Source organism: Lactobacillus sp. UMNPBX16 (assembly GCF_002553775.1).
Classification (GTDB): Bacteria; Bacillota; Bacilli; order Lactobacillales; family Lactobacillaceae; genus Lactobacillus; species Lactobacillus crispatus.
Map to the genome: position 1 here is coordinate 1 of NZ_PCYU01000043.1, position 40,410 is coordinate 40,410.

Consider the following 40,410-nt stretch of genomic DNA (forward strand, 5'->3'; position numbering starts at 1 on the left):
TTTGATTTTACAATCCGCCTTATATTTTTTATCGCGTTTCCAAGAAAAAGCATGGCTTGAAAGACTTAGATTAATAATTAAAAAGTAAAAATGGCTTGCGTGTTGCAAGCCATTTTTTTACGCTAAAGTTGTAATGTCATTGAACTTTGGCAGATTAGCAATAAATTTTTCATAAGCACTTTGTTCAGCAGTCTTTTGGATCTGGACATTGGAAAAATCACCTTTCCTTAAGTCAGCTTCAGAAAGCTTAATTCGATGAGTAAAAGTAGCGTTACCAATAAGCTCGATCCAATAACTATTTTTTTCATAATGCACGATAGTTTTAACCATACCGCCAGGATTATAAACTGATATTGGTGTATTTAAGTTGCCTATTTCGGGGTGGGTTAAAGTAAGAGCAAGAGAAGTCGCGGACATTCCAGTACCACAGGCATTGGTAAAACCAACGCCCCGTTCGTAAGTGCGGACAAAAAGTTTATTTTTATCTAAAATTTGCGCGAAATTAACATTGACGCCATCTGTAAAGTAGGGATTATTGCTATTTAATTTTTTACCAACAATGCCTAAGATCGGGCCGGTAATTTCTGCTTGATTAACAAAAGAAATTAAATGTGGGTTAGGTACGGCAATTGAAGTAAAACGTAATCCAGGATAAATTTCTGGCAACCAAGCATCAATAATCCGTTCTTGTCCTAAATTATCAAAAGGGAGTGCCTCTTTATTAAAGCGTACAGGAGAGATCTCAACTGCAAATGCTGGCACGTTAGAAGCAAAATCTTTTTCTCTTCTAACACGTAAGCTGGCATTCATTGTGTCAACTAGGAAATTATCTTTTCCCGTTTTTTCACTTAGGTAACGAGCAACGGTGCGTAGACCGTTGCCACACATTGATGCTTCACTTCCATCAGCATTGATTACACGCATCTGGCCAAGTGAGTTAGAATGCACGGGATGATTAACTACTAAAACGCCATCTGCTCCGTGAAGCAGTCCAGTTTGTGGATTGGTAATCTTTTGCGTAAAATTTTTTAGCTCGGCGTCACTTAATTCGTGTTCGAATTGTGTTTGATCAAGAATAAAGAAATGATTTTGAGAACCGTGAACTTTGAATAAATTAATCATAATGCCCCCTAATTAAAAAACTTTTGATAAATAATTTTTACTGCTTCATCAGCCTTTTCTTTTTTAGTACCGATCATGATTGAAATTTGAGAAGCTCCCTGATTGATCATTTGTGGTGAAATATCATGATCGCCTAAAGAATCGATAATTTGACGGCTGATGGTATGTTTTTGTCGCATTCCTTCGCCGACAACCATAATAATTGCATAATCTTCAATCCATTCGAGTTGATCTGGATTAATTGTAGCTTGAATTTCATTACAAATTTGATCAATTAACTGATCGTTTAGAAAATCATTGTTAAAAATAATGGTAATATCGTCAATCCCAGATGGCATATGCTCATATGGAATATTATGTTGGTATAAAATTTGTAATATACGTAAGGTGAAACCAGCTTCTTTATTGAGCAAATATTTATGCAAATATAATGCGGAAAAATGTTTTTGGCTGGTTACGCCGGTTATTGCATTATCTGGGACAAAATCCTTTTCTGGGACAATCATAGTGCCAGGATTGCTAGGATCATGAGTATTTTTCACATTGATAGGAATCTGTCCTTGAATAGCAGGAATCAATGCTTCATCGTGAAAAACAGAAAAGCCAGCATATGACAACTCTCGCATTTCGCGATAAGTCATTTTCTTGATGGATTGGGGATGCTCAATAATATGAGGATTAGCGGCAAAAATCCCATTGACATCTGTAAAATTTTCATAGAGATCAGCATGAAAGCCGCTAGCTAGAATAGCCCCGGTAATGTCTGACCCGCCACGGGAAAAAGTGGCGATATTACCAGACGGAGTCATGCCAAAAAAGCCAGGAAATACGATACGTTCATCAGCCTTAATTTTAATTTGGTCAAGATTTAAGTAGCTCTCTGGATTGACAATGGCATCATTGGGCTCGCCAGTCACGATTAAACCGGCTTCAGCCGGATCAAGAAAACGACTATTAATTCCTTGATGGCGTAAAACTAAAGTAATTAAACGAGCATTAAGTCGTTCACCATGTGCCTTAAATGCAGCTAAAAGATATTTTTCGTTAGGATAACCCTGATTGGGCAACTCTAATAAAATTTGTTTAATAATACTTAATTCCGTATCTGCTAAGCCAAAATAATGACCAATTTCTTGATAGCGACTAAAAATTTTATTCACGATTTCAACACAATTCTTGTGCTTTAAGGCTAAATCTGCGTACTTGATTAACAGATCAGTAACTTTGATATCTGTTGTATTCCTTTTGCCTGGGGCAGAGACAACCATTACTTGTCGTTGAGGATCGCTGAGAATAATTTGAATTGCTTGTGCAACACTTTCACCGGTAGCTAAAGAAGAGCCACCAAACTTTACGATTTTCATTTCAAAACTCCTTTTGTTTTCAGAAATCATTAATTTAAATAAAAAAGTCAGACTAAATTTAATTGAATTCTAACATTCTTTTTTAATCTTGCAAGTGATGACTGTAATTTATCACTCTAAATGCCGCATTGTTACAAATAAAATTAAATTTTTATAATAAATTTGTTGACTATATTTTTATAAAATTGTAAACTACAGTCAATCGAAGAGGCGCAGCCGACATAAGTAACAATTCTGAGTTGGGCAAAACGAAGATGAATTGTAAAAGGGGAGGTTGCCGAAGCTGAGTCATGCTAAAGGCTTGAGCTGGGGCGTAGTTGAATAAACTGCGGACTGTCGCGAACAAAATTCGCGGAGCGCTATCGACCATAGATTAAGTAGAAATTAATCCATTGTTTGTTTGGCGCAGACAATGGATTTTTTTATTAGCGTTTCGCCTGAAAAAGACAGGAGAACAAAATGAATTCACAAATTGCAGTAGATCAGATTAATGAGCAAGGCCATTTAACGATTGGTGGAGTTGATACAGTAGAATTAGCTCAAAAGTATGGTACGCCATTAGTAGTTTATGATGTCGATCAAATTCGTCGACAAATTCGGGCTTTTAAGAAAGTTTTTGAAGAAGAAAACATGGCCTATGCTGTTAGTTATGCAAGTAAAGCTTTCGCAGCAATCGCAATGTATCAGGTTATTGCAGAAGAGGGAGCATACACTGATGTAGTTTCAGCAGGTGAGTTATTTACTGCAATAAAAGCCAATTTTCCAATGGAGAGAGTTAGCTTTCATGGTAATAATAAATCATTAACTGAATTGGAAATGGCTGTAAAAAATCATGTTGGCAAAATTATTATTGATAATTTTCATGAGATTCAGTTATTGGCGCAAGTTTTAAAAAAGTACGATGCTACGATTAGTGTCATGTTGCGTATTGCACCAGGGATTTCAGCACATACCCATGAATATGATCAAACAGGTCAGATTGATAGTAAATTTGGCTTTGATCTTGAATCAGGTCAAGCAGAAAAGGCATTAAAACAAGTTCTAGCTAATCCTAGGATGAAAATGTTGGGGATTCATGCTCACATTGGCTCACAGATTTTTGCCTTAAACGGCTTTGAAATGGCAGCACAAAAATTAATGGTAGTAGCGCAAGATTGGCGAGAAAAGTATGGCTATCTTGCACAAGTTATTAATGTTGGTGGCGGTTTTGGGATTAAATATACCCAAGAAGATCATCCATTACGACCAGAAGAATTTGTTAAGACGATTGTTAAGGTGATCAAAACTGAAGCTGAAAAAATGAATTATCCTTTACCTGAAATCGATATTGAACCGGGAAGATCAATTGTTGGTCCAGCCGGTTACAACCTTTATACGGTGGGTAGCCGTAAGGATATTCCAGGTTATCGTTCTTATATTACTGTCGATGGCGGGATGGGAGATAATATTCGCCCTGCACTTTATCAGGCTAAGTATGAAACAGTTTTAGCCACCGATCCACAAGCGCCTTTGACTGAACATGTTCGTATTGCTGGTAAGTATTGCGAGAGTGGCGATATATTAGCAGAAGATCAAGCTTTGCCACAAGTCAAAGCTGGAGACTTGTTAGCGATGTTGGATACAGGTGCATATGGGTATTCAATGGCTTCAAATTATAATCGTAATTCTCGACCAGCAGTGGTATTTGCAGAAAATGGTAAAGCAAAATTAGTCATTAAGCGTGAAAGTTTAGAAGACTTGGTTCATTTAGATCAATCATATTTAAATTAGAAAAGAGAAAAAAGATGGCAAAGTTAAATGCAAAAAGTATTATTGATTACATCGGTAATGCACCAAAAAAGACACCGGTAAAAGTCTTTATTAAAGGAGATTTAGCACAAATTGATTTTCCAAAGAAAATTGAGAATTTTACTGAAGCTCATTCTGGCGTGATCTTTGGTGACTGGAAAGATATTGAACCATTTTTAAAAGAAAATCATCAAATTACGGCCTACCATATTGAAAATGATGCACGAAATTCAGCAGTTCCTTTATTGGACTTCAAAAAAGTTAATGCTCGAATTGAACCAGGAGCTATTATTCGTGATCAAGTGGTAATCGGTAATAATGCAGTAATTATGATGGGTGCCATTATTAATATTGGAGCAGAAATCGGGGCTAATACCATGATTGATATGGGCGTAGTTCTCGGTGGCCGTGCCATTGTTGGACAACATTGTCATATTGGAGCTGGTAGCGTATTGGCTGGTGTAATTGAGCCTGCTTCAGCTAAACCGGTTCAAATTGATGATAATGTCATGATTGGAGCTAATGCAGTTGTAATTGAGGGTGTTCATGTAGGTGAAGGAGCCGTTGTGGCAGCCGGAGCAGTAGTTACTCATGATGTGCCAGCACATACGATGGTAGCGGGCGTTCCTGCTAAAATTATTAAAAAAGTTGATGAAAAAACTAGTAGTAAGACGGAACTAGAAGATAATCTGAGAAAGTTATAAAATGTCAGTTTTAAGTGAAAGTGAGTTAATTCAAATTAGAAGGCATTTACATCAAATACCTGAATTAGCACTAGCAGAAAAAGAAACACATGATTATTTAATCGAGGTAATTCAAAAATTTAAGCAAGATTATTTGGAAGTTGAGATACCGTCGACACTGCCTACCGCAATTCTAGTATTAGTTAAAGGAAGAAAACCGCACAGAACGATAGGATATCGTGCTGATATCGATGCTTTACCAGTTACTGAAAAAACTGGACTGGCATTTTCATCAAAACATGAGGGAGTAATGCATGCATGTGGACATGATATTCATATGACCGTGGCATTAGGTTTGTTAAGCTATTTTAGTGAAAATCAGCCACAAGATAATTTGCTTTTTTTCTTTCAGCCAGCCGAGGAAAGCCAAAGTGGTGGGATGCAAGCTTATGAAAAAAGAATTTTTCATGATCAATTTAAACCTGACGAGTTCTATGGCTTGCATGATAACCCCGCTTTGCCTGCTGGTAGTATTGGGTGTCGGATGGGTACACTTTTTGCTGGTACAACTGAAGTCAATATTGATATTTTAGGTAAAAGTGGACACGCAGCTTTTCCGCAAGATGCAAATGATACGGTAGTTGCAGCAGCAAGTTTGATCATGCAGGTTCAAACTATTATTTCACGAAGCATAGATCCAATTCAAAGTGGTGTTATTACTCTAGGCAAAATCGAAGCTGGTACGATTAGAAATGTAATTGCTGGTCAAGCTAGAATTGAGGGCACGATTCGTGGCTTAACTCAAAATATGATTTTGACAATCGATCAACGTCTCAAAGAAATCTGTCTTGGTATTGAGAAAAGCTTTGGTGTAGAAGTGAAGTTAGATTTGAATCAAGGTGGATATTGGCCAGTAGAAAATAACCCACAATTAACCAAGAACTTTATTTCATATATGAAAAGTCAGCCGACGGTTAACTTTATTACTACTGAACCAAAAATGACAGGTGAAGATTTTGGCTTTTTGCTGGCTAAATTCCCTGGGACAATGTTTTGGCTAGGTGTTGGTGATCCTGATTCACAATTGCATACGGCTACACTTAATCCTGATGAGAAAAGCATTCAGCGCGGCGTTGATGCAATCAAAGGATTTTTGATTAATAGAATGAGGCAATAAAATGGCAACATTAATTGATGCAGATTTGTTAACGGCGATTGTTACGCCATTTGATGAGAATCAAAAAATAGATTTTGCCAGTTTAGAAAAGCTGGTTAATTATTTAATTGACCAAGGTTGCAATGGCTTTGTAGTTGGTGGTACGACCGGAGAAACGCCAACTCTGACTCATGATGAAAAGATAGACTTGTACCAGCATTTTGGTCAAATTGTTAATGGACGTGTTCCGGTTATTGCAGGAACGGGCAGTAACGACACTGCAACCACTATCGCCTTCACCAATGAGGTAGCACAAATTAAAGGAATTGATTATGCCTTAGTAGTAGTGCCACCGTACAATAAGCCTGATCAGCGTAGCATGATTGCACATTTTAGTGCTATCAATGAACAAACTAAGATCCCAATTTTGATCTATAACATCCCTGGTCGAACTGGCGTGAAGATGGAAAAAGAAACGGTAGTCCAATTATCACGCCTTAAAAATATTAAGGGAATCAAACAATGTGCATCTTTAGAAGAAATGGAATACATTATTGATCATAAAGATCCTAATTTTTTGGTATTTAGTGGTGAAGATACGCAAGCGTTACCTGCAAGATTACTAGGAGCCAATGGCGTTATTTCCGTAGCTAGCCATTTATATTGCAAACAAATGCGGCGAATGTTTGATGATCTTTATGAAGGAAATTATCCTGAGGCGGGCACGATTCAACGCTGGTTAACGCCGAAAATGCAGGCTTTGTTTATGTATCCTTCACCAGCTCCTGTTAAGGCAGCCTTGAATGCTCAAGGATTTATAGTAGGGGGATGTCGTTTGCCATTAGTCGCTTTAGGTGATGAGGAAAAAGAAAAGTTGGCCCAGCATTTGGGTTTAAATGCTAATGCATTGATGCAAAAGTTGCCACTTAATTTAGGAAAGGATTGGTAAGACGAGATGCCTAAAAAAGTACTAATAGCTGGGTTTACTGGCGCAATGGGGCAAAAGGCTGTTAGTTTAGTTAATCAGCTGTCCAATTTTGAATTGGTGGCTGGATTTGCTCCAAAGGCAGTAAATGAGCCTGAAAGATATCATTTACCTAAAACAGCCCAAATTTTTAACCAATTAAGTCAAATTCCTGACCATGCTGCAGATATTTGGATTGATTTTACTACTCCCGCAGCTGTCTATGACAATGTTTATTTTGCTTTAACGCATCAAATTAAACCTATTGTTGGAACTACTGGCTTGAGTGATGATCAAGAAGCAACTTTGATTGAACTAGCCAAAAAGGAAAAATTAGGTGGTTTAATCGCACCTAATTTTGGAATGTCAGCAGTTTTATTAATGAAGTTTGCTGAAGAAGCTGCTAAGTATTTCCCTGATGTTGAAATTATTGAAATGCATCATGCAGATAAAAAAGATGCACCTTCAGGCACTGCCTTAGCTACTGCAAAAATGATCGCGCAAAATCGTCCTGAACATCAAACTGCGCCTGATGAAACTGAGACTTTAGCCAATGTTCGCGGTGGAGATTATCAAGGAATTAAAATCCATTCAGTACGCTTACCTGGCTATATTGCACATGAGCAAGTTTTATTTGGTGGACCTGGCGAAGCTTTAACCATTAGACAGGATTCATTTGATCGTGATTCCTTTATGAGTGGGGTTAAAGTTGCTTTAGAAAAAGTTGATCAATTAACTGAACTAGTTATTGGCTTAGAGAATATTTTATAAGAGGAAAAATTATGCCAGAATTAGCAAATGACTTGGCTTTAAGTAAGAAGATTCAATCTGTTAAGGCTTCGGGGATTAGGATTTTTGATAATAAAGTTTCAACCATTCCTGGAATTATCAAGCTGACTTTGGGTGAGCCTGATATGAATACACCTGAGCATGTTAAAACAGCTGCAATTGAAAGTATTCGAAATAATGATTCACACTATGCGCCACAAAAGGGAAAATTGGAACTTAGGCAAGCAATTAGCAATTATTTGAAAAAAGCAACTGGAGTAGTTTACGATCCAGAAACTGAAATTGTGGTTACAGTTGGCGCAACTGAAGCAATTAATGCGACACTATTTTCAATTACCAATCCGGGTGATAAGGTTGCTATTCCTACACCGGTATTTTCACTATATTGGCCAGTTGCAACTTTAGCAGATGCAGATTATGTATTAATGAACACGTCAGAAGATAACTTTAAATTAACGCCAGAAAGATTAGAAAGTACACTTAAGGAAGAATCTAATATCAAGGCGGTTATCTTAAACTACCCAGTTAATCCGACAGGAGTTGAATATACCGAAAGCGAAATTAGGGCATTAGCTGAAGTGATAAAAGCACACAATCTGTACGTAATTACTGATGAAATTTACAGTACTTTAACTTATGGCGTTAAGCATTTTTCAATTGCAAGTGTGATTCCTGAACGGGCAATTTATATTTCTGGATTATCTAAGTCACATGCAATGACAGGATACCGACTGGGTTATGTAGCTGGTCCGGCAAAAATTATGGAACAAATTGGTAAAGTCCATGGTTTAATGGTTACGACTACAACTGACTCTTCTCAAGCTGCAGCGACTGAAGCTTTGGAGCATGGATTGGATGATCCAGAAAAATACCGCAAAATATATCAAAGACGGCGCGATTTTGTGTTGGATGAATTAGCTAAGATGGGGATGCAAGCAGTTAAACCACAGGGAGCATTTTATATTTTCGCTAAGATTCCAGCTAAATATGGTAAAAATGATATGCAATTTGCACTGGATTTAGCATTTGAAGCAAAAGTCGGTATTACTCCAGGTAGTGCTTTTGGTCCTGGTGGAGAAGGGTACGTTAGAATGTCATATGCTTCCAGTGATGAAAATCTACATGAAGCGATGGAAAGAATGAAGAATTTTTTGCGAGGAGAAAAATAATGGTGAGAGAATATAATGTTGCAATTCTAGGTGCTACTGGTGCCGTGGGAAGAAGAATGATCGAACAATTGGAACAATCAACGATTCCAGTTAAAAGCTTAAAGCTACTCGCATCCTCACGTTCAGCAGGTACAGTTTTAAAATTTAAGGATCAAGATTTGACAGTTGAAGAAACTACACCAGAATCATTTGATGGTGTAGATTTAGTACTTTCCTCAGCTGGTGGTGCAGTGTCAAAGAAGTTTCTGCCGGAAGCCGTTAAGCGTGGTGCTGTCTGTGTTGATAATACATCAGCATTTAGAATGGAACCAGATGTACCACTGGTTGTACCTGAAGTTAATCCAGAAGCATTGAAAAAGCATCACGGCATCATTGCCAATCCAAATTGTTCAACAATTCAAATGGTAATGGCTTTGGAACCAGTTCGAAGAAAATTTGGTTTGAAACAAATTATCGTTTCCACTTATCAAGCTGCTTCAGGAGCAGGGCAAGCAGCAATTGATGAATTAAAAAAGGAAAGTCAAGATTACCTTGATGGTAAAGACATGCAAGCAGATGCTCATATTTTACCTACTAAAGGAGACAAAAAGCATTACCCATTAGCCTTTAATTTGTTACCTCAAATTGATGTTTTAGAAGATAGTGGCTATTCTCATGAAGAATGGAAGATGATTCATGAAACAAAGAAGATCATGCTAAATGACATGAATGCCAAAGATATCAAGGTAACTGCAACTTGTGTTAGGGTTCCTGTGCCAATTTCTCATGGGGAAAGTGTCTACTTTACTGTTGAAGATGAGACTGCAACGGCACAAGATATTAAAGATGCAGTTGCTGCCTTTCCAGGTAATGTTTTGGAAGATGATATTAAACATCAAATTTATCCGCAACCAATTAATGCAACAGGTAAGCGAGAAACTTTTGTTGGCCGCATTCGCCCTGATTATGAAAATAAGGGTGCCTTCAACATGTGGATTGTAGCCGATAATTTGCTTAAGGGTGCTGCATGGAATACGGTTGAAAATGCGGAATACCTAGTTAAGATGAACTTACTATAAAAATTTTGAAAAATAAAAATGAAAGCGCAAACCATGATTAAAAGTGATTTTGCGCTTTTTGATTGTGGTAGAATAGTTCAGGATTAAAAGGAGATTGAAATTTTGAAGACACTAAAAAAGTTCGGGATAGCTTTCATTTTATTTTGTTCATCGTGTTTGATAATGTCAAATCATGCTGTGCAGGCGAAGAGTTATTCAAATAAGCAACTATGGCAATATACGCTTAAGATGATGAAAAAGCATCATTTACGAGGAAGCATTGAAATTGTAAAAAATGGGCATGCTCAACGTGTTAGCTTAGGCTACGGTTATTACAGCAAACGACTGAAAAATGGCAATACAAAATTGCTTTATCCAGTTGGTTCTTTGCAAAAGATGGTTACTGCTGCAATAATTACACAGTTAATCTACCAGAAGAAATTCAATCAGAATACTAAGATTTCACGCTGGTATCCAAATTTGAAGCATGCAAACCAAATTACGGTGGGGCAGTTAATGACACATACCTCAGGAATTAACGTAATTGGAACAGAATCTAATCATGGAGTTAATTTTTCTGAAAATGGCGCGATCAATTGGATAATTGCCCAAGCCAATGCACGAGAAAATACGGGACGCAGTAAATTTAATTACAATAATGCTAACTATGTTTTGCTGGCAGGCATTATCAGTAAAGTAACGGGAAAGTCTTATGCTGCTAATGTGAAACAGCGGGTTATTCGACCATTGAAGTTGAAGCAAACCTATATTTACCAACAAATTCCGCGGTCAAAGACTGATGCGATTTCATATCTTTATTCTGGTGGTAAAAATTACAGTGCTAGTGCCTATGCTAATCGTAATGTTGTTTCTCAATTGCCTGGTGCTGGGAATCTATTTTCAACGGCTAATGATTATTATAAAATCCAATCTGGTATGCAAAATGGCAAGATTCTGACTAAAAAACAGTTCCATTATCTTGGTCATTTAAGTTCTAAGGTTAATACTTACTCAGGTGGTTTTTATCTGAAAAAGAATCAAACTTTAAAAGTCGCTTATGGCAATTTTGGTGATACCCACTTTGTTAACTGGATGCAACTGACTACTGATAATCAGAATGGAATTGTAATGTTTTTGAATCAAACTTATGGTAGTAAAAATCATATTCGTGCAATCGGGTATAACATTTTAAAGCATATAAAGGCTAATACCTTTATTAAGGGCTAAGAAAAAAGCTTGTTAACTGATATTGAAGTTAACAAGCTTTTTTTAACGATGATTTTTGGGCATTTTGCTGCGCTGGCCAAATAATTCGCCAACTAACTTGAAGAAGCCGTAAGCAATTAGCAAAATACCGATAATAATAATTGCTCTCCGATTAAAGGCACTAGGGTTAACCACTACGATAATTCCTAAAGCAAAAGCAATTAATGCCTCGATCGCTACAATAGTAATCTGAAAAATTCCGGGTAATTTACGAAAGACTAGTTGCCTAATTCGAATGTAGGAATAGATAATTAAGAATAGTCCTAAGAAGTAGTGAGCTAAGAAAATTAGTAGACGGTTATTAGAAATTAACGCGGTTGATAAAGCAAAAACTACTAAATACGAAATAATAAAGAAGTTTTTTTGTCGGTCTTTTAGACTAGATTTTGCCGTTGTTAAAATTTGGTGAACACTGAAACCAATCCCCGTGAAGGCAACTAGGGCGCCAAAAGCGCGCACTGCATATTGGGGTAGAGTTAGACTAATGATTCCTAATACTACCAGCACCCAACCAACAATTGTGTCTGTTGAGAAAAGCGCTTTGGTCAGTTGCTGGCTCTTGATCGTCTGCCAAATGCTGGAAAATAATGAACCAAAGACGAAACGGGTTCGCCGAGATGAATCAGCCAGTGAAAACAAAATTGCACCAAAACCGCCAAAACCATTTTTATCAAGTTCGTTGATCTTAGTTGCGCCGCTAGAGCTTAAAGCAGAAAAGAGGTCATTAGTTAAAGACTCACGTTCTTCTAGGGTGGCGTTACCAATCCATTGATTGATTAGTTGATTATATACTTGAGATTGAGCATTGCGGTGGCGTCTGGTGTCGAAGTTAGAACCGATTATTTGCCAGGAAAAAGCATCGTGTTGGCTTAATCCCTTGCGAGTACTACCAACAATAGTGGCTGGAATATTTTTCGACTCAAACAAGCGACCGATGACGCTAAAGTCTGGCACAAAGCGGCGTAGAGTATTTTGCAAATACTTATTAGGGAGCTGAGCACCAACTTCTTCTGCAATTCCAGGTGAATCAAAGGTATAAATACGTTTGATTCTTTTTCTTAATTTGGGCTCAATATTAATGGCAGCATATTCAGCTAAATTGCCACCTTTTGAGTGACCGCCTAAGTAATAATCTTGATCATCAGCTTTGAGAATAGTTTCGAGCAATTTTACTGCTTGTTGTTGGGCTACAGTGATTTTAAAACTAATTTCAAAATCTTCTTTCCAGCCAATTAGTGAATCGTCAGTCCCACGAAAAGCAATAAAGTTGGTCCCATCAGTTAGTTCAATTTTGATTGCACTAAATTGAGTATGTTCAGTTAACGTACTAATAAAATACGACAGTTTTGCATTTTTAAAGCGGTCTGCATGAGCCATTAATTTAAATAGTTCTTGGTATTGCAAATTATCATAACGAGGATGATCATCTGCAAAATAGAGCTTGGCAGCCTTCTCTAAACTAATTGTCGTTCCGTTACTTTTAACAATACCTGGTAATTCAAGATAAGAAAAAATAGATAAAACAAGTGCATCAATATCATTAAAAGGCGATGTTGAGAAGTCAACGTCACCACGCCATTTTAAATATGTAAGAATATTATTATCTGGATACATGCTTTACCTTCTTTAAATATAACTTTATAATTCCATTTCAATTTTAACGTAACTTATAAAGGATAGTGCAAGAAAAAAGCCCTTTTGAGAAAATTTTCAAAAGAACTTAGGATTTGATATAACATCAGTTATTTATTGTGGTATAATAAAACAGGTAGAAGGGGATTCTACTACCTGCACATGGGTCATAATAAGGACTTATAAAAACAATCAAGACCCAAGAAATAGTATATCAATATGATATACTAAACACAATATCTTTGTGGCTTTTTTTAGGAATACTGTTATATTTATTATATAGCAGTATTTTTGTTTTATAAAAAAGAGGAAAAAGGATGTTAAAAGAAGGAACATATAGTGCCCGTGCACGCGGCATGGCAGGCTTTGTAGGTGTGACATTAACTGTAGCTGATAATAAAATTTCAACTGTAGATTTAGATTTATCTACGGAAACGCCGCAGTATGGTCAAAAAGCAGAAAAAACATTAAAGCAGGAAATTTTGGATAAACAATCTGCTGATATCGACGCTGTTACTGGTGCAACATTTACTTCCAATGGGGTTAAAGAGGCTACAAGCGAAGCCTTAAAACAGGCAAAGTAGGAGATAACTGTGCACGTTACTACATATTTCATCATTGCTGTAATTATTATAGTAGTATTTTTGTTATTCAGATCAGAGCACAAGTTTGAATTCTTAAAGGCTGCAATTTTATTTGTCATTCAGCTGTGTTGTTCAACAATTAATTTCTTAATTTTCATGGTAATTGCGTATTTGATCATGAGTCAATGGGACCATGTTAATTTGGGAAACTTGTTTTTGCTGTTAGCAGCATTTGTTGTACTTTCAGGTGTTTTTGTTTATTGGGGGATGCGACTGGCTAGCAAAATTTTTAAGTTTTCGACAACTACACTCACTTTGGTAGAATATTATATTCAGTGGTCGTTAATATATGTTACAGTTTATCAAGCGATATTTAGTAACATAAAACATATTACTTCAATTACAAACTTCATCAGAGTAGGTAATTTTTTAGATCCAAATTTGTTTGTAGTTGTGATACTGCCATCATTCATTTCAGTTTGGATTGCGGTAATTCTTTACAAAAAGTCAATTAAGGCAATATAAAAAAGAGGCGTGAGCCTCTTTTTTGTTATTTTCTTTCTAAAATTTCATCCATCTTTTGGAAGAAGAGATCCTTATTGGCTTTAGTAACAAGAGTTACTTCTCTTCCTTTAGGATCCCGTACAAAGCTTCCTGCACTTAACCCATCAGTGATGACTCTTGCTTTAGCCGTTTCGGTTTCAACAACTTCTGGATATAGTGCGCTGATTGTAGTTAGCACATCCCAAAGGTAGAGTTCGGCTGATGGTATAGATACGATTAGACTATAGCCTTGTCCTATCAAGTCCATTGCAGGATATTTGCGTAAACTTGCCCAGTGCTGGCGCAACTCATCGTTAAGTGGTAATTCTTCCGTACTTTCTAATCCGACCATCTGAATTGGAATATTTGATTCAAATACGCGTTTAACTGCGTATGGATCCCAAAACGAGTTCCATTCTTGACTACCGTCAGCGTTAACCATAGCAACGTTGCCGTGCCCATCAAGAGAACCACCCATCCAATAAAGTTTTTCAATGTTTTTCTCAATGTCGGGATCGACATCTAAAGCGCGAGCTAGGTCAGTTAACGGACCTGTCATAACTAAAGCGATAGGCTCGTCTGCTTCTTTAATTTTTTCGACCATGTCTAAATGAGTAGGAAGCTTTGCCTGTTGCGTATCAATCTTGCCACTTTCATTGAGCATGGGAAGATAATTAAATGAATAAGTTGCCATCCGCCACTCGTGAGGAAATTGGTTGACTGCACGTGAGTTGGAACGAGCAATAGTCAAATCATCACCACGTAAGTTAAAAAGATCGGTCATTTTGCGACATGCTTCAACACTAGGATCAATGTAGCCGTCTGCATCAATTGCACCAACGCCTAAAAGTTTGATATTTGGTGCTTGTAGTAAGAGCAGATAAGATACTAAATCATCGATATTACCATCATGGTTAAAATAAATTTGTTTCATTGTTTATGCCTTTCTTAATATAGATACTTTTATTCTACCAAGATTTTAGTTGAAATGATCGGGTAGATGATTATTTTTACGATAAGCGTCTCTAGAATTTGGAGACCTCTTTTTGTGCTAAAATAAAAAACATGAATATTGAAACATTAAAAAAAGAATTTAGCGCTCGGGCAAATGAAGAAAAGGCCAATCATCTTGTTGGTTACATGCGAAATCAATTTCTATTCTATGGCCTACAAACACCAGAACGTAGGGCGATTTCTCATAATTTTTTGAAAGATGAAAAGAAGAAAAAAGAAGTTGACTGGAAGTTGCTAGACCAGGCATGGGATGAAGAACAACGCGAATTGCAATATTTTGCCTGTGATTATTTATTGGCAATGAAAAAGTATATTGTTTTTGATGATTTAGCTAAAATTGAGCGTTTTGTTAGAACAAAGCAATGGTGGGATACGATTGACTCATTAATCAAAATTTATGGCTATGTTGGCTTAACGGATAATCGAGTAGACGATCTAATGCTCAAGTGGTCGCAAGATCCAGATTTCTGGGTAAGAAGGGTCGCGATTGAGCATCAATTATTGCGTAAAAAGAAGATGAACACCGCGTTATTACAAAAAATTATTGAAAATAATCTTGATAGTCAGGAGTTTTTTATCAATAAGGCAATTGGCTGGGCTTTGCGTGATTACTCTAAGACCAATCCAGATTGGGTGCGTAACTTCATTGAACTGCATCGAGAGCATTTAGCTAAATTGAGTATTAAAGAAGGCAGTAAATATTTATAAAATAAAAAACTGATATTCAATGATTAAAGTCTGAATATCAGTTTTTTGATATTAATAGTTTAATTAATCTAAGTCTTGACCGTTAGATTCGATAACTTTCTTGTACCAGAAGAATGAGTCCTTACGTGAACGAGCCAATGTACCTTCACCAGCATCGTTTTTATCAACGTAGATAAAGCCGTAGCGCTTATCCATTTGACCAGTACCTGCAGAAACAAGGTCAATACAGCCCCATGGTAAGTAACCCATTAAGTCAACACCGTCGAGTTCAACAGCCTTTTCCATTTCTGAAATATGGTTTCTCAAGTAGTCGATTCTGTAGTCATCGTGAACCTTGCCGTCTTCAACCTTGTCGTAAGCACCAAGACCATTTTCAACGATGAACAATGGCTTGTGGTAACGATCTTGCAATTGGTTTAAGGCAATTCTCAAACCTTCTGGATCGATTTCCCAGCCCCAGTCACTACGCTTCAAAGTAGGGTTCTTAGCTACAGCTTTAGCTAAATCAGTTAAATCATCAGGCTTAACTTTTTCGCTTGAAACAGTAGTAGTTTGGTAGTAACTAAAGCCAACATAATCAACTGTACCTTCCTTTAAGACAATTCTATCTTCATCAGTGATGTCAGGACGGTAGCCATTTCTTTCGATATAAGCTTCAACAGCATTTGGATATTCGCCAAAAACATGAACGTCTGAGAACCAATCACGGCGTTGCTCCCACTTGTCAGCTAATAATACATCATCACTTGATGGAGTAAGTGGACGAACAGGTGAGTAGTTGATCATACAACCAATTTGGAAGTTAGGGTTGATCTTGTGACCAATCTTAACTGCTAATGCAGAAGCAACTAATTCATAGTGACCAGCTTGATACATTGCAGCTTCTTTATCCCTGTCAGTCATGTCATCTTTGAAAAGAATACCAGAATTAGTAGCCATTAAGAAGTCATTGTTAAATGCTGATTGGTTATCAATTTCATTGAAAGTCATCCAGTACTTAACCTTGTTCTTGTAACGCTTGAAGCAAACTTCTGCGAAATGTACGAAGAAGTCAATTACTTTACGGTTGGTAAAACCACCATAGTTCTTAGCCAAATTGAATGGCATTTCAAAGTGGGAGAGGGTAATTACAGGTTCAATGCCGTATTCATGACAGGTATCAAATAAATCGTCATAAAATTTTAAACCTTCTTCATTAGGTTCTTTTTCATCACCGTTAGGGAAAATTCTAGTCCAGGCAATAGAAGTTCTGAAAGCCTTAAAGCCCATTTCTGCCATTAACTTGATGTCTTCCTTGTAGTGGTGGTAGAAATCAATTGCTGAGTGGTTAGGATAGTTCTTACCTGGAAGAACACCATCAGTAATTTCACGTGGCTTAGTAGCGGAACCGACTGTCATAACATCGGCAACGGAAACTCCTTTGCCGCCTTCTTTCCAAGCACCTTCAAGTTGGTGAGCAGCTACAGCACCACCCCATAAAAAGTTTTTTGGCATTTTTGCTGAATACATTAATTATTCCTCTCTTTCTGTATGTAACTGGAAACGTTTACAATAGTCATTCTGACACAGTGTATTTTTAAAATCAAGTTGAATTTAGTCACCGTTGACTGTTAAGGCGCCTCGATCATAGCGATTGCGCGATTCTGATAATTCAAAGGGACGGCCGTCTTCTAAAAACGCTTTTTGTTGAATACATAAAACGGGATCGTCGATGGCACAGTCAAGATATTTCATATCGTAGGCATCAGATTTTTCTGCGGTAATGATCCGATCGTCCTTGCCAATTTTAAGCCCCAGCTCATTTTGAATATAGGAGTAAACTGATTTGTGCAGAATATCCATTGTGATTCCGGGGATGCGCTTAATCGGCATGACGGTATATTCCAACCTAGCTGGTTTTCCATTTAAGATACGTTGTCTAATAATGTCATAAACCTCATCATTTTTGTCTAGACATAAAGCTTTGCATTCTTCAGCGCTCGGCCGTCGAATATTAAACGAAATTACATTGCTAGTTAATAGAAAGGCGCTATTGACATGTCTGGTGAAGCCGGTATGTTCGTTGACACCAGAGTTAAGAAAAATATCAGGAATCGACTTGCTAGTAATGAAGGTACCGTGTCCCTTGACAGCTTTGATTAATTTTTTGCTTTGCAAAATTTTAAGAGCATGAACAATAGTTACTCGGCTAGTATGATATTTCTTAGCCAAATCAAATTGCTCAGGCAACTGTCTAACATACTTCTTTTCAATAATATCTTTTTCTATATCATTGGCTATTTCTTGATAACGACTCAAGGGTAAGCCTCCTCTCTATTGTAAAGGAAAATGTTTCATTGCTATTTTACCAGTTTTCTTTATAATTGTGTAAGCGGTTGCTAATTTTTATACAAAAATTGTAAGCAATTTCATAAGTAAAGTGGTATGCTTTACATGTAGCTTGTATGTATTTGAAAAGGCATACAAGTGATGCATAATATTTAGTGATGGGAAAACAAAAGTATATATTTTTGTTTACAAAACAATGAAAGCGTTTTATAATAATTGGCGTAGATCAATAAAAGAAATTTAAATATAAAACGTAATGATCAGGAGGATTTTATATTATGGCTGAACAAACTATTATGTTAAATTGTAGTGCAGGTATGAGTACTTCACTTTTGGTAACTAAGATGCAAGAAGCTGCTAAGGAACAAGGCATTGATGCAGAAATCTTTGCTTGCCCAGCTTCAGAAGCTGATGACAAGATTGCACAAAAGGAAATTGACTGTGTTCTTCTTGGGCCTCAAGTAAGTTACATGAAGGGTGACTTCGAAAACAAAGTTAAAGGCAAGGGTAAAGACGGTAAGGACATTCCTTTGGATGTTATCAACATGCAAGACTACGGCATGATGAACGGTAAGAACGTTTTGGCTCAAGCCGAAAAAATGATTAAGGGTTAATTAACTAATTAAAGGAGAGACAGATTTATGGCAGAAGAAAAGCAAACTCCAGAGCAAAAGGAACAAGAAACATTAATGGCTGCTATGGGCCTTATTGCTAATGGTGGTAACGCAAAAAGTTTAGCCTTTGAAGCAATTCGTCTTGCTAAAAAAGGCGATATTGAAGGCGCACGTGAAAAGCTTAAGGAAAGTGATAAGTCACTTCTTGAAGCTCACAATTCACAAACCAATATGCTTACCAAAGAGGCACAAGGTGACCATATGCATGTCACTTTATTAGTGGTACACTCACAAGACCACTTGATGAACGCTATTACCTTTAGGGACTTAGCTGGAGAAATGGTAGATCTTTATGAAAAGCTATATGAGTCTGGCTCTCTTAAGAAATAATATAAGTAATCGCTATAAAAATAGATCTCACGAAAAAGTGGGATCTATTTTTTTACGCAAAAATGCTAAAATGAAAATAATTAAGTTTAGATTGAGAGAAGAAATATGAATCAAAAAGAAGTCGAAAGAGAAAAAGCAGAAGTAGCACGGACTAAGCACCGTGAAAGTATCAAATACATGTATTTTAGTCGGTATTTGATGATTAGATATATAGTAACTATCTTTTTATTTTGCAATCTGATGTGGTTTATTATTAGTGCATATTATGGCTCACGATTTGGCATTTTTACTGCGCTAATTATGGGAGTTTATTCTGCTGTAGCTAGTTTTGAGCAGTTATCTAAGATGCACAATCGTAAGCGTGACATTCCAATTACTAGAATATATTTGTATGTTCAGATGATAGTTAATGCATTGCTAACAATCGGTTTGTTTACTCCACTTAAAAAGATGATTTTTCCATTTGTAATTAACAATGATATTTTGTATTTCATGGCTGCTTTTCTGTTAATCGGAATTGTTTTGGCAGCTTTATGCGAATTCAGAATTCATCAAATTTTGAACGATAAGGATCGTTATTACCGTGTAATTGAAGTTTTCAAGAAGCATCAACAATAGATTATATGAAGAAACTTATAAATAACTATAAGTTTTTTTATTTTGCCCAAAAGCCCGTGATAATGGGAAAAGTAAAGACTTTTGATTTCAAAGGTATACCGTATGTCAAGAAAAAGCGTTTACATAAGAAATCGCTTTTGTTATAATGAAGATGTTCAGATTTGATGAATGCTTCAGAAATATTGAGGAGGAAAAGAATATGGCTGATTCTAATTCAGCTTCTTTCAAAGATAAGATTGCGGCAAAAGCCGGGAAATTTGCCTCATCACGCTTTGTTAGAGCTATCATGGACGCTGGCTATAGCGTTATTTCATTTTCTATTATCGGAGCAATATTCTTAATTTTAACTGTATTGCCACAAGCATTTCCAATTCCTGGATTTGCTGAATTTTATGCAAATACTTTGGGTCGTTTTACCAACTTATTCCAAGTTGTTTACAATGCTACTATGGGTATTTTGGCATTGATCTTTGCCGGTACTTTTGCATATTCATATACAAATATTTACCGTCAAGAAGAAAAACTTGATTTGGTACCAATGAATGGTTTATTAATGTTCTTAATGGCCTTTTTCATTACTGTACCAGAACTTGTTTGGAAGAATGGTTCAATTCAATTTGTTACTATTCTTACTAAGGCTAAGATGGTTGCTGGTGGTTATGAAGCTTCAACTGGTGGTATTACTAGAATTGCCTCAGTTGGTATCTTTACCGGTTTGGTAGTTGCTTGGTTAACAGTTCAAATCTACCGTTACACGGTTAAGCATAACTGGAGAATTAAGATGCCTGCATCTGTTCCAGCTGGTGTATCTAACTCATTCAGTGCTTTGATTCCAGGTTTCTGTATTGCTTTAACTGTTGCAGTTATTGAATTGATTTTGGTAACTTTAGGAACTGATATCTTCAAGGTTCTTTACATTCCATTCTCATTCATTAGTAATATCGCTGATACTTGGTGGGGATTCCTCATCATTATCTTCTTGATCCACTTCTTATGGTGGTTTGGTATTCACGGTGCCACAATTATGGGTGCTTTCTATACGCCAATTGTTTTGGCTAACATGGCTGCTAACGTAAATGGTGCTTCACACTTCTTCGCTGGTGACCCAATGAACTCATTCGTAATTATTGGTGGTTCTGGTGCCACTTTAGGTATGGCTATCTGGCTTGCCTTTGGTTCACGTTCAGTCCAATTAAAAGAAATTGGTAAGGTTGAATTAGTCCCAGCTATCTTTAACATTAACGAACCAATTCTTTTCGGTTTACCAATCGTTTATAACATTAACTTATTGATTCCATTTATTTGTGCTCCGCTTGCTTCAGGTATTATTGGTTATGTTGCTGTAACAACTCATTTAGTACCTAAGATCATCGTACAACAACCATGGCCAACTCCAGTTGGTTTGAGTGGTTTCATCGCAACTGCTAGTTGGCAAGGTGCCGTTCTTTCAGTAGTTTGTGCGATCGTTGCATTCTTGATCTGGTTCCCATTCATTAAGCACTACGACAATGTATTGCTTAAGCAAGAACAAGCAGATACTGCTAAGAATTAATAAATTAAAAAATTAAAATAAAACTTTGTTAACTTTGAACGATAAAAAACGTTGTCTAATCTGGCAACGTTTTTTTGATTAATTAAAAATTCAGTTCATATTAATTTAGTTAACTTTAAGTAGTAATTCATAATTGGCAACAAATTTGAAAAGAGCAGTAGACGAAAAGATGTTGACGAGTATTATTGGGTATTTAAATTGAATAAGAAAGGAAGAGTAATATGCATGAAGCAGAAACGTATTATTTAATTAATTAGCATTGATACTCAATTTAACCAATACCAGCATTGATCCATAAAAAAGACCGTAATTCAAACGAACTACGGTCTTTTTCATGCTGAGAGGGTGATTCTAAGCAGCCATATTGGCATAAACGTTGTCACCCATACGTTTTAATTCTTTTCTAGCGCCCATCTTAAGCTGCCAGTTATAGAACAAGGTCTGTAACTTACCATGCTTTTCACGGTCAAAGCTGAGCATATCTTCACTGAAGGTAATCTTTACGCCTTCGGCATTATCTTCAGTTACATACTTAATCTGGAGCTCAAGACGGCTAGTCTTGAAATGAGCACCATAGACTTTGTTACGCTCATAATCGGTAATTTCAACCTTAGCACCGTCCATTTCGTACTTAGTACCCTTGCTTAAAACAACGGGCATATCATTGCCTCTAGCTTTTTTAATAGCAGGGATTAGTTGTTCTTCTAAATAATCAAAGAAATCTTTAGCTTTAAAGTTGAATTGTCTTGTAATAGTTATCAATTTTTTCTCTTCTCTCTATTTCTATATTACTTATATCTTAATTATATTTATTTAAAAAAATAGAGTCTAGCTTTTTCATAAGTTAGGCTCTATTTTAGGATTAAATTAGTCTAAATCTTCACCGTTTGATGAGATGACTTTCTTGTACCAGTAGAATGAATCCTTAGGGTAACGCTTAAGTGATCCATTGCCACGATCATCACGATCGACATAGACGAAGCCATAACGTTTCTTCATTTCACCGGTACCGTTAGATACTAAATCAATTGCCGACCAAGTAGTGTAGCCCATTAAGTCAACGCCATCAATTGTAACGGCATCCCTCATAGATTTGATTTGACTACGCAAGTAATTAATACGGTAATCATCATGGACCCTGCCGTCTTTTTCTAAAGTGTCGGCGGAGCCTAAACCATTTTCAACTACCCAGAGAGGCTTGTGGTAACGATCCCAGAGATCATTAAGAGCAATTCTTAAAACATCTGGGTCAGTTGCCCAACCCCAGGCATTACTTTCAAGGTAAGGGTTCTTAACGCCACCTGCGCTAACATTACCAGATGCTTTAGCTTCTGCTTCATGAGTAGTTAAAACATTTGAAGTGTAGCAGGAGAAACTTAAGAAGTCAGCAGGGTACTTAGCGATCAATTCATAATCTTCTGGTGTATCGTCAAGCTTAATACCGTCACGTTCATATTTCTTCAAACGGTATTCTGGATAGTGACCACCAGTTTGAACATCACTATAGAAAAGCATATCTTGCTTTACTTCCATAACTTTAATTTGATCCTTAGGATCACAAGTGTATGGGTAGTAAGCAGAGTAGGCTAACATTTGTCCCACACGATTATTTGGATCGATTTCGTGAGCCAACTTAACTACTTTAGCACTTGCTACAAATTGATTGTGGGCACCTTGGGCACGATTTTGTTCACTACCATCGATTAGGCCACCGCCCATGTATGGAGCCATATCCATCGCGTTAATTTCGTTAAAAGTAAGCCAGTATCTAACTTTGCCTTTGTAATGATTCATTACAATATTTGAATAATGAACAAAAGCATCGATTAAACGACGATCTTTCCAGCCACCGAAGCGAGTGATTAAAGAGAGGGGAGTTTCGTAGTGAGATAAAGTAACTAATGGTTCAATACCATACTTAGCACATTCATCGAATACCTTGTCGTAAAATGCTAATCCTTCTTCATTAGGCTTTTCATCATCGCCATTTGGTAAAATTCTGGACCAGTTCATTGATAAACGGAAAACATCAAAGCCCATGTCTGCCATATATTTAATATCTTCCTTGTAATGGTGGTAAAAGTCTGTACCTTGGTGACTTGGGTAGTAGTAACCATCAAGCAAAGCAGGAACAGCTCCTTCAGGTAAGCTGAAGTCCTTACCCCAAACTAGAGGTGTAGCACCTGTTTCGCCATTAGGCTTTTTCCAAGTTACTTTACGTGGTTCAGTTGCTGAACCATTAGTTAAAACGTCAACGGCATTTAAGCCTTTGCCGCCTTCATCATAACCACCTTCATATTGGTTAGCTGCAGTAGCGCCACCCCAAGTGAAATTTTTTGAGAATGCCATAAAATACCTCCTAAAATCGGTTATTATCTAATAAAACGTAATCGCGAGTATCGTATCGATTTCTACTGGTTGAATATTCGATTGGTTGCCCATTTGTAAGCCAAATGATCTGTTCTAGCTCAAGCATTGGGTCATCATCTTTAGCATCTAAGAATTTTTTATCGTATTCGTTGGGTTTAGCAGCACGAATTTTTCGATAAGCATGACCAAACTTTAAATGCAATTTTTGATGGATGTAATTATAGATTGATGCATGTAGAATCTTCTCATCTAATTCGGGAACCAGCTTAATTGGCATATAAGTATGCTCAATAATGTAGGGTTGATCATCATAGATTCTAAGTCGAACAATGTTATAGACTGGTTCATTTCGCTTTAGATCGAGGTTCTTTTGTATTTGCTCATCGGGAAACTCAACAGAGAAGTGTAGCACCTTACTTGTAACTTCGTTTTTTCCTAGTAAGTTTCTTAAACCAGTAAAAGCATTGACGGGAGAGTCAATATCAGATTTAATTGGAATTTCGCCTGCGACAAATGTGCCTAAGCCAGATTGCTTATAAACTAGTCCTTGTCGCTCCAAACCATCGAAAGCCTTTTTTACAGTCAGACGACTAACGTCAAATTCTTTAGCGAATGCCTCTTGATCAGGTAAGGGCTCTTGCTTACTGTAAACACCATTTTCAATACGTTTTTTTAATTCACTTGCGACCTCTAAATATTTTGCCTTTGCCATGTTTTTTCATCTTCTTTACTTTTATACTTATACTTCTATTTTAAAACAAAAGTCTATACTTTATCAAAAAAGAGACGTCATTTTTACTATTTTACAAGCATTAATGGCATCTCTCTTTCTAAAACTATATTTAATTTTATATGATTAGCATATTTTTACTTATTTGCTTCTTGTTTAGCTTCTTTCATTTCTTTAGCGAGCAATACCTTATCGTATTTTCTAGCAAATGGCCAGTAAATAGCTATTGAAATAAGTAACGTACATGCCTGCCAGATGGCCATCTTCCAGCCACCAATTAAGAAACCAGAGATAACAGCTGGTGTAGTCCATGGAGCGGCAACACCATTAAGTGGTGGAACAATACCAGTTTTGATAACCAAGTAAGTTGAAGCAGCAACTACTAATGGAGTTAAGAAGAAAGGTACAGCAAGCATTGGGTTCATAACGATTGGCAAACCGAAGAGGAATGGTTCGTTAATGTTGAAGATACCAGGTACTAATTCTAACTTACCAATTGACTTCAATTGAACTGATTTAGCAGCAACTAAAGTGAAGATAATTAAACCAATAGTAATACCAGAACCAGTTAAGTTAATGAAGTTGTTGTAGAATTCATTAGTAACAACGTGAGCACCTTGAGCAATAGTAAGTTTGCCTTCAGCGAATAATCTAGCGTTGTCAGCAGTGTTGGCTTGAAGCATTGGAGCAACAAGTGATCCCATGATCAAACCACCGTGGACACCGAAGAACCAGAAGAATGGTACAAGGAATCCAATAGCGATAGCACCACCGAATGAATCTGAAATACCTTGAAGAGGAATTTGTAAAGTATTGTAGATCCAGTTTAAGAAGTCAGTGTGTGCAAATGCATTAAATGCAGCATAAATCAACATTGAACCTGTAAGGATAACACCTGAAGGAATCATAGCAGTAAATTGGTTAGATACTGCAGGTGGAACTTGAGCTGGCATCTTAATAGTCCAACCTGCCTTCATAATCATTGTGTAGATCCAACCAACAAGTAAACCAACGATAATTGCAGCGATCATACCGTCACCACCAAGCCACTTAGTGTTAATTACACCAGTAACAGGTGATTCTAAGAATGATTGTAAAGCATGAGGCAATTTATCAATGTTTTCTGTTACTACTTTACCTGTCATTGAACCATCAGTAAGACCTGAAGTTAAAGCAGCCTTTAATGGATTATCAATGCTTAAGTTTTGTAGCATTAAGAAAGCAGCTGCTGAAGTAAGACCTGGTGCTAAAGGTTCGTAATTTTCGTTTTTAACATAAACATAAGCAATACCAATAGCAGCCCACAAACCCATCATTTGGAAAGTGGTGTTGTTGGCTTGTGCAAAAATAGCACCCCAACCAGAAGCATTAATTGCATCTGCAACGGACTTAATAGGAATATTTCCTAAAATCAGGAAAATAGAACCGATAATAATGAATGGCAGTGAGTAAACCATACCATTTTGCAGAGCGGTAATTGCTTTAGTATTAACGAATTTCATGATTGGTGGCATTATGTGTTGGTTAACCCATAAGCCAAATCCAGATTGTTTTTGATCAGCCATTATAATTCATCTCCATTATCACTAAGTACCTTTTGGAACCAGTAAAATGATTTCTTAGGTACACGTTTTAAGTCTTTTAAGTCATGATTTGATCTGTTGACGTAAATAGCACCGTAGCGCTTTTCCATATCAGCATGAGAACTTGGAATATCGATTAAGCCCCAGCCGAGATAGCCAAGAACCTTAGCACCATCATCAAAAATGGCATCCTTCATGGCTTTAATGTGATCGCGATGATATGCAATTCTCTCATCATCTTCGATCATATTCTTGCCATCCCATGTTTCTTTAAGACCAATCCCATTTTCAATAGGGAAAATAGGAATATGGTAGTAGTTATACATGGTAGTGATTGCATTTCTGAAGCCAAGTGGATCGATTGCCCAGCCCCAATCGTTAGTTTTTACGTATTTGGTTTCTACGCCACCTTGGTTAAGGTAGCGGTTAGGAGCCTCACTGGCAGGAATTTTGTCACTTGATAATACCCATGATGAGTAATATGAAAAGGCAAGGAAGTCAGCTTTAGCTTTTTTCATAATTTCTTTGTCTTCATCAGTGATATCCATGTTGATGTGATGGTTCTTGGCATATTGCATTACTTCTGGTGAGTAACCACGACCAGTATCGGCATCATAAATATTGAAGTTTAAAAATTCTTGAACTTGTTTGGCAGCCCAAATATCTTCAGGTTTGCTGGTAGCTGGATAAATTTGTTGGTAGGCAAGCATACCGCCAATTTTTACATCAGAATAATTTTCGTGGATGTAATTAGCTAATTGAATGTGACACATCATCGTATGGTGGAAGATGGTGTACATATCATCTAAGCTCTTGTCACCATGTTCATAACCTGAAATATTGAAAACTTCATCTTGGAAGTAAAGGTTATGTTCATTGAAAACGATCCAATACTTTACCCGGTCACCGAAGTGATCAATCATCTTTTTACCAAAGCGAACGAACGCGTCAACTACATGCCGTGACATAAAGCCATTGTATTTCTTAGCTAAATTCAGTGGCATGTCGAAATGGTAAAGACAAATCATTGGTTCAATGCCACGTTTAAGCATCGCATTGATTAAACGATCATAAAAGTCGATACCTTTTTCGTTGAAGTCGCCGTCGCCATCAGGACATACACGTGACCATGAAATTTGAATTCGATACATGTTCAGGTGCATATCTTTCATTAAGTCGAGGTCTTCATCGTATCTATGATATTCATCAATTGCTACATGCCAATCAGTTGTTTTGTTAGTAGCAGGGCGAACATCATAAACGGAGAGACCTTTGCCATCTTCATTCCAAGCACCTTCAGTTTGCATACTTGAAACTGAGTTGCCCCAGAAAAAGGTGGATGGCAATTTGCGCTTTTCAGTCATCTATTTCCTCTCTCCCTTTGTAAGCACTTTCATTTATCTACATAAATAAGTATATCAGATTAATAATAAAAATAAAGATCTAATTAGTTAAAAATCTATACTTTTACTTTACATAAAGAAAAAAGCCTATTTATATAGGCTTGTAGAAAGATTATTTTAGATAAAATAACAATTATAGTTTGATTAATTTTGATACTTTTGCTCGAAATTAGCAACTGCTCCACGCAAGTTGGCATCGCTTTTTAGTGAACAGAGGGCAATGACAGGCTTTAAGGTATGTAAGTCTGAATTTGCTTCAATTTGATCAATTTCTTTGTTTAGGAGAGGAATTAACTCAGGGTTGTTAGAAATGCCACCACCTAGAACTATTTTTTCAGGATCAAAGCTGTGTTGAATATTGTAGATGGCAACTGCCAGGGAATGAATTAGAGTAGAGCGGACATCGCTTGCAACGGGATCATCTTGATCAGCTAAGGCAAAAACGGTTTTACCATCAAGATTTTTACCGGTTCTTTCATTATAATGGTTAGCCATTGTAACCGGAGAAGCAAGTTCGCTTAAAGTATGTGTTCCCATTAGCATGTAGCCAAATTCACCGCCAAAAAGATGAGCCCCATGCCAAACTTTTTGATTAATAATTAAGGCTCCACCAATTCCGGTACCGATAACAAAAAAGGCCATTGAATTGCAACCTTTTCCAGCACCAGCAGCTAATTCACCTAAGGCAGCAGAGTTAGCATCATTTTCGATAGATACAGGTAATTCAAATCTTTTTTCTAATTCGTCAACAATCTTAAAATTATGGATGTAAGGCAAGGCAGATGAGCCACCAATGATTCCAGTCTTTTGATCAACGGCACCGGGTGAGGAGATGGCTACTCCTTCGATTTTAGTATCTTGTTTGATTTTATTAATTTCTGCTGTTAAAACATCATAAAAGCCATTTAAATCCTTAGGAGTATCAACTGCATGGTTATTTTGTAATTTGCCATCTTTCCAAGTTGCGAGTTTAATCGTTGTACCACCAATATCAATTGCTGCTAAATTCATTATGTATTCACCTCATAAAAATCTATACTTTTTACCACCATCATAATTATTCATGAAAACGTTGTCAATAAAATCTTGAATGCTAAAATAGGCATGTAAAGTAAAAACGGAGGCATATATGGTTAATTCAATTTTTACAAATCGGAGAGCTGTTAGAAACTTTAGCAGTGAATCTATTTCAGACGATGAGATTAAGAGTCTAATTGCTGCTTTTCAAACGACTCCTTGTGGAATGCATCAGACAGATGTAATGAGCTTGGTGGCTGTTAAAGATGAAGCATTGCGCGACAAGATTGAGACGAAGACCGATAATGCGTGTTATCATGCCCTAGTATTATTTATAATTAATACTAAAAAAGACAGCATGTTTGGCGAGCGGGATGCATCCTGTGGTGCAGAGAACATTATGCTTGAGGCGACAGACTTAGATCTTGGCTCAGTTTATGTAATGGGCGGCGCAGCTAGATTAAATGATGACAGCGAATTGCAGAAGGAGCTGGGGATTGATCCTGCCTTTCAGACGAGTGTCATCGTGCCGGTTGGCAAGATTGGAGAAAAACCGGAAGCAACGGATCGTTCAAATCGTTATCAAGTTACAATTTATTAATTAAAAGAGCTAATGTGAAAATTAGCTCTTTTTTTGTTTAAACAGCGGTTAAAGAGGGAGGTTTTGTGTGATAATAGACATAAGAAATGACAAATGGAGCTATTTATGAATAGAAAAATTTTTGTAGGTATTGCTGCAGTCACTTTAGCTGTGACTTTGACGGGTTGTAGTCAAGTACATTTTGGTAAAGATGCAGTGACGATTGGTGAAGTAAAACAAAATAAGAAAACAGTAAACGTAAAAAAGGCTAAATCTGCCAAGGTACAGTCTTCAAGTTCCAAGAAGATTAAGCCTAAAAAAGACTCGAAAAAGAAAATCAAAGAGAATAAGAAAAATAAGACTAAAAAGTCGGCTGTTGTAATTTGGAATACAGCTAAGACAGCCAAGTTAAAGACTGCAGTCAATAACTGGGGTAAAAAGTCCGGTCAGACCTATCAGTTTTATGATGGGAAAAAGAATTTAAAGACCAAAAAGGGTGCAACTTATCCTGGAGTGCTAGCAACTAATCGGTTTGTTTTGAATGAAAAGTCAATTAAGATAGGCTACAGTCCAACGGGCAAGGCAAAATATGATTATAATGTGCTGGCAATAGCTAATGATGACTTTAAATCTTGGCACAATACTTACTTATTCTGCCTTAAAACTAACAAACCAATTATCTTGCTTGATCAATCTAAGAATGGTAATCCAATTATAGTTAAAGTAGTCAAAGATACATCTTTGAATAAAATCTTTAGTCAATTAGTAAAATAAAGATTAAATGAGTAAGCAAAAAAGCATGAGAAAATTAATTCTCATGCTTTTTTTGAAATTGTACTCGGTTAACTCGAAATTAATCGTGATCAACATCGTCTGGGAAGAAGGCAAGACGTTCACCATCGCCAAGTTCTTCTTCGATTTCAAGTAAGCGGTTGTACTTTTCAACACGTTCTGAACGAGCTGGAGCACCGGTCTTAAGTTGACCACCGTTAACAGCAACAGCTAAGTCAGCGATAAAGGTGTCACCAGTTTCACCTGAACGGTGAGAAATCATAGTGTTGTAACCGTTCTTACGTGAAAGACGGATAGTTTCAAGGGTTTCAGTAACAGTACCGATTTGGTTCAACTTGATAAGTGAAGCGTTACCAGCACCTTCCTTGATAGCCTTAGTCAAAAGTGCAGGGTTAGTACAAATGAAGTCGTCAAGAACGATTTGGATACGGTCCTTGTGGCTCTTAGTGAACTTAACCATACCGTCAACATCGTTTTCGTCGTATGGGTCTTCCATAGAAATTAATTCTGGGAATTCGTCCAAAAGCTTGTCGTAGTAATCTGCTAATTCTTCATCAGTAAGAACCTTACCTTCAAGGTGGTACTTGTGATCATCCTTGTTGTAGAAGTATGAAGCAGCACAGTCACATGCAATAGCGATATCTTCACCTGGCTTGTAACCAGCCTTGATGATTGATTCGTGAAGAGCCTTCAAAGCTTCTTCTGAGTTCTTCATGTTAGGAGCGAAACCACCTTCGTCACCTAAACCAGTTTCGTAACCCATGTCTTCAAGAACCTTCTTCAAGGTGTGGTATACGTTAACGATCTTTTCGAAACCGTCACGGAATGAAGTCTTAGCAACTGGAGTGATCATGAATTCTTGAATGTCGATACCGTTGTCAGCGTGTTCACCACCGTTGATAACGTTGTGGAAAGTTTGTGGCATTTCAAGATCAGTACCGCCAAGGTATCTGTACAATGGAAGGTGAGCATCGTTAGCAGCTGCAACTGCAACAGCCATAGATACACCTAAGATAGCGTTGGCACCAAGACGACCCTTGTTTGGAGTACCGTCTAAGTCAATCATGGTCTTGTCAATCTTTGGTTGGTTGTATGGGTCCATACCCTTAAGAGCATCGTTAATTTCAGTGTTAACGTTGTTAACAGCCTTTGAAACACCCTTACCACCAAGACGTGAACCACCGTCACGTAATTCAACAGCTTCGTTTTCACCAGTTGAAGCACCTGATGGAACTTCAGCCTTACCTACGACACCGTTTGAAAGAGTAACGTGAACTTCAACAGTTGGGTTACCACGTGAGTCGAAAATTTCAAGTGCGTGTACATTTTCAATAACTGATTTGAGCATTAATAAACCTCCTCAAAAATTATGGTATGTTTTTCATACCATACGGAACAATTTTTGCTCCGCTTTACATCTCAAATTTTAGCCTAACTTTGTGACGGTGTAAACATATGAAAGCGGTTTACATTTTAAAAATTAGTAAAGCAGCCTAAAAAACTCTATATCAAAGGACTATAATATATGTATTAAAATAAATACAAAAAAATAAGGAATCTAAAATGGAAAATATTAAATTAATTGTTGACTCAAGTGCCAATATGAATAATGATCCGGCGCGTAATTTGGAAGTAGTGCCTCTGACAATTTCTTTTGGTGGTAAGGACTACCTTGATAATCAAGATTTGAATATGAAGGAATTTTTGTCCAATATGAACCAAAATAATGTGGCAGGCAAAACAACTTGTCCAAGTATTCAAGCATGGCTTGACGCACTTGAAGGAACAGAAAAAGCGATTATCGTCACAATGACCAGCGGGATGAGTGGCACTTTTTCTTCAGCCCTTCAGGCAAAAGCAATGTATGAGGAAAAACATCCCTTGAGTAAAATTATAGTAGTTGATTCAAGAAGTGCGGGACCTGAGCTAGCAATCATAGTCCATGGTATTGAGAAAATGCTGCAAGGTGAAATGCGCTTTGTAGATCTAGAAGAAGCAATTGCTAAGTTTAGAATGCAGACTCATTTGCTTTTTGTTTTGCAATCACTACATAATTTATCTTTAAACGGTCGTGTTTCACCAGCTGTAGCCAAAATCGCAGGTTTGCTCAAAATCAACTTGATCGGAACAGCAAGTAAAGAAGGAAAACTTGAGCCACTTACTAAGGCTCGTGGAATGAAAAAGGCCATCCGTGAAATTATCAAGTATATGAAGGAAGATAATTATCACGGTGGCGAAGTGATAATCGATCATTGCGAAAATGAAAAAGATGCAGAAATAATTAAAAATAAAATATTGGAGGAATACCCTGAAGCTCAAATTGCTATTCGTCCAATGCATGGTTTATGTAGTTTCTATGCTGAAGAAGGCGGCATTATGGTAGGCTTTCATGAATAAAAAATAAGGATCACGCTCAAGTGCTGAACGTGATCCTTTTTAAATCGCTAAAAATAGTTGCTGCGAAATACTGAAACAAACGATTGCTAAACTAGTAGCACCAAGAACATCAGAAGGATAGTGGGCCTTTAAACTTAAACGAGAGAAAATTACCATTGCCCAAATAGCTACTACGGCAATAACAAATCCGGTTCCAAGATCTTTGGCAAATAGTTGTAGTACGATTAAGCCCATGGTTGTGGCACCTAAAACATGACCGCTGGGAAAGCTATAGCCATCTTCTTTATCGGAATGTAATAATGGTCGCTTGCGCCGAATAAGTTTTTTTAGAATAATACCAGAAATGTCAGCAAATCCTAGAGTTCCTAATACCCAAAGAGCGGTTAGATTTCGTTCTTCGTTTAAAAGTAGGCCTGCTAATAATACATCCCAAACGACCATTAGTTTAGGATCATTAATAAAAGCGATAACCTGCCAGCTGTAGCCATCATGACGTTTGACCAATTGGTGGTGAAGCCAGTGATCAAATAGATTGAAACGACGTGAATTTTTGATATTAAAAATAAGCCAGAGCAAAACTGCCGCAGACAGTAGCAGTACAAAATAATTATTCATTAATAAGAAAATCCCCAATTACTATATAAGTACAATCTATTTTAACCGGAAAAACAAAAATAATGCTAATCTTTAAATAAAATTAACATTATTTTTCAATTATTTAGTTTTGGTGATTAAATGTTGGCTTAGTTAACATATCATACTTGATTAAATCCTTAGCATCGAGGTCTTCTTTGTTTATGTCAACGACATTAATTTGCTGATTAGTATAAGTAGTGTAATAGAAAATCCCTTTGTCAAGGTTGGTACCATCAGAGTAAATAGTGTATTCAAATGAATTAGGGCCAACTTGATCAAGTCCCTTTTGTTGTTCAACAGAATGCAAAATATGGAAGTAATTGTCTACGTTTTCTTCCTCACTTTTACCAACAGGAGCGTTGAACTTGTTAAAAGCTACACGAACAAAGCGCGATTCTGAATCCATCCCACCTGGCAAATTGCGTGAACCAAGCCCACGGCTGTAGCCATTCATATTGACCTCTTTTGAAAAGTTGTTCTTAGGCATTGCAGGTGAAACATCAGCATAATTATTTAAATTAAATAATTGACATGAAAACTGAGGATTGTTAGTCAGGCAACCGACAGGATTATCATAAACGTGCATTCCATCTTTATCGGTTTCAACGACAATTGAAACACCTGTCTTATCGGCAATTAACCAATGAAGTGGGGATGCCTGCATCTTGTCAGAGAAATTAAGGTTAACAATGTTGATCTTTTTAAGTAATACCTTAGCATCCGCTACAGTTGCGCATTGACCCAGAATCCAGGGAATAAATTCAAATGAAGCAATGTTGTCTTTATTGGCAACTTCATCATAGTAGGTAGCATTGTCAGGGTAGTTAAGTCCTGCCATGCCTAAACCTTTTTCATTAGCTGCGTCAAAGTAGAGCGGATAATTACCAGCATCAAGTGCAATACCAACCATAGCATAATGATGCTTCATTTCAGGCATCTTGCGGAAGTTGAAAGCATAATTGCGTGGGGTAACTACAACTTGTTGGCCGAAAGTAATCTCAAGATCGAGGTTACGTCCAAAATAGTGATCTTGTGGACTGAAAATAATTGAAGTACACATAATATATAATCTCTTTTCTATATCTTCAAATAATGTGCTATTAGCAAGTATAGCATTTAAATATTAAAAAATGACTAAGATAAAAAAGACCAAGCACTGCACTTGGTCTTTTCCACATATTGACAAAAGGAGTGTACAGGATTTGAACCTGCGCGCCAAGGAAAACTTGGTTCGCCGGATTTCGAGTCCGGTGCATTACCACTCTGCCAACACTCCGTAACAAAAGTATTATAACCTACTTAACTAAATAATGCCAAAATATTTTATTTTTAGCTAATGTGAATTTATTAACAATTTACCTTGTCAAAAATAGAAAATAATAGTATACTTATTACTATCATCATAAAGGGAGTTGTGTTTGTCAAATTAAACAGATCACATATGGAGGGATTTTTGTTGACAAACATAATTAAAACTAAATCATTCTGGTTAGCTACGGCGATGACCTTATTTTGTTCTGTAGCAGGAATTTTCTTGGCTAAATTGCCATACGTAAACTTAATCGGGGCATTGGTAATTGCATTGTTATTAGGGATTGCATTGCAAATAACGCCTCAGAGCGTACAAGCTGAAGCGAAAGCTGGCATGGGTTTTATTTCCAACAAATTTTTAAGATTAGGGATTATCTTGTTAGGATTTAGACTCAATTTGACTAAGTTGGCTGATGCAGGAGTTAAGACTATACTGGTTGCGGCGCTGGCAGTTAGTGGAACAATTGTGCTTACTTATTGGCTTAGCCGTAAGTTTGGTGCTGAAGATGAGTTAGCTATTTTGTCGGCTTGTGGTTGTGGAGTTTGTGGTGCAGCTGCCGTTATGGGCGTGTCACCACAAATTGAGACAAGCGATGAAGAAAGAAAAAGAGAAAACGAAGTTCTAGCGGTGGCTGTTGTTTGTGTCATGGGAACGGTGTTTACATTACTTGAAATCGTGCTCAAACCGCTTCTTGGCTTAACTGATACACAATATGGAGTAGTAGCGGGTGGATCTTTACACGAAATTGCTCATGCGGTTGCAGCGGGAAGTGCTTTTGGTGAAGTCAGTTTGGATAGCGCTCTAATTATGAAGTTATCTCGTGTATTACTTTTAGCACCGGTTGCTTTAATTGTGGGCTATTGGTACCAAAAGCGTTTGGTTACGGAAAGTGAAGCAGAACATACTAGAGCACCGAAGAAATTACCAATTCCTTGGTTCTTGGGTGGATTTATCTTAACTAGTATTATTGGTACATTTTTACCAATGTCTGCGCGGACTTTAGACTTCTTAGTGCAAGCAGCATATGTCTTTTTAGGGATGGCAATGGCTGCATTGGGAATTTCCGTTAACTTCAAGGTAATCTTTAAGCGTGGCGGTTCAGTCTTTGGGGCTGCCGCAGTTAGCTCAACTTGTTTGTTGGTATTCATGATTATTATGAGTAAAATTTTCTTTTAAACTTACTTAAAAATGTGCTTGTTCGGACACATTTTTATTACATAAAACATATAATTTGATGAAAGCGATAACAAAATATATAATAGTTATATAAAGTTAAGTTACTAATTGAAAGAGGGCAAATTTATGAAGTATCCTAAAACCAAAGAAATATTAAATCAAGCTGTTGCTGATACTACTCAATTAATGATGGTTGTCCGCCAACAACATTGGTATATGCGTGGACCTGAATTTTTAAAATTGCACCCATATTTAGACAAGGTAATGGATGAACTTGATGAACAACGTGACTTGATCTCTGAAAGATTGATTACCATTGATGGGTCACCATATTCAAGCTTACAGGAAGTGCTTGATCATACTAAGATCGAAGCTCATCCTGGCGAATGGGGAATTTCAACTAGAGAAAGATTTGCGACTATCATTGCTGGTTATCGTTATTTGGAGCACCTTTATGAAGAAGGGATCAAGGTAAGTGACGAGGAAGGCGACTATGGCTCAAATGATATCTTAACGTCATGCCATACAGATATTGAAAAGAGAATCTGGATGATGCAAGCTCAAATCGGCAAGGCCCCTGAGATTGATGAATAAAATATAGATTAAATGAATGCGTCCACATCCTACTTGGGAAGGGGATGCATTTTTGTTATAATCGAAAACTATAGAATAGAAGGGGAATTTTTTTGCAAATAAGAACTGCTACTGTTCAAGATTTAAGCCAAATTTGTGCTTTTTACAAACAAGTTTGTCTTGATCAAAAAACGGATGATTATAGTCCCGACTGGCATTGGGGTGTTTACCCGAGTGAAGAAGGATTAAAGCAGCAAATTAATAATGCGACTGTAATTATAGCTACCGACAATGATAAGGTTATTGAACTTTGTCGATCATGTTAATAAAAATGCAACTAAGGAGCACGATCAAAAATTCTTAAAACAATTGTTAGAAGAGTCTGGAAAAACATTTGATGATTTAGTAGCCTTAACAAATTCGCAAGTAAGTATTTTTTCTGATAGTCCAATTATTATTGCTAATTTCACTAATGGCGCACATTTAGCAGAACTGCTGGCTAATTACATTAAAGAACATGGCGGCGGGTTTTATTTGAACAGTCGGGTTACAAAAATAATAGATGATGGAACCAAAGTATCAGGGTTGCAAGTGAGAAATTCAGCAGGTGAATTTACTATTAGTGCTAAAGCTGTAGTAATTGCCACAGGCAGTGCTTCTTATGAAAAGGATGATCTTCTTAATAAGGTCACACCATCTGTTGCTAAGGTTCATGTCTTTAACGAAGCTAGTCCTGCCAATACTGGTGATGGTTATAGTTTACTGAAAGCTGTTAATGCAGAGTTTTCAAATAATGATGTTTATAAGAATGGAACGATTGATTTTGCCCCCACAATTATTTATCACTTGGAATACTGTACCTGATTATTCAAAAGCAATGTTAATTGATGAGAATGGCAAACGTTTTTCTAATGAGGCACCATATAATTTCTTGAATTTAACAACGGAAATGTACAAGCATGGAAGTGAAAAGTATTATTTGATTTATGATGGCAAAAAAATGGATTCAGCATTTAAGGAAAAACTAGATAAAGTAGAAGAAAATCCCCAAGTATATGTACATGCCAATTCAATTGTTGAACTAGCTAATAAATTGAAGATTGATGCAAATAGTCTAAAAGATACTTTTGTAAAATATCAACATGCTACTGAGACAGGTAAGGATGAATTTGGCAAAGACAAAACGCATCTTGAAAAGTTTACTGGCAATGACTTTTATGCAGTATATGCAATGCCAGGGTCATGGGGAACAATTAACATGAAAACGAAAAGTGGAGCAACGAAGCGAGCAATTAAACTGCACCAATTTGGTAGAATATCCAATAGAAGATAGCTGTAGATATGATCAAAGATCATAAACACAACTGCTAAAGTTTTTAATTGATTGCCGTCTAGGCTGAATGCTTTTTTATTCAAAATCATCATCCTTTTTATGTAATTGATAATAATCATTACACTGTATTATGTGTCTATTACAATGCTCTTGGCTAAAAGATTTAATGACTTCACTTATCCTGTGTTTATTTGATAAAAAGAAAAAGTCAATTTTTATTTTTCTTTCGCAGTGATACAAGAAAGCATAAAATTAAGATGTGAATTAAAAGTATTAGAAGGGACATTTTATGCTAAAGAATATTATTTTTGATTTCGGTAATGTCATCATGAATTACAATCCTGATGAAATCCTCAATCATTATGAACTGACTCCACAAGAACATGATTTATTGAGAAAAACGATTTTTGAATCAAAAGAATGGTCTGAAATTGATGCAGGAAAAATCGATGAAAAAGAGGCGACTACGATTTTTATTAGTTGCGTACCTGTTGAGCTGCAGAAGAAGGTTAAGCAAATTATGACAACTTGGCCTGAAAATGTAGATTTCTATGAACCTGTTTTTCGTTTTATGGATCAACTAAGAAAGCAAGGCTATCATATCTACGCCTTGTCTAATACAGGGATGGAATTTGCTAACTTTGTTAAAAATTCTTCGATGGGTGATTATTTTGATGGTTTTGTCTTTTCTGCACAGGAAAAAATGATGAAGCCTGATAAGCAGATTTATCAATGTTTGTTAAAACGATATGATTTAAAGCCAGAAGAATGTTTATTTGTTGATGATTTGGAAAATAATACCAAAGCTGCAAGTGAATTAGGGATACAGGCGTTCACGTTTAAAATTGATCGTTTAGACGAATTGAAAAAGAAAATTTTAGGATGAAGGATAGACGACTTAAGTTAAAACTTAAGTTGTCTATTTTTGCATTTCAGCCGCAAATTTTGACCACTTAGTAAATTACGGTTGAAAAATAGTAATATGATAGTAAACTTAAAGAAAAATAAGAATAATAGCTAAAAGGTAAAAATGAGGAGAAAGAAAATGTTTTTTGACAAAAATGAAGACAATGAAGTGAAAATTGTTGATGAAGTTTTAAGCAATGATAGCTTTGACAAATTGAGCGTGGATTTAGTAGATATTGATTTTACATTGGTTGGCGGCGATCAGTTCGAGGTACATTACCACGGTCCAGAAGATAAGAGGCCGATTGTGACTAATGCGGGTAAAACTCTTGAATTAAAAGAACCTAAGGTTGAACGCAAGAATGGTAAATTCTGGAAAAGAAAGCATGTTGAAATCAGTATTGTGAGTCAAGATGATATTGGTGCATTAAAAGTTACAGTGCCGGTAGAACATAAATTAGTTAACGCTACTTTGAAGTTGACTAGTGGTGACACTGTTGTAAAACAAGTTGAGTTAGAGACATTAACATTTACTGCTCTTAGTGGTGATCTTCATTTGAAGAAAGTAAAAGTAGATGAAGTTGCAATAACTGAAACTTCAGGTGATATTAAATTAAAGAAGGTATTACTAAATCGTGGTAAGATTAAGCTAGTTAGCGGTGACTTTACCATTAAAGATAGCCAAATTCTTGATGATCTTGATGTGGCAACGACTTCAGGTGATAATTTGGCTGAAAATATTGAAGTGGATCAATGTGATTTGAAGACTGTAGTCGGTGATAATTCAATCTTTGGTGGTAAGGCAACTCATGCACAGGTAGGTAAGGAGACAAATGGCAGTCACTTAGGGATGCACACAGTGTCAGGTGATAATACAGTAAAATAATTAGAATATTAAAAAGAGACCAGCTGTCTTCATAGACAAACCGGTCTCCTTTTAATTAATGCTACTGGTTGTTATTAGCAACTAATCATTTTTGCATCCAACGTTAGAAAAATATGCTTTTCATACTTTTCTTTTCTTTATTCAGCCATAGGATAACAAGACCGCCCACAGATTAGCTATTTCTGCTTCTTTCTTGCGTTGGGTTCAAAGAACCTACCGAAGTCCTAAACGGATTGCTTACCGTAAATTTTCACTTGATGTGCGTTCTATATATTGTACCTAATAGTATCATTTAATCTTGCCGATTAAGCTACTCGTTCTTTTCTGACCTGTTATAGCATGCTTTTGATCGCATACGTCACAGCAAACAAGCTTGTTGGTCATTACATTGAGGTTCCAATTAAGTTTTCCGCCTTAATTATTAGGTCAAAAACCCTGATGCAAGCTGATTTTCACATCAACTTATTGTGCTTGCCAGCTCAGAAAAAGCCTTACGCTGAAATACATTGACTACCATCGCCTGGCAGAAAGTCTTTTGGACCTATCTCTGATAAGAATATCTCCAAGATTCAGAAAACAGCAGGTATCCTTGCTGTTCGCCTTATCTGACTTACAGGTAATTTACGGAAAGGATTATCAGTCCGTTATACATCCGTATCAGCAGCGTCTTCTATAATATAGAAGAGTATATTATTAGGCAAATAATATTACTTAAAAATATTTAGTTAAATAATTTCATTTTCAAAATTGGATAAGGATTACCTTGATCATCCGTTTCAGAGCGTTTAACTACCTTGAATCCCAGATGTTCATAGAAGCCAACTGCTTGTGGGTTTTGTTCATTGACAGCTAATTCATCAATGTTTAACTCTTGAATACCGTAATTCAATAATTTGCTGCCATATCCCTTGCTGCGTGTTTGCGCATCAATGAAGAGCATTTCAACTTTTTGGTCATTGATTCCCATAAAACCTTTAATTTGCTCATGATCGATAATTATTAATAAATGCTCCACTTGTTTAAATGCTTGTGGTACATAGTTGCGTATTTGCAAGATTTCATCATTGTTTAAAAATTTATGTGTGGCGTGGACACTGTTTTCCCAGATGGTTAAAGGTTTTTGTTCAGTTGGTTGATTAAGTTTACTGATTTCTTTAATTTGCATAGTAATTTCCCTCAAATATTTTGGTAATAGTTTAGCATAGATGGAGATTTCTCTGAGGCTATAAACAAAAAACAATGACACTTACCGAATTAAAAACGCCATTGCATCTAATCAAAGAATTTGTTTAAATTAACATATAATACATGAATATCAAGTAACATAAGTGACCTAGAATCATGAGGATGACTCCCAAATAATTTTTTAGGTTGCTTTTTTCTACCCAAAGTCAA

At 36.6% G+C, this 40,410-nt stretch carries 42 protein-coding genes, 1 tRNA gene and 1 riboswitch; of the genes, 25 read left to right on the plus strand and 18 right to left on the minus strand.

Translation table 11 applies throughout. The features are described from left to right. Positions 1-117 precede the first annotated feature (117 nt). The gene (gene dapF, locus CP367_RS09080) at positions 118-1,122 is read right to left on the minus strand and encodes a diaminopimelate epimerase (protein WP_005718898.1); all 1,005 of its coding nucleotides are present in this window, start codon (positions 1,120-1,122) and stop codon (positions 118-120) included. 8 nt (positions 1,123-1,130) lie between these two features. After that, complete coding sequence (locus CP367_RS09085) at positions 1,131-2,486, minus strand: aspartate kinase (protein ID WP_089146224.1); 1,356 nt, start codon at positions 2,484-2,486, stop codon at positions 1,131-1,133. Between the two features lie 197 nt (positions 2,487-2,683). After that, a riboswitch (Lysine riboswitch) is annotated at positions 2,684-2,857 on the plus strand. An 88-nt stretch (positions 2,858-2,945) separates the two neighbouring features. Here CP367_RS09085 and lysA point away from each other — a divergent pair. The 8 genes from lysA to CP367_RS09125 all read left to right on the plus strand — a co-directional run bounded on the left by lysA (position 2,946) and on the right by CP367_RS09125 (position 11,299). Beyond that, positions 2,946-4,256, plus strand: coding sequence for a diaminopimelate decarboxylase (gene lysA / locus CP367_RS09090; protein WP_061204620.1), 1,311 nt, complete (start codon positions 2,946-2,948; stop codon positions 4,254-4,256). 14 nt (positions 4,257-4,270) lie between these two features. Then, positions 4,271-4,978 (plus strand): 2,3,4,5-tetrahydropyridine-2,6-dicarboxylate N-acetyltransferase, encoded by a 708-nt coding sequence (dapD, locus tag CP367_RS09095; protein ID WP_089146223.1) that lies wholly within the window; start codon positions 4,271-4,273, stop codon positions 4,976-4,978. A 1-nt stretch (position 4,979) separates the two neighbouring features. After that, positions 4,980-6,134, plus strand: a complete 1,155-nt coding sequence (locus CP367_RS09100; protein WP_005724567.1) for an N-acetyldiaminopimelate deacetylase — start codon at positions 4,980-4,982, stop codon at positions 6,132-6,134. Position 6,135: 1 nt separating this feature from the next. After that, positions 6,136-7,062, plus strand: a complete 927-nt coding sequence (dapA, locus tag CP367_RS09105) for a 4-hydroxy-tetrahydrodipicolinate synthase (protein WP_023488385.1) — start codon at positions 6,136-6,138, stop codon at positions 7,060-7,062. A gap of 6 nt (positions 7,063-7,068) precedes the next feature. Next, positions 7,069-7,848, plus strand: a complete 780-nt coding sequence (dapB, locus tag CP367_RS09110) for a 4-hydroxy-tetrahydrodipicolinate reductase (protein ID WP_089146222.1) — start codon at positions 7,069-7,071, stop codon at positions 7,846-7,848. Positions 7,849-7,859: 11 nt separating this feature from the next. Beyond that, entirely contained in the window at positions 7,860-9,035 is a 1,176-nt protein-coding gene (locus CP367_RS09115) for an aminotransferase class I/II-fold pyridoxal phosphate-dependent enzyme (RefSeq protein WP_023488387.1), read from the plus strand. Continuing rightward, entirely contained in the window at positions 9,035-10,093 is a 1,059-nt protein-coding gene (locus CP367_RS09120; protein ID WP_013086190.1) for an aspartate-semialdehyde dehydrogenase, read from the plus strand. The genes CP367_RS09115 and CP367_RS09120 overlap by 1 nt, the downstream gene beginning before the upstream one ends. 162 nt (positions 10,094-10,255) lie before the next feature. Next, positions 10,256-11,299, plus strand: a complete 1,044-nt coding sequence (locus tag CP367_RS09125; protein WP_089143517.1) for a serine hydrolase — start codon at positions 10,256-10,258, stop codon at positions 11,297-11,299. Between the two features lie 42 nt (positions 11,300-11,341). On the opposite strand, the gene CP367_RS09130 is transcribed toward CP367_RS09125, so the two are convergent. Continuing rightward, complete coding sequence (locus CP367_RS09130; RefSeq protein ID WP_013086192.1) at positions 11,342-12,952, minus strand: Mbeg1-like protein; 1,611 nt, start codon at positions 12,950-12,952, stop codon at positions 11,342-11,344. A gap of 335 nt (positions 12,953-13,287) precedes the next feature. Here CP367_RS09130 and CP367_RS09135 point away from each other — a divergent pair, with 335 nt between their 5' ends. Beyond that, on the plus strand, positions 13,288-13,554 hold the full coding sequence (locus tag CP367_RS09135; protein ID WP_005728109.1) for an FMN-binding protein: 267 nt from the start codon (positions 13,288-13,290) through the stop codon (positions 13,552-13,554). A 9-nt stretch (positions 13,555-13,563) separates the two neighbouring features. Continuing rightward, positions 13,564-14,079 carry a hypothetical protein gene (locus CP367_RS09140; protein WP_060461855.1) on the plus strand — a complete coding sequence of 172 codons (516 nt, stop codon included), beginning with the start codon at positions 13,564-13,566 and terminating at the stop codon, positions 14,077-14,079. A gap of 25 nt (positions 14,080-14,104) precedes the next feature. Here the strand turns inward: CP367_RS09140 and CP367_RS09145 are convergent, their stop codons facing one another. Continuing rightward, positions 14,105-15,031 carry a nucleoside hydrolase gene (locus CP367_RS09145; RefSeq protein WP_089146221.1) on the minus strand — a complete coding sequence of 309 codons (927 nt, stop codon included), beginning with the start codon at positions 15,029-15,031 and terminating at the stop codon, positions 14,105-14,107. Positions 15,032-15,162: 131 nt separating this feature from the next. On the opposite strand from CP367_RS09145, the gene CP367_RS09150 reads away from it, so the two are divergent. Next, a complete protein-coding gene (locus CP367_RS09150) occupies positions 15,163-15,819 on the plus strand; it encodes a DNA alkylation repair protein (protein ID WP_023488392.1) in 657 nt (218 codons plus the stop codon). Positions 15,820-15,882: 63 nt separating this feature from the next. Here the strand turns inward: CP367_RS09150 and CP367_RS09155 are convergent, their stop codons facing one another. Continuing rightward, positions 15,883-17,328, minus strand: coding sequence for a 6-phospho-beta-glucosidase (locus tag CP367_RS09155; protein ID WP_089146220.1), 1,446 nt, complete (start codon positions 17,326-17,328; stop codon positions 15,883-15,885). A gap of 84 nt (positions 17,329-17,412) precedes the next feature. Beyond that, positions 17,413-18,117 (minus strand): GntR family transcriptional regulator, encoded by a 705-nt coding sequence (locus CP367_RS09160; RefSeq protein ID WP_025006149.1) that lies wholly within the window; start codon positions 18,115-18,117, stop codon positions 17,413-17,415. 308 nt (positions 18,118-18,425) lie between these two features. On the opposite strand from CP367_RS09160, the gene CP367_RS09165 reads away from it, so the two are divergent. The 4 genes from CP367_RS09165 (at position 18,426) to celB (ending at position 21,321) form a co-directional block, all read left to right on the plus strand. After that, the gene (locus CP367_RS09165; RefSeq protein ID WP_025006148.1) at positions 18,426-18,761 is read left to right on the plus strand and encodes a PTS sugar transporter subunit IIB; all 336 of its coding nucleotides are present in this window, start codon (positions 18,426-18,428) and stop codon (positions 18,759-18,761) included. A gap of 27 nt (positions 18,762-18,788) precedes the next feature. Then, positions 18,789-19,151: a PTS lactose/cellobiose transporter subunit IIA gene (locus tag CP367_RS09170; protein ID WP_014918983.1), complete on the plus strand. Its 363-nt coding sequence runs from the start codon at positions 18,789-18,791 to the stop codon at positions 19,149-19,151. Between the two features lie 105 nt (positions 19,152-19,256). Beyond that, a complete protein-coding gene (locus CP367_RS09175) occupies positions 19,257-19,769 on the plus strand; it encodes a PTS cellobiose transporter subunit IIA (protein ID WP_089146219.1) in 513 nt (170 codons plus the stop codon). Positions 19,770-19,968: 199 nt separating this feature from the next. Further along, positions 19,969-21,321 carry a PTS cellobiose transporter subunit IIC gene (gene celB, locus CP367_RS09180; protein WP_089146218.1) on the plus strand — a complete coding sequence of 451 codons (1,353 nt, stop codon included), beginning with the start codon at positions 19,969-19,971 and terminating at the stop codon, positions 21,319-21,321. A 351-nt stretch (positions 21,322-21,672) separates the two neighbouring features. Here celB and CP367_RS09185 read toward each other — a convergent pair whose 3' ends face one another. The 6 genes from CP367_RS09185 to CP367_RS09210 form a co-directional block, all read right to left on the minus strand. After that, positions 21,673-22,083, minus strand: coding sequence for a DUF3284 domain-containing protein (locus CP367_RS09185; protein WP_025006145.1), 411 nt, complete (start codon positions 22,081-22,083; stop codon positions 21,673-21,675). A gap of 105 nt (positions 22,084-22,188) precedes the next feature. Then, a complete protein-coding gene (locus tag CP367_RS09190; RefSeq protein ID WP_089146217.1) occupies positions 22,189-23,670 on the minus strand; it encodes a family 1 glycosylhydrolase in 1,482 nt (493 codons plus the stop codon). A 10-nt stretch (positions 23,671-23,680) separates the two neighbouring features. After that, positions 23,681-24,403 (minus strand): GntR family transcriptional regulator, encoded by a 723-nt coding sequence (locus CP367_RS09195; RefSeq protein WP_061204629.1) that lies wholly within the window; start codon positions 24,401-24,403, stop codon positions 23,681-23,683. A gap of 155 nt (positions 24,404-24,558) precedes the next feature. Continuing rightward, positions 24,559-25,986 carry a PTS sugar transporter subunit IIC gene (locus tag CP367_RS09200; protein WP_089146216.1) on the minus strand — a complete coding sequence of 476 codons (1,428 nt, stop codon included), beginning with the start codon at positions 25,984-25,986 and terminating at the stop codon, positions 24,559-24,561. After that, positions 25,986-27,368: a glycoside hydrolase family 1 protein gene (locus tag CP367_RS09205; RefSeq protein WP_089146215.1), complete on the minus strand. Its 1,383-nt coding sequence runs from the start codon at positions 27,366-27,368 to the stop codon at positions 25,986-25,988. The genes CP367_RS09200 and CP367_RS09205 overlap by 1 nt, the downstream gene beginning before the upstream one ends. A gap of 183 nt (positions 27,369-27,551) precedes the next feature. After that, positions 27,552-28,418, minus strand: coding sequence for an ROK family protein (locus tag CP367_RS09210; RefSeq protein ID WP_089146214.1), 867 nt, complete (start codon positions 28,416-28,418; stop codon positions 27,552-27,554). Positions 28,419-28,536: 118 nt separating this feature from the next. Here CP367_RS09210 and CP367_RS09215 point away from each other — a divergent pair, with 118 nt between their 5' ends. Both CP367_RS09215 and CP367_RS09220 read left to right on the plus strand, forming a co-directional pair. Further along, positions 28,537-29,025 (plus strand): nitroreductase family protein, encoded by a 489-nt coding sequence (locus tag CP367_RS09215; RefSeq protein WP_089146213.1) that lies wholly within the window; start codon positions 28,537-28,539, stop codon positions 29,023-29,025. A 105-nt stretch (positions 29,026-29,130) separates the two neighbouring features. After that, positions 29,131-29,778, plus strand: a complete 648-nt coding sequence (locus CP367_RS09220) for a DUF4767 domain-containing protein (protein WP_061204964.1) — start codon at positions 29,131-29,133, stop codon at positions 29,776-29,778. Between the two features lie 79 nt (positions 29,779-29,857). Here the strand turns inward: CP367_RS09220 and eno are convergent, their stop codons facing one another. Next, positions 29,858-31,144, minus strand: a complete 1,287-nt coding sequence (eno, locus tag CP367_RS09225; protein ID WP_005718938.1) for a phosphopyruvate hydratase — start codon at positions 31,142-31,144, stop codon at positions 29,858-29,860. 215 nt (positions 31,145-31,359) lie between these two features. Here eno and CP367_RS09230 point away from each other — a divergent pair, with 215 nt between their 5' ends. Continuing rightward, on the plus strand, positions 31,360-32,193 hold the full coding sequence (locus CP367_RS09230) for a DegV family protein (RefSeq protein WP_089146212.1): 834 nt from the start codon (positions 31,360-31,362) through the stop codon (positions 32,191-32,193). Between the two features lie 39 nt (positions 32,194-32,232). On the opposite strand, the gene CP367_RS09235 is transcribed toward CP367_RS09230, so the two are convergent. The 3 genes from CP367_RS09235 to CP367_RS09245 form a co-directional block, all read right to left on the minus strand. Then, positions 32,233-32,808: a phosphatase PAP2 family protein gene (locus tag CP367_RS09235; protein WP_013086209.1), complete on the minus strand. Its 576-nt coding sequence runs from the start codon at positions 32,806-32,808 to the stop codon at positions 32,233-32,235. A gap of 103 nt (positions 32,809-32,911) precedes the next feature. Next, positions 32,912-33,889 carry a choloylglycine hydrolase gene (bsh, locus tag CP367_RS09240; RefSeq protein WP_054833042.1) on the minus strand — a complete coding sequence of 326 codons (978 nt, stop codon included), beginning with the start codon at positions 33,887-33,889 and terminating at the stop codon, positions 32,912-32,914. 127 nt (positions 33,890-34,016) lie between these two features. Continuing rightward, positions 34,017-34,105, minus strand: a tRNA-Ser gene (locus CP367_RS09245). Between the two features lie 165 nt (positions 34,106-34,270). On the opposite strand from CP367_RS09245, the gene CP367_RS09250 reads away from it, so the two are divergent. The 5 genes from CP367_RS09250 (at position 34,271) to CP367_RS11045 (ending at position 37,223) form a co-directional block, all read left to right on the plus strand. Next, positions 34,271-35,317, plus strand: a complete 1,047-nt coding sequence (locus CP367_RS09250; RefSeq protein WP_369821923.1) for a YeiH family protein — start codon at positions 34,271-34,273, stop codon at positions 35,315-35,317. A 126-nt stretch (positions 35,318-35,443) separates the two neighbouring features. Next, positions 35,444-35,911 (plus strand): DNA starvation/stationary phase protection protein, encoded by a 468-nt coding sequence (locus CP367_RS09255; RefSeq protein ID WP_013086212.1) that lies wholly within the window; start codon positions 35,444-35,446, stop codon positions 35,909-35,911. Between the two features lie 92 nt (positions 35,912-36,003). Continuing rightward, positions 36,004-36,216 carry a hypothetical protein gene (locus CP367_RS09260; protein WP_013086213.1) on the plus strand — a complete coding sequence of 71 codons (213 nt, stop codon included), beginning with the start codon at positions 36,004-36,006 and terminating at the stop codon, positions 36,214-36,216. After that, the gene (locus CP367_RS11040; protein ID WP_233187509.1) at positions 36,182-36,754 is read left to right on the plus strand and encodes an FAD-dependent oxidoreductase; all 573 of its coding nucleotides are present in this window, start codon (positions 36,182-36,184) and stop codon (positions 36,752-36,754) included. Before CP367_RS09260 ends, CP367_RS11040 begins: the two co-directional genes overlap by 35 nt. Further along, complete coding sequence (locus CP367_RS11045) at positions 36,699-37,223, plus strand: FAD-binding protein (RefSeq protein ID WP_233186497.1); 525 nt, start codon at positions 36,699-36,701, stop codon at positions 37,221-37,223. The genes CP367_RS11040 and CP367_RS11045 overlap by 56 nt, the downstream gene beginning before the upstream one ends. On the opposite strand, the gene CP367_RS11210 is transcribed toward CP367_RS11045, so the two are convergent. Further along, a complete protein-coding gene (locus CP367_RS11210) occupies positions 37,106-37,342 on the minus strand; it encodes a TraX family protein (RefSeq protein ID WP_080592476.1) in 237 nt (78 codons plus the stop codon). The two genes, CP367_RS11045 and CP367_RS11210, sit on opposite strands and share 118 nt — an antisense overlap. 170 nt (positions 37,343-37,512) lie before the next feature. On the opposite strand from CP367_RS11210, the gene CP367_RS09275 reads away from it, so the two are divergent. Together CP367_RS09275 and CP367_RS09280 are read left to right on the plus strand one after the other, a co-directional pair. Beyond that, on the plus strand, positions 37,513-38,109 hold the full coding sequence (locus CP367_RS09275; protein ID WP_089146210.1) for an HAD family phosphatase: 597 nt from the start codon (positions 37,513-37,515) through the stop codon (positions 38,107-38,109). Between the two features lie 159 nt (positions 38,110-38,268). Then, positions 38,269-39,015, plus strand: coding sequence for a DUF4097 family beta strand repeat-containing protein (locus tag CP367_RS09280; protein ID WP_061204635.1), 747 nt, complete (start codon positions 38,269-38,271; stop codon positions 39,013-39,015). A 721-nt stretch (positions 39,016-39,736) separates the two neighbouring features. On the opposite strand, the gene CP367_RS09285 is transcribed toward CP367_RS09280, so the two are convergent. Beyond that, positions 39,737-40,180: a GNAT family N-acetyltransferase gene (locus CP367_RS09285; protein WP_089146209.1), complete on the minus strand. Its 444-nt coding sequence runs from the start codon at positions 40,178-40,180 to the stop codon at positions 39,737-39,739. Positions 40,181-40,410 lie beyond the last annotated feature (230 nt).

What these genes read in the sequence shown, in the direction of transcription:
- dapF (WP_005718898.1), bottom strand. Translation starts at nt 1,122, where the DNA reads ATGATTAATTTATTCAAAGTTCACGGTTCTCAAAATCATTTCTTTATT.
- CP367_RS09085 (WP_089146224.1), bottom strand. Translation starts at nt 2,486, where the DNA reads ATGAAAATCGTAAAGTTTGGTGGCTCTTCTTTAGCTACCGGTGAAAGT.
- lysA (WP_061204620.1), top strand. Translation starts at nt 2,946, where the DNA reads ATGAATTCACAAATTGCAGTAGATCAGATTAATGAGCAAGGCCATTTA.
- dapD (WP_089146223.1), top strand. Translation starts at nt 4,271, where the DNA reads ATGGCAAAGTTAAATGCAAAAAGTATTATTGATTACATCGGTAATGCA.
- CP367_RS09100 (WP_005724567.1), top strand. Translation starts at nt 4,980, where the DNA reads ATGTCAGTTTTAAGTGAAAGTGAGTTAATTCAAATTAGAAGGCATTTA.
- dapA (WP_023488385.1), top strand. Translation starts at nt 6,136, where the DNA reads ATGGCAACATTAATTGATGCAGATTTGTTAACGGCGATTGTTACGCCA.
- dapB (WP_089146222.1), top strand. Translation starts at nt 7,069, where the DNA reads ATGCCTAAAAAAGTACTAATAGCTGGGTTTACTGGCGCAATGGGGCAA.
- CP367_RS09115 (WP_023488387.1), top strand. Translation starts at nt 7,860, where the DNA reads ATGCCAGAATTAGCAAATGACTTGGCTTTAAGTAAGAAGATTCAATCT.
- CP367_RS09120 (WP_013086190.1), top strand. Translation starts at nt 9,035, where the DNA reads ATGGTGAGAGAATATAATGTTGCAATTCTAGGTGCTACTGGTGCCGTG.
- CP367_RS09125 (WP_089143517.1), top strand. Translation starts at nt 10,256, where the DNA reads ATGTCAAATCATGCTGTGCAGGCGAAGAGTTATTCAAATAAGCAACTA.
- CP367_RS09130 (WP_013086192.1), bottom strand. Translation starts at nt 12,952, where the DNA reads ATGTATCCAGATAATAATATTCTTACATATTTAAAATGGCGTGGTGAC.
- CP367_RS09135 (WP_005728109.1), top strand. Translation starts at nt 13,288, where the DNA reads ATGTTAAAAGAAGGAACATATAGTGCCCGTGCACGCGGCATGGCAGGC.
- CP367_RS09145 (WP_089146221.1), bottom strand. Translation starts at nt 15,031, where the DNA reads ATGAAACAAATTTATTTTAACCATGATGGTAATATCGATGATTTAGTA.
- CP367_RS09150 (WP_023488392.1), top strand. Translation starts at nt 15,163, where the DNA reads ATGAATATTGAAACATTAAAAAAAGAATTTAGCGCTCGGGCAAATGAA.
- CP367_RS09155 (WP_089146220.1), bottom strand. Translation starts at nt 17,328, where the DNA reads ATGTATTCAGCAAAAATGCCAAAAAACTTTTTATGGGGTGGTGCTGTA.
- CP367_RS09165 (WP_025006148.1), top strand. Translation starts at nt 18,426, where the DNA reads ATGGCTGAACAAACTATTATGTTAAATTGTAGTGCAGGTATGAGTACT.
- CP367_RS09170 (WP_014918983.1), top strand. Translation starts at nt 18,789, where the DNA reads ATGGCAGAAGAAAAGCAAACTCCAGAGCAAAAGGAACAAGAAACATTA.
- CP367_RS09175 (WP_089146219.1), top strand. Translation starts at nt 19,257, where the DNA reads ATGAATCAAAAAGAAGTCGAAAGAGAAAAAGCAGAAGTAGCACGGACT.
- celB (WP_089146218.1), top strand. Translation starts at nt 19,969, where the DNA reads ATGGCTGATTCTAATTCAGCTTCTTTCAAAGATAAGATTGCGGCAAAA.
- CP367_RS09190 (WP_089146217.1), bottom strand. Translation starts at nt 23,670, where the DNA reads ATGGCATTCTCAAAAAATTTCACTTGGGGTGGCGCTACTGCAGCTAAC.
- CP367_RS09195 (WP_061204629.1), bottom strand. Translation starts at nt 24,403, where the DNA reads ATGGCAAAGGCAAAATATTTAGAGGTCGCAAGTGAATTAAAAAAACGT.
- CP367_RS09200 (WP_089146216.1), bottom strand. Translation starts at nt 25,986, where the DNA reads ATGGCTGATCAAAAACAATCTGGATTTGGCTTATGGGTTAACCAACAC.
- CP367_RS09205 (WP_089146215.1), bottom strand. Translation starts at nt 27,368, where the DNA reads ATGACTGAAAAGCGCAAATTGCCATCCACCTTTTTCTGGGGCAACTCA.
- CP367_RS09210 (WP_089146214.1), bottom strand. Translation starts at nt 28,418, where the DNA reads ATGAATTTAGCAGCAATTGATATTGGTGGTACAACGATTAAACTCGCA.
- CP367_RS09215 (WP_089146213.1), top strand. Translation starts at nt 28,537, where the DNA reads ATGGTTAATTCAATTTTTACAAATCGGAGAGCTGTTAGAAACTTTAGC.
- CP367_RS09220 (WP_061204964.1), top strand. Translation starts at nt 29,131, where the DNA reads ATGAATAGAAAAATTTTTGTAGGTATTGCTGCAGTCACTTTAGCTGTG.
- eno (WP_005718938.1), bottom strand. Translation starts at nt 31,144, where the DNA reads ATGCTCAAATCAGTTATTGAAAATGTACACGCACTTGAAATTTTCGAC.
- CP367_RS09230 (WP_089146212.1), top strand. Translation starts at nt 31,360, where the DNA reads ATGGAAAATATTAAATTAATTGTTGACTCAAGTGCCAATATGAATAAT.
- CP367_RS09235 (WP_013086209.1), bottom strand. Translation starts at nt 32,808, where the DNA reads ATGAATAATTATTTTGTACTGCTACTGTCTGCGGCAGTTTTGCTCTGG.
- bsh (WP_054833042.1), bottom strand. Translation starts at nt 33,889, where the DNA reads ATGTGTACTTCAATTATTTTCAGTCCACAAGATCACTATTTTGGACGT.
- CP367_RS09250 (WP_369821923.1), top strand. Translation starts at nt 34,271, where the DNA reads ATGGAGGGATTTTTGTTGACAAACATAATTAAAACTAAATCATTCTGG.
- CP367_RS09255 (WP_013086212.1), top strand. Translation starts at nt 35,444, where the DNA reads ATGAAGTATCCTAAAACCAAAGAAATATTAAATCAAGCTGTTGCTGAT.
- CP367_RS11040 (WP_233187509.1), top strand. Translation starts at nt 36,182, where the DNA reads ATGATAAGGTTATTGAACTTTGTCGATCATGTTAATAAAAATGCAACT.
- CP367_RS11045 (WP_233186497.1), top strand. Translation starts at nt 36,699, where the DNA reads ATGGAACGATTGATTTTGCCCCCACAATTATTTATCACTTGGAATACT.
- CP367_RS11210 (WP_080592476.1), bottom strand. Translation starts at nt 37,342, where the DNA reads ATGATTATTATCAATTACATAAAAAGGATGATGATTTTGAATAAAAAA.
- CP367_RS09275 (WP_089146210.1), top strand. Translation starts at nt 37,513, where the DNA reads ATGCTAAAGAATATTATTTTTGATTTCGGTAATGTCATCATGAATTAC.
- CP367_RS09280 (WP_061204635.1), top strand. Translation starts at nt 38,269, where the DNA reads ATGTTTTTTGACAAAAATGAAGACAATGAAGTGAAAATTGTTGATGAA.
- CP367_RS09285 (WP_089146209.1), bottom strand. Translation starts at nt 40,180, where the DNA reads ATGCAAATTAAAGAAATCAGTAAACTTAATCAACCAACTGAACAAAAA.